General features: G+C 39.6%; 56 protein-coding genes, 1 tRNA gene and 1 riboswitch. Of the genes, 49 read left to right on the top strand and 8 right to left on the bottom strand.

The window, feature by feature from the left end; genetic code table 11:
* Nucleotide 1: 1 nt before the first annotated feature.
* From E7A03_RS05600 to E7A03_RS05575, 6 genes are all read left to right on the top strand, one after another.
* Nucleotides 2-1,150: a glycoside hydrolase family 3 protein gene (locus E7A03_RS05600; protein WP_316073825.1), complete on the top strand. Its 1,149-nt coding sequence runs from the start codon at nt 2-4 to the stop codon at nt 1,148-1,150.
* Between the two features lie 237 nt (nt 1,151-1,387).
* A complete protein-coding gene (gene fucO / locus E7A03_RS05595; RefSeq protein WP_316073824.1) occupies nt 1,388-2,539 on the top strand; it encodes a lactaldehyde reductase in 1,152 nt (383 codons plus the stop codon).
* A 369-nt stretch (nt 2,540-2,908) separates the two neighbouring features.
* Nucleotides 2,909-4,453, top strand: coding sequence for a ClC family H(+)/Cl(-) exchange transporter (locus E7A03_RS05590; protein ID WP_316073823.1), 1,545 nt, complete (start codon nt 2,909-2,911; stop codon nt 4,451-4,453).
* 12 nt (nt 4,454-4,465) lie between these two features.
* A complete protein-coding gene (locus E7A03_RS05585; RefSeq protein WP_316073822.1) occupies nt 4,466-4,915 on the top strand; it encodes a GNAT family N-acetyltransferase in 450 nt (149 codons plus the stop codon).
* 25 nt (nt 4,916-4,940) lie between these two features.
* Nucleotides 4,941-5,735, top strand: a complete 795-nt coding sequence (locus E7A03_RS05580) for a sulfite exporter TauE/SafE family protein (protein WP_004698223.1) — start codon at nt 4,941-4,943, stop codon at nt 5,733-5,735.
* 468 nt (nt 5,736-6,203) lie between these two features.
* Nucleotides 6,204-9,026 carry an FAD-binding and (Fe-S)-binding domain-containing protein gene (locus E7A03_RS05575; RefSeq protein WP_278606571.1) on the top strand — a complete coding sequence of 941 codons (2,823 nt, stop codon included), beginning with the start codon at nt 6,204-6,206 and terminating at the stop codon, nt 9,024-9,026.
* Between the two features lie 295 nt (nt 9,027-9,321).
* Here the strand turns inward: E7A03_RS05575 and E7A03_RS05570 are convergent, their stop codons facing one another.
* Nucleotides 9,322-9,396, bottom strand: coding sequence for a type I toxin-antitoxin system Fst family toxin (locus E7A03_RS05570; RefSeq protein WP_229039624.1), 75 nt, complete (start codon nt 9,394-9,396; stop codon nt 9,322-9,324).
* Between the two features lie 118 nt (nt 9,397-9,514).
* Between E7A03_RS05570 and E7A03_RS05565 the strand changes: the two genes are divergently transcribed.
* Nucleotides 9,515-10,156 (top strand): tetratricopeptide repeat protein, encoded by a 642-nt coding sequence (locus E7A03_RS05565; RefSeq protein ID WP_278606570.1) that lies wholly within the window; start codon nt 9,515-9,517, stop codon nt 10,154-10,156.
* 425 nt (nt 10,157-10,581) lie between these two features.
* On the opposite strand, the gene E7A03_RS05560 is transcribed toward E7A03_RS05565, so the two are convergent.
* Complete coding sequence (locus E7A03_RS05560) at nt 10,582-10,959, bottom strand: type II toxin-antitoxin system HicB family antitoxin (protein ID WP_008714666.1); 378 nt, start codon at nt 10,957-10,959, stop codon at nt 10,582-10,584.
* Between the two features lie 279 nt (nt 10,960-11,238).
* Between E7A03_RS05560 and E7A03_RS05555 the strand changes: the two genes are divergently transcribed.
* On the top strand, nt 11,239-12,138 hold the full coding sequence (locus tag E7A03_RS05555) for a DUF3829 domain-containing protein (RefSeq protein WP_278606569.1): 900 nt from the start codon (nt 11,239-11,241) through the stop codon (nt 12,136-12,138).
* Nucleotides 12,139-12,228: 90 nt separating this feature from the next.
* Here E7A03_RS05555 and rarD read toward each other — a convergent pair whose 3' ends face one another.
* Nucleotides 12,229-13,125 carry an EamA family transporter RarD gene (gene rarD, locus E7A03_RS05550; RefSeq protein WP_278606568.1) on the bottom strand — a complete coding sequence of 299 codons (897 nt, stop codon included), beginning with the start codon at nt 13,123-13,125 and terminating at the stop codon, nt 12,229-12,231.
* 168 nt (nt 13,126-13,293) lie between these two features.
* Nucleotides 13,294-13,469: riboswitch (cobalamin riboswitch) on the top strand.
* 290 nt (nt 13,470-13,759) lie between these two features.
* On the opposite strand from rarD, the gene E7A03_RS05545 reads away from it, so the two are divergent.
* The 7 genes from E7A03_RS05545 (at nt 13,760) to E7A03_RS05515 (ending at nt 22,109) form a co-directional block, all read left to right on the top strand.
* Nucleotides 13,760-15,922 (top strand): methylmalonyl-CoA mutase family protein, encoded by a 2,163-nt coding sequence (locus E7A03_RS05545; RefSeq protein ID WP_278606567.1) that lies wholly within the window; start codon nt 13,760-13,762, stop codon nt 15,920-15,922.
* A gap of 4 nt (nt 15,923-15,926) precedes the next feature.
* Nucleotides 15,927-18,116, top strand: coding sequence for a methylmalonyl-CoA mutase (gene scpA, locus E7A03_RS05540; protein ID WP_004694550.1), 2,190 nt, complete (start codon nt 15,927-15,929; stop codon nt 18,114-18,116).
* Nucleotides 18,109-19,362 (top strand): methylmalonyl Co-A mutase-associated GTPase MeaB, encoded by a 1,254-nt coding sequence (gene meaB / locus E7A03_RS05535; protein ID WP_004694551.1) that lies wholly within the window; start codon nt 18,109-18,111, stop codon nt 19,360-19,362. Before scpA ends, meaB begins: the two co-directional genes overlap by 8 nt.
* A gap of 346 nt (nt 19,363-19,708) precedes the next feature.
* Complete coding sequence (locus E7A03_RS05530; protein ID WP_004698152.1) at nt 19,709-19,966, top strand: hypothetical protein; 258 nt, start codon at nt 19,709-19,711, stop codon at nt 19,964-19,966.
* Between the two features lie 301 nt (nt 19,967-20,267).
* Complete coding sequence (locus E7A03_RS05525; protein ID WP_174892404.1) at nt 20,268-20,873, top strand: MotA/TolQ/ExbB proton channel family protein; 606 nt, start codon at nt 20,268-20,270, stop codon at nt 20,871-20,873.
* Complete coding sequence (locus E7A03_RS05520) at nt 20,870-21,274, top strand: ExbD/TolR family protein (protein WP_008602049.1); 405 nt, start codon at nt 20,870-20,872, stop codon at nt 21,272-21,274. The genes E7A03_RS05525 and E7A03_RS05520 overlap by 4 nt, the downstream gene beginning before the upstream one ends.
* A 4-nt stretch (nt 21,275-21,278) precedes the next feature.
* On the top strand, nt 21,279-22,109 hold the full coding sequence (locus E7A03_RS05515) for a hypothetical protein (protein WP_316073820.1): 831 nt from the start codon (nt 21,279-21,281) through the stop codon (nt 22,107-22,109).
* 154 nt (nt 22,110-22,263) lie between these two features.
* Here E7A03_RS05515 and E7A03_RS05510 read toward each other — a convergent pair whose 3' ends face one another.
* Nucleotides 22,264-22,674, bottom strand: a complete 411-nt coding sequence (locus E7A03_RS05510) for a hypothetical protein (protein ID WP_004698294.1) — start codon at nt 22,672-22,674, stop codon at nt 22,264-22,266.
* Nucleotides 22,675-22,854: 180 nt separating this feature from the next.
* Between E7A03_RS05510 and E7A03_RS05505 the strand changes: the two genes are divergently transcribed.
* From E7A03_RS05505 to E7A03_RS05415, 19 genes are all read left to right on the top strand, one after another.
* Nucleotides 22,855-23,802 (top strand): zinc metalloprotease HtpX, encoded by a 948-nt coding sequence (locus E7A03_RS05505; RefSeq protein ID WP_004698199.1) that lies wholly within the window; start codon nt 22,855-22,857, stop codon nt 23,800-23,802.
* Between the two features lie 146 nt (nt 23,803-23,948).
* Nucleotides 23,949-25,244: an adenylosuccinate lyase gene (gene purB / locus E7A03_RS05500; RefSeq protein WP_008714679.1), complete on the top strand. Its 1,296-nt coding sequence runs from the start codon at nt 23,949-23,951 to the stop codon at nt 25,242-25,244.
* Nucleotides 25,245-25,474: 230 nt separating this feature from the next.
* On the top strand, nt 25,475-26,638 hold the full coding sequence (locus E7A03_RS05495; RefSeq protein ID WP_314931874.1) for an MFS transporter: 1,164 nt from the start codon (nt 25,475-25,477) through the stop codon (nt 26,636-26,638).
* A gap of 267 nt (nt 26,639-26,905) precedes the next feature.
* The gene (locus E7A03_RS05490; protein WP_316058531.1) at nt 26,906-27,256 is read left to right on the top strand and encodes a type II toxin-antitoxin system RelE/ParE family toxin; all 351 of its coding nucleotides are present in this window, start codon (nt 26,906-26,908) and stop codon (nt 27,254-27,256) included.
* A gap of 1 nt (nt 27,257) precedes the next feature.
* Nucleotides 27,258-27,530, top strand: coding sequence for a helix-turn-helix domain-containing protein (locus E7A03_RS05485; RefSeq protein ID WP_012864952.1), 273 nt, complete (start codon nt 27,258-27,260; stop codon nt 27,528-27,530).
* Between the two features lie 74 nt (nt 27,531-27,604).
* Entirely contained in the window at nt 27,605-28,888 is a 1,284-nt protein-coding gene (locus E7A03_RS05480) for an adenylosuccinate synthase (protein WP_278457822.1), read from the top strand.
* Between the two features lie 539 nt (nt 28,889-29,427).
* Nucleotides 29,428-29,772 (top strand): ArsR/SmtB family transcription factor, encoded by a 345-nt coding sequence (locus E7A03_RS05475; protein ID WP_004694570.1) that lies wholly within the window; start codon nt 29,428-29,430, stop codon nt 29,770-29,772.
* A 2-nt stretch (nt 29,773-29,774) separates the two neighbouring features.
* Entirely contained in the window at nt 29,775-31,247 is a 1,473-nt protein-coding gene (dinB, locus tag E7A03_RS05470) for a DNA polymerase IV (protein WP_316073819.1), read from the top strand.
* An 88-nt stretch (nt 31,248-31,335) separates the two neighbouring features.
* A complete protein-coding gene (locus E7A03_RS05465) occupies nt 31,336-31,620 on the top strand; it encodes a hypothetical protein (RefSeq protein ID WP_302498903.1) in 285 nt (94 codons plus the stop codon).
* 321 nt (nt 31,621-31,941) lie between these two features.
* Nucleotides 31,942-33,405 carry a catalase gene (locus E7A03_RS05460; protein ID WP_316073817.1) on the top strand — a complete coding sequence of 488 codons (1,464 nt, stop codon included), beginning with the start codon at nt 31,942-31,944 and terminating at the stop codon, nt 33,403-33,405.
* Between the two features lie 452 nt (nt 33,406-33,857).
* Nucleotides 33,858-34,772 (top strand): 5'-nucleotidase, lipoprotein e(P4) family, encoded by a 915-nt coding sequence (locus E7A03_RS05455; protein ID WP_316073815.1) that lies wholly within the window; start codon nt 33,858-33,860, stop codon nt 34,770-34,772.
* Between the two features lie 48 nt (nt 34,773-34,820).
* A tRNA-Arg gene (locus tag E7A03_RS05450) sits at nt 34,821-34,897 on the top strand.
* Between the two features lie 289 nt (nt 34,898-35,186).
* The gene (locus E7A03_RS05445; RefSeq protein ID WP_128114320.1) at nt 35,187-36,017 is read left to right on the top strand and encodes a DUF6630 family protein; all 831 of its coding nucleotides are present in this window, start codon (nt 35,187-35,189) and stop codon (nt 36,015-36,017) included.
* A 113-nt stretch (nt 36,018-36,130) separates the two neighbouring features.
* Nucleotides 36,131-36,946 carry a DUF2262 domain-containing protein gene (locus E7A03_RS05440; protein ID WP_287509793.1) on the top strand — a complete coding sequence of 272 codons (816 nt, stop codon included), beginning with the start codon at nt 36,131-36,133 and terminating at the stop codon, nt 36,944-36,946.
* 20 nt (nt 36,947-36,966) lie between these two features.
* Nucleotides 36,967-37,398 (top strand): hypothetical protein, encoded by a 432-nt coding sequence (locus tag E7A03_RS05435; RefSeq protein WP_004698248.1) that lies wholly within the window; start codon nt 36,967-36,969, stop codon nt 37,396-37,398.
* Between the two features lie 71 nt (nt 37,399-37,469).
* Nucleotides 37,470-37,976, top strand: a complete 507-nt coding sequence (locus tag E7A03_RS05430) for a hypothetical protein (protein WP_314931868.1) — start codon at nt 37,470-37,472, stop codon at nt 37,974-37,976.
* A 37-nt stretch (nt 37,977-38,013) separates the two neighbouring features.
* A complete protein-coding gene (locus E7A03_RS05425) occupies nt 38,014-38,556 on the top strand; it encodes a hypothetical protein (protein ID WP_316073814.1) in 543 nt (180 codons plus the stop codon).
* 30 nt (nt 38,557-38,586) lie between these two features.
* Complete coding sequence (locus E7A03_RS05420) at nt 38,587-39,189, top strand: hypothetical protein (protein ID WP_287509784.1); 603 nt, start codon at nt 38,587-38,589, stop codon at nt 39,187-39,189.
* 25 nt (nt 39,190-39,214) lie between these two features.
* Complete coding sequence (locus tag E7A03_RS05415; protein WP_004698173.1) at nt 39,215-39,502, top strand: DUF2695 domain-containing protein; 288 nt, start codon at nt 39,215-39,217, stop codon at nt 39,500-39,502.
* Between the two features lie 137 nt (nt 39,503-39,639).
* Here the strand turns inward: E7A03_RS05415 and E7A03_RS05410 are convergent, their stop codons facing one another.
* Nucleotides 39,640-40,206, bottom strand: a complete 567-nt coding sequence (locus tag E7A03_RS05410) for an NAD(P)H-dependent oxidoreductase (protein WP_287509783.1) — start codon at nt 40,204-40,206, stop codon at nt 39,640-39,642.
* A gap of 235 nt (nt 40,207-40,441) precedes the next feature.
* Here E7A03_RS05410 and E7A03_RS05405 point away from each other — a divergent pair, with 235 nt between their 5' ends.
* Complete coding sequence (locus tag E7A03_RS05405) at nt 40,442-40,939, top strand: ECF transporter S component (RefSeq protein WP_119563246.1); 498 nt, start codon at nt 40,442-40,444, stop codon at nt 40,937-40,939.
* 175 nt (nt 40,940-41,114) lie between these two features.
* On the opposite strand, the gene E7A03_RS09930 is transcribed toward E7A03_RS05405, so the two are convergent.
* Nucleotides 41,115-41,186: a putative holin-like toxin gene (locus E7A03_RS09930; protein ID WP_219565824.1), complete on the bottom strand. Its 72-nt coding sequence runs from the start codon at nt 41,184-41,186 to the stop codon at nt 41,115-41,117.
* 614 nt (nt 41,187-41,800) lie between these two features.
* Here E7A03_RS09930 and E7A03_RS05400 point away from each other — a divergent pair.
* The 6 genes from E7A03_RS05400 to E7A03_RS05375 all read left to right on the top strand — a co-directional run bounded on the left by E7A03_RS05400 (nt 41,801) and on the right by E7A03_RS05375 (nt 46,889).
* Nucleotides 41,801-42,145, top strand: a complete 345-nt coding sequence (locus E7A03_RS05400) for a zinc ribbon domain-containing protein YjdM (RefSeq protein ID WP_004698208.1) — start codon at nt 41,801-41,803, stop codon at nt 42,143-42,145.
* 100 nt (nt 42,146-42,245) lie between these two features.
* On the top strand, nt 42,246-42,641 hold the full coding sequence (locus tag E7A03_RS05395; RefSeq protein WP_008602090.1) for a hypothetical protein: 396 nt from the start codon (nt 42,246-42,248) through the stop codon (nt 42,639-42,641).
* Between the two features lie 10 nt (nt 42,642-42,651).
* Nucleotides 42,652-43,164, top strand: a complete 513-nt coding sequence (locus tag E7A03_RS05390; RefSeq protein ID WP_287509780.1) for a phosphatidylglycerophosphatase A family protein — start codon at nt 42,652-42,654, stop codon at nt 43,162-43,164.
* Between the two features lie 214 nt (nt 43,165-43,378).
* Complete coding sequence (locus E7A03_RS05385; protein ID WP_024061509.1) at nt 43,379-43,918, top strand: cysteine hydrolase family protein; 540 nt, start codon at nt 43,379-43,381, stop codon at nt 43,916-43,918.
* A gap of 369 nt (nt 43,919-44,287) precedes the next feature.
* Entirely contained in the window at nt 44,288-44,917 is a 630-nt protein-coding gene (locus E7A03_RS05380; protein WP_287509778.1) for a superoxide dismutase, read from the top strand.
* Nucleotides 44,918-45,242: 325 nt separating this feature from the next.
* On the top strand, nt 45,243-46,889 hold the full coding sequence (locus E7A03_RS05375; protein ID WP_316073813.1) for a DUF438 domain-containing protein: 1,647 nt from the start codon (nt 45,243-45,245) through the stop codon (nt 46,887-46,889).
* Between the two features lie 217 nt (nt 46,890-47,106).
* Here E7A03_RS05375 and E7A03_RS05370 read toward each other — a convergent pair whose 3' ends face one another.
* Nucleotides 47,107-48,294: a MalY/PatB family protein gene (locus E7A03_RS05370; RefSeq protein ID WP_287509775.1), complete on the bottom strand. Its 1,188-nt coding sequence runs from the start codon at nt 48,292-48,294 to the stop codon at nt 47,107-47,109.
* Nucleotides 48,295-48,733: 439 nt separating this feature from the next.
* Here E7A03_RS05370 and E7A03_RS05365 point away from each other — a divergent pair, with 439 nt between their 5' ends.
* Both E7A03_RS05365 and E7A03_RS05360 read left to right on the top strand, forming a co-directional pair.
* Nucleotides 48,734-50,086: an NAD(P)-dependent oxidoreductase gene (locus tag E7A03_RS05365; protein WP_004694624.1), complete on the top strand. Its 1,353-nt coding sequence runs from the start codon at nt 48,734-48,736 to the stop codon at nt 50,084-50,086.
* 501 nt (nt 50,087-50,587) lie between these two features.
* A complete protein-coding gene (locus E7A03_RS05360) occupies nt 50,588-50,863 on the top strand; it encodes a helix-turn-helix domain-containing protein (RefSeq protein WP_004694625.1) in 276 nt (91 codons plus the stop codon).
* Here the strand turns inward: E7A03_RS05360 and E7A03_RS05355 are convergent.
* Nucleotides 50,841-51,518 (bottom strand): lactate utilization protein, encoded by a 678-nt coding sequence (locus E7A03_RS05355; RefSeq protein WP_008602109.1) that lies wholly within the window; start codon nt 51,516-51,518, stop codon nt 50,841-50,843. The two genes, E7A03_RS05360 and E7A03_RS05355, sit on opposite strands and share 23 nt — an antisense overlap.
* Nucleotides 51,519-51,863: 345 nt before the next feature.
* Between E7A03_RS05355 and E7A03_RS05350 the strand changes: the two genes are divergently transcribed.
* The 6 genes from E7A03_RS05350 to E7A03_RS05325 form a co-directional block, all read left to right on the top strand.
* A complete protein-coding gene (locus tag E7A03_RS05350) occupies nt 51,864-53,078 on the top strand; it encodes an ATP-binding protein (protein WP_287509771.1) in 1,215 nt (404 codons plus the stop codon).
* 57 nt (nt 53,079-53,135) lie between these two features.
* A complete protein-coding gene (gene pta / locus E7A03_RS05345; protein WP_024061513.1) occupies nt 53,136-54,134 on the top strand; it encodes a phosphate acetyltransferase in 999 nt (332 codons plus the stop codon).
* Nucleotides 54,135-54,399: 265 nt separating this feature from the next.
* The gene (locus tag E7A03_RS05340) at nt 54,400-55,059 is read left to right on the top strand and encodes a DUF542 domain-containing protein (RefSeq protein ID WP_039965199.1); all 660 of its coding nucleotides are present in this window, start codon (nt 54,400-54,402) and stop codon (nt 55,057-55,059) included.
* 276 nt (nt 55,060-55,335) lie between these two features.
* Nucleotides 55,336-56,130: a hypothetical protein gene (locus E7A03_RS05335; protein WP_008602116.1), complete on the top strand. Its 795-nt coding sequence runs from the start codon at nt 55,336-55,338 to the stop codon at nt 56,128-56,130.
* 31 nt (nt 56,131-56,161) lie between these two features.
* On the top strand, nt 56,162-56,704 hold the full coding sequence (locus E7A03_RS05330) for a glutathione peroxidase (RefSeq protein ID WP_008602117.1): 543 nt from the start codon (nt 56,162-56,164) through the stop codon (nt 56,702-56,704).
* A gap of 121 nt (nt 56,705-56,825) precedes the next feature.
* Nucleotides 56,826-57,671 (top strand): IS3 family transposase (locus E7A03_RS05325; RefSeq protein ID WP_316073812.1); only part of this gene is annotated, 846 nt, incomplete at its 3' end.

Here is a 57,671-nt window from a genome sequence, read left to right as displayed (position 1 = left end):
TATGTTTCGACGTTTCGTGGCAGCTACGATGATTGGCGCCTTAGCGCTTACAACGGGTTGTGGTTTACATAATCCATTTACTTCAAAGGCAGAGCCTGTGACCTATGAGTCCGTAGTACAAAGCGAGCTTTCACCAGAGCAAAAGGTGGACAAGTTAGTGGCTAACATGTCCGATGCGGACAAGGTGGGGCAATTGTTGATGATTGGCATTCACGGCAAGACGTTGAACGATGACGCAAAGTTTATGCTCAACGAGTACCGCGTGGGCGGTATCATCTTGTTTGATCGGAACATGGAGTCCAAGGATCAAGTTAAAACGCTCATTGCAGACATTAATAAGGTTGGTAAAAGTGCGGGTTTAACGCCATTGTTCCTCGGCATTGACCAAGAGGGCGGTGCGGTAGCGCGCATGGAGGATCAGCTCATCAAGGTTCCTCCTGCAGAAGAATTGGGCAAGACATCTGTTGAGCAAGCGGTATCCTTAGCAAAACAGTCTGGTGCGGAACTAAAAGATTTGGGCTTTAACATTAACTTTGCCCCTGTGGCGGACTTGGGATTAACCTATGGTCGTTCTTATAGTACGAACCCTGACGAGGTCGTTCGCTATGCAGGCGCCGTTGGTAAGGCTTACGATGAAGCGGGCTTGTGGTATTCCTATAAACACTTCCCCGGCATTGGCAAGACTGACGTAGATTTGCACGCGGACACAAGCATTGTTCCTGTATCTAAAGAAACGCTGCTTTCAGAGGACACAAAGGTATTTATAGATCTCATCAAACAGTCTAAACCGAATACCTATACAATTATGGTATCTCACGCGATGTATCCACAAATCGATCCAGACCATCCGGCTAGTTTATCGAAGGCGATTATTACTGATTGGTTGCGCAAGGACATGGGTTACAATGGCGTTGTCGTAACGGACGATATGGATATGGGAGCCCTCGCTAAACACTATACCTTTGGTGACATGGCGGTGCAATCCATCCTCGCAGGCAGCGATATCTTGCTTGTGTGCCACGAATACGAACACATGCAAGAGGCTTACAATGGCCTTATGAAAGCCGTGAAAGACGGTCGCATCTCAAAAGAACGACTCGATGAATCGGTGAAACGGATTTTGCTTATGAAAATTAGTAAAATTTCTTAGAATATTTAATTGTATTGGCAGGAATTAACTAAACATATCACGAATATAGAAAGTGGAAATACTATTCATTGAAATCGTATCTGAGTTGACACTCAATGGAGACAAACTTTAGAATCATTACAATAGAAAAATATATAGTGTATACATAACGAGCTATCAAGGATTTTAATAAACCGATAGAGAATTAATAAATAAAGTTATTCTCTTTCGGTTTGTTTTTCGTTAGGAGTGAGGTATATGGCTCGGAGAATAATGTTGAACGGTACGTCTTATTTTGGGCAAGGCGCGATTCAGGAGATTGTAAACGAAATTAAGAATCGCCATTTTAAAAAGGTTCTCGTTACGTCTACACCTGATTTATTCGAGTTTAAGGTAGCTACAAAGGTAACAGACCTACTTGATGCGGCAGGCATTGCTTACGATGTGTATGATAATATTAAGCCAAATCCTACCATCGAAAACGTAACGTCTGGCGTGGCTGCTTGTAAGGCGGCAGGCGCTGAAGCTATCGTTGCTGTAGGCGGTGGCAGCGCTATCGATACAAGTAAGGCTATTGCTACGATTATGACGAACCCTGAGTTTGGCGATGTACGCAGTCTTGAAGGTTTAGCACCTACCAAGAACCCTTGCTTACCAATCATCGCTGTGTCTACCACATCTGGTACGGCTGCAGAGGTTACTATTAACTATGTTATTACAGACGTTGAAAAGAACCGCAAATTCGTTTGTGTTGATCCGCATGATATCCCAATCGTAGCTATCGTAGACCCTGATATGTCTGCGTCTATGCCGACAGGTCTTTGCGCTGCCACAGGTATGGATGCTCTCGTACACGCAGTAGAAGGTTATATCACAAAAGGGGCGTGGGAACTAACGGATATGCTTCATTTGAAAGCTATCGAAATTATCGGCCGCTCCTTGCGTAGCGCCGTTGCTGGTGACTTTGCAGGCCGTGAGGCTATGTCCCTTGGCCAATATATTGCGGGCATGGGCTTCTCTAATGTAGGCCTTGGTATTGTACACTCCATGGCTCATCCATTGAGTGCCGTGTACGATATTCCTCATGGCAAGGCTTGTGCTATGCTGTTAACAGCGGTACTGAAATTCAATGCCCCTGCTACAGGTGAAAAATATCGTGAAATCGCTCGTGTTATGGGCGTTCCAGATGTAGATAGTATGGATCAAGAAACCTATCGTCAAGCAGCAATCGATGTCATCCAAAAGCTAGCTGATGATGTAGGCATTCCTAAATCTCTTAGCGAAGCGGGCGTGAAACGAGAAGACATTCCATTCCTCGCTGAATCTGCTTTCAACGATGCATGTACACCTGGCAACCCACGAGATGCATCTAAGGAAGAAATCATCGCTATCTATGAATCCATATTCTAATTAGTGTCTTTACATATTTCAAATGCCTCCGAATATGTAAAGTAAATATATTTACACACTTACTTAACAAAACTAGCCATCTCTTTTTAGAGGTGGCTAGCTTTGTGTTTAAAGCGCTATCTATTGTTTTATGACTCGGACCTTTGACCTCGTGTTCAGTGAGAAAGCTATTTTTATACATAATCCTTTCTTGAAAATGGTGGTTTACATAAGTATACTAAGGATATGAATAGATAGTTTGACTGAGAGCCGAGCGATTTTGGTAGATGGCACTCAATGACTAGGTGCTTAGTTCAACTCGTTAAATCGCTGAGATGGTTACATGGGATGTTTAGATAGGTGTTAGATAGTAATGTTAAGGAGAATCTTATGAAATTATGGAAATTTAATAAGCGTAGTTCTACCTTGGCAGATATGTCTATGAATCGTGTGCTTTTAACGGAGCTCATTGCAAAGGGGGCCCTTGTTGGGGTGATTGCAGGCTTCTTTGGGGCATCATATCGCTATTTGATACTTGAATCAGAGCATATCAGGTGGCATTTGATGGATGGTATTACTATGGAATGGGCCATAGGTTGGCTTGTGACCATGGTCATTTTTGCGTTTATCGTAGATCGATTGCTCGCGTGGGCCCCATTGTCCGGTGGTTCAGGGATTCCTCAAATCGAAGGGGAAATGCTTGGACTCTTTGATATGAAGCCCTATCGGACACTAGTATCTAAAATGATTGGTGGTGTACTGACCGGTTTTGCAGGATTTTCCGTAGGTCGTGAAGGGCCAGCCGTACAGATTGGCGGCTCTGCTGGGAAGATCGTATCTTACTGGATGAATTCGGGGCTACGAGAACAGCGTATTTTGACATCCGCAGGTGCTGGAGCAGGCTTAACAGCCGCCTTTAGTGCGCCTGTATCGGGGGCAATGTTCGTCTTTGAAGAGGTGCATAAAAGCTTTTATCCGTATCTTGTTGTGCCCACCTTTGTGGCGACCTTGATTTCTAACTATATTACGGTTAGTATCTTTGGACTTACACCAGCGCTAGGCTTTACGGTGACCTCAGGGGTTCCTCTTGAATATTTTCCAATACTGCTCATGGTTGGGGGTATCATGGGGCTATGTGGGGTGTTATTCTGCCGTATGATTTTCGCGTTCAAGAGGTTTTTTGATTGGCTTAAATGTTCTCGATTCTTGAAATTAGTCCTTACCTTTGTGGCGGTGGCGGCCATTGGCTTTGATTCGCAGCTTCTCTTGGGCGGGGGCAATGACCTCGTGGGGCAGCTGGCTTTTCAATCTCACGGTGTATTGCTCCTGGCAGGCATTGTGCTAGGCAAGATTTTACTCACCACCTTCTGCTATGGCAGTGGTGCTCAAGGTGGTATATTTTTGCCTATGCTCGTTATAGGTGCTTCTGCAGGTGCTTTTTGTGAAAGCTTACTTTCAACATTAGGACTCATTTCTCCTGATTTTGTACCGCAATTTGTTATCTGTGCTATGGGTGGTATGTTGGCGGCTGCTATGCGGACCCCAATTTTAGCGATTCTACTCGTTCTTGAAATGACCAATAGTTTTTCCAACATTTACGCCATCGGTATTGTTACGCTCGTAGCCTATCTTGTGGCGGAACTTTTAAAAGAACCACCAATTTACGATTCTTTATTACAAGCCATGAGTGGTCAAAATAATTTAGAATCTGTACAAACATTCTTCCAAACTAAGGTGCCTGTAGTGGCAAACTATACAGATGTACAACTACAAGACTTGGCATTACCAGATGGTACACTCATCGTAAGCATTCGTCGCAACGGCACATACATTGTACCCCTTGGTGATGTGAAGCTCGAACCAGGGGATGAACTGCAAGTCTCTTGTGAACGTGGAAGATTGAAAGCAGCAAAGGCGTATTTTCAATCGAATTAGGAGTGTTAATAGATGGAGATTGTAAAAGCTACTGAGTCAGATGTATTAGAATTGTATCGATTGCAATTGCTTACCTTTGAAAGCGAAGCGGAAATGATTGGAAGTCGGATGGTTCCTGCATTGATGGAGTCGGAAGAGGATTATAGCGATGCTTTCAACCAGTGGCATACCTATAAAATGGTAGATGATACGGGAAGAGTAATCGGAGGCATTCGCTATCAATATGACGATGGCGTGGTAGAGGTCGGTCGCTTGATGGTGAATCCAGACTATCGGCAACAAGGGTTGGCTCGGAAATTATTAGCTTTCGTAGATGAACAATGCAGTCAAGATCGGCGCGTATTATATACATGTACGAAAAGCTGGATTAATATAAAGTTATATACAAAAATGGGGTATAAAGCCGTTAGAGAAATACAGGATGACACGGGATTATCCTTTGTATATATGGAGAAGCAATAATTCAAACGGCATGGGAGGTCTTAATGTGCTTGATAATATAGTGGTATTCTATATATTCTTTACCATAGTTGGCTTTTTAGCGGCTATGCTTGGCACCATCATTGGTGCCGGTGGGGGTCTCGTATTCGTGCCTCTCTTTATGTATTGGTTCCCTGAGTGGTCTCCATCCATGATTGTAGGGACGTCACTCTTTTCTGTTATGTGTAACGCCATTTCTGGATCTATAGCGTATTTGAAACAAAAAAAGGTATATATTAACGCTGCTATTGTATTTAGTTTAGCTACCTTTCCAGGCGCGATTTTAGGGGCTCAAATGTCGGGATGGTTCTCTGGTAAAGGATTTATGTTTGCCTTTGGATGCTTTATGCTGTGTGCATCTGTATTGATTGGTTTTAAAAATTTTAGAAAAGGGGAACGAAAGGAAGAGTCTCTGACTCTTGAGCAGTTGAGCTATAGTAAGCCCATCGGTATTAGTATTAGTTTCTTTGTAGGTTTCATCTCCAGTATCTTTGGTATCGGTGGAGGACTTATCCATGTGCCAGCTTTGATTTATCTCATGGGATTTCCTACACATATGGCAACGGCTACAAGTCAATCTATTCTTGCCGTATCAACAACGGTGGGGGTTATTACACATTTAATTGAAAGTCACATCGTATTTAGCATTGCTATCCCTACTAGTATTGGCGCTATCTTTGGCGCTCAAGCGGGGGCCCGTATTGCAAAACGTCTCAAAGCAAAAGCTATCCTCGCCCTCATGAGCATAGCTGTCTTTGCATTGGCGGTACGCCTCATTCTTAAATCTGGTATCTTGGGATGATATAACTTAATACAAGCCCTCTAAAGGTGATTCGTAAGCATATCACCATTAGAGGGCTTTCTGTATTTTCAGCATTTTATAAAAGGGTATAACTAAAAGTCATAGAGAACCATAAATGAGAATGAAAAATTTAAAATATATAAATCATACTATTTTTATGCATAATGTTAGTAATGTATTTACTATAGAATTATGGGTAGTACGAATCGTTATTTAGAGAGGTTTTAGTATATAATTACTGACTATATCTATACATGCTTAATAAATAAGGATTCTTGATTGCATATGTGGAAAAATGAGTACATGATAATGCTAATGAGATGTACTTTCAACTGAAGGAATAAAAGGGTAATGCATATCGATTTTTATTAGAAGAGATATAAATTATGCATAATTATAGTGAGGAGAATGAGAACGGCGTATACTAAAAGTAATAGATTCCTTAAGAAAGGATAGGAGGAAATACAAGTGAGTACACTTATTAGAGATTATGAACGTTTTGCCAAAGAGGCAAATGAGATTTGTAAAGGTCGCGTATATACCGATCATTTACGTCGTTATGCATATGGCGTTGATGCGTCTTGTTATAGCTATTTACCAAAGGTAGTCGTTAAAGCGGAGGATGAACGAGAAGTAAGACGTCTCATTCGTTTGTGTCAACAATGTGGTACACCATTTACATTCCGCGCGGCCGGCTCCTCCTTGTCTGGTCAATGCTCCAGTGAAGATGTACTCATCGTATGTAATGATGGCTTCAAGAAAATGGAAGTTATCGATGATGGGAAAGCCTTGAAATGTGAATGTGGTGTTATCGGTTCCGATGCGAATGATTTATTGAAACCGTACAACCGTAAAATTGGTCCAGATCCTGCAACACTTGCCACCGCATTAGTGGGCGGTATCTTGAACAATAACTCCTCTGGTATGTGCTGTGGTACGGCGCAAAACTCTTATAAAACAATTCGGTCTATTCGCGTTGTATTACTAGATGGCTCCATCCTTGATACGTCTGACCAAAAGAGCATTGATCAATTCCTTAAAGAAAAACCTCAAATGGTAGAGGATATCTTGCAATTGCGCAAGGATATTTTGGCCGATGAAGAACTGACACACTTGATTCATCACAAGTACAAAATCAAAAACACCACAGGTTACGGCTTGAACTCCCTTGTTGATTTTGAAGATATTATCGATATCATCAACCACTTGTTCATTGGTTCTGAAGGTACATTAGGTTTCGTGTCTGAAATCGTATATAACACTGTTGAGGACGTACCGTATAAAGGCTGCGGTCTCATGTTCTTTAAAACATTGAACGATGCATCTCTTGCTGTTGTAGCCTTGGCTAATATGGGTCGTGACAAGGTTGTTGCTGCGGAAATGATGGACTATCAATCCCTTAAGGCCGTTCAAGCGCTAGACAATGTGCCTGACTTCGTTCGCGAAGTTCCTGAAGGTACAAGTGCTATTTTGTTCCAAACTGAAAGTTACTCTAAAGAAACTGTCGATGAAAACTTAGCTTTCATTAAAGACAAATTGAAAGATATTCCAACGGCTATCCCAAGCCTTTACTCCCAAGATCCTAAAGAATACGATTCTTGGTGGGCTATCCGTAAAGGCATTTTGCCAATCGTTGGTGGTCAACGTAGAAAAGGTACCACTGTTATTACAGAAGACGTATGCTTCCAAATCGAAGATTTCACTAAGGGCATCGAAATGCTTACCGAATTATTCCACAAATACGATTTCGTAGACGGTGGCGTAATCTTCGGCCATGCGTTATCTGGTAATGTTCATTTTAACATTACGCCTGATTTCAGCGATCCTAAAGATACTAAGAACTTTGGCGATTTAGTAAAAGAAATGTCCGAACGCGTTTCTGGCTTCGGTGGTTCTTTGAAAGCTGAACATGGTACAGGCCGCATGGTGGCACCATTTATAGAAATGGAATGGGGCCGTAAAGCATACGAAATCAACCGTCGCATCAAAGCTATCTTTGACCCTGAACGCATCTTGAATCCTGATGTTATCATTACTGATGACCCAGATGTGTACAAGAAAAACCTTAAAGCTCAATGTGTTATCGATGATGCTTTTACAATCTGTATGGAATGCGGTTTCTGTGAAAAACATTGTCCAAGCCGCAATTTAACATTGACTCCACGTCAACGTATTGCATTGTTGCGCGAAACGAAACGCCTTGAAAATGAAGGCAATTTCACATTGGCTGCGGAGCTTAAAAAAGGCTATGAATACTTTGGTGTAGATACTTGTGCTGCGTGCTCCATGTGTAAAGGCCTTTGCCCGCTCAGCATCGATACTGCTCAAATTGCATTATCCATGCGTCGCATCGATCCTCCAGCACCAGAATTGGCTAAGAAGATTTACGATAATTTCCCTACTACACTTCAAATGGCTCGTGCCGGCGTAAGTCTCGAAGGTATTGCAGGCTCTATTGTTACACAAAAAGCGATTTCCAAGATTACAGAAGGCTTACATGGTGTAACTGGTATTACTCCGTACATTCCTAAGACTACGCCTAAGGCCAACCGTTACAGATTGAGAAGCCGCATTAAACCGACTAATTTTGAAAAGGTTGTATACTTTAGTACCTGTGCGAACCGCGCCTTCAAACCTAATCAAGGTTATGACGATGAACGTAGCTTGCAACAAGTAGTGGAAAGCCTATGCAATAAGGCCCATATCGATATTATCTACCCTGAACATATCGAAAACCTCTGCTGTGGCTTGAGCTTTGAAAACTACGATGACGTTCATGAGCGTGCTGTGAAAGACTTACACGATGCGTTGATGAAAGCATCTCAAAATGGTAAATACCCAATCGTGATTGACCATAGTGCATGCTTTAATCATGCTTTCAAACATATGCCAGACTTAGAAATCAACGATATTTCTGAATTCTTGTGCAAATACGTTGTGCCTCATCTCGACATTGAAAAATGCGATGAACGCGTAATTGTACACAAACAATGTAAGATCAAATCCTTGAATAAATCTCAATATATTGAAGATTTGGCTCGTCTATGCACAGACCATGTATTCAACATTAAATCCTTTGCATGTGATGGCTTTGCTGGTCAAAAAGGGTTCTTCACACCAGAACTCAACAAATGTGCTACCAAAGACCTTGCAGCTGAAATCGCTGAATACGGTGCAACACTAGGCGTAAGCTCCAGCTCTACCTGTGAAATCGGCCTTGGCGAAAACGGCGGCATCCCATTCATTGGTGTTGCATTCCTACTAGATCGTTGCTCTAAGGCTAAGAAATAAGTCTTGTATATCTATTGCTATTTACGTTAATGTTGCTAGTAGTTTACACTAAGGGTACTAGTAGGTTGGGTTAAAGTAACTGGTAGTTTATGTTAATGTTGCTTTAATGTTGCTTTAATATTGCTCGTAAATTATGTTAAAACTACTAATAGTTTTTAGGAGTTTTATGAGATTTATTGCTAATTCTTTATTTTTCTAAGAAATGTGGTATACTAAACGTAGGTAGTAGAGTGTATGAAATTACCTGCAATATAACCAAAAAAAAGGACGAGTGGCAGCTCGTCCTTTTTCTTGCTTATTTTTTGTTTTTATTGTTAAGCCAGTAGCTGTAGGTAGTTACAACTAAGGCAACAATAATAGGGGCAAGCAAGGTGCCCCAGAGTGCATAAAACAGCTCCTGCAATATACCACCTCCTTTCGGGAGGTATTTTATATTATATCATCATGCTATGGAGTCTTGTATATAATTAATGATTGGAGAATTTCTAATGAAGAAGGTTGTGCTTTTCTTTCTTTTAATAACAGCCCTTACGGGATGTGGATTGAATCAAAATACGAATAGTAATAAAACAGAATCAAATGCAACTAGTTCTGCTGCTGGTTTCTCTACATCTGCTGCGGGAAACAGCCAAGCGACTACCAAGCAAGATGACCATCTAATTACAGCAAAGCAAGCCTTATCCGCTGGTGAGTATGCGAAAGCCATAGAGGAAGCCACAGCGTCCATTAAAAATAATGCTAATAATGCAGAAGCCTATTCTGTACGTGGCTTTGCAACAGCATTAAACGGTGATGCGGCTAAAGGTTTGACAGATACTAAAAAGGCTTATGATTTAGACCCTAACAATGTGGCTAATTACTATAACATGGCCATGGTCTATAAGTTACAAGGACAGTTAGATGACTCTAAACAATGGTTCGAAAAGGTATTAGAAAAGGACCCTAGTAACACCTGGTCTGTGTATGGTATTGCTACCATTTATGCAGACCAAGGGGATGATACTAAGGCCCTTGATTGGTTAGAAAAGGCTATAAAAATTGATCCCTCTGTAAAAGCTGTTGCAGCCGAACAAGACCATTTTGAACGCTTTCACAATAATAGGCGATTTAAAACATTGGTAGGATTATAGACATGGATGTGAAACAGATGATTCGCCTTATTATAAAGGTGATAGGATTTATATATTGGCTTATTTTTCTATACCTTGGCGGTCTAATGGTCGTAGACTGGTCAGGGTTTATGTCCCAACATAATATAGAAACACCCCTATTCCTTACATATTTGGTGTTTATAGGTTGTTTTGTAACGCCGTATATTATGCTGAACTGGAAGAAGCTAAATCCTAATGTGAAAGCTCCATTTTTTGTGAGGTATCTCTCCGTATATATGGCAAAATTAGAGGATTGTCATAGTATATGGTTTGATGTACTATATGTACTCAAGCTACTGCTTTATTTTGTAATAATCTTGTGGATGATCTGTATACTATTACTAACCTTAGCATCTATTGCATGGACAATAGTTCTAATTTTGCTGAGCAATTGATGATGTAAATTACATTGTTTTCTCTACTAATGCTTCTTGTAAAAGTTGAGAAAAATTAATTCCTTTAGCCAATGCTCTGTCGTTAAGCCAGGCAGGAATCGTTAGGGTTTTCTTTACGGACTTACTATTTTTAGCTAAATCAATATCTGTTTGAACTAATGTAGGATATGTTGTATCGGTACATGGTAAGCTGCGAATAGATGTGGGGGTAGGTAGAGTTTGTCCATCTTCTAAAGCGCCTAATATATAGAGTTCCATAGCCTCTTGTGCATTGGTTATTAATTCTGTTAGTGTTGAGCCGGTGCTACTAGTGTATTCGAGATCTGGAAATTCGGCCCAGAAACCATCGGCATCATCATGGATTATGGCAGGGTATATAAATTTCATAGGTCCTCCTAATAGTAAATCCTTATCCTTCATATTCTCTCATTTATGATAACACGTGTATACGTACAAAACAATTATTAGGAGTTATACATTCTTATTTATAGTCTAACAGTATATAAAGGAAAATAGGGGTGACCATTGGTCACCCCTGATTCTATTAGTCACTTGACAAAATTGATAAATGACCTTTATATATTAATCCTATTCATAAAAATCATATTAGTATATAATTATTATATATAAATTAGGTTGTGTATTGATGGAAGGAGAGGATTCATCATGAAACCATTCGGTAAAAGGGTAGCAACGGCTGTGTTGTGTGCGGCGACATTGACATCCCCATTTTTTCTGAGCGGTTGTAGTATGTCAGAACTATGGCAGGGTACTGAACAGAGCCGCAAGGAAATTGCGCAGCGGTCTGAGCAGGATCAGGTGCAGTTATTTAATCAATATGTGAAAGCTGTAAGCCGATACAATCGCATGGCTGTCATGTTTGATTATGCGAATACGCCAACTCTTAATGAGTTAAAAGCGGGACAGCATTTAACTGTATTTAATGCACCGAACTTTAAGCAGCTACAAAAAGAACTAGAAGAGGCTAAGCAAGCCGGTATTCCGTATGATGAAATGAAGGAGCCTTTAGATAAGCTACTTTCAAAATTGAACGAAATTACACCGGTAGCGGAAGAGCTTGATGCATATTATAAATCTAAAGGGTATACCACAGACAACTATGCTAAGGAGCAACAATTAGGCCCTAAATATGTTCAATTGTATGAACAATTTGTTCCTATTTATGCTGATTTTGATAATGTTATGCATAAAATCAATACGGACCGATTGCAACAACGGTTGCAACAATTGCGTGATGCAGGCAAGAAAAATGCAGCTGCAGCACAAGAGGTTCATTTGCGACTTACTGCGGTCCTAGAAAAGATCGATAGTGAAAAACAACTAGACGTAAATGCTATCAATCAAGAGTTGCAAGCTATTGGTGATATATCAAATGGTATTACTAGTCCTAAGTATGATTCTGTTAAGACCTCTGTAAACTCTACGATTGGTGCAATCCGTACCTATATGGGTTCAAAACAAGATAACGATTATAATCGTATGATTGAGGCCTATAACCATTACATTTCTAATCTGAATACGACCAATATGAATGAGTTAGATTAAAATAAGTTGGATTAATACGTCTATATAAAATAAAGCTGTATCGAATGAGGATGTCATTTGATACAGCTTTTTAGTTGATTAGTAGATGTTTTACTTTTTAAGGCTAATGCGCGTTGTAATTTGGCTTGATAAGGAGAATAATACTAAGGCTATCCAGATACAACCGAAGGCGATCATCTGCGGTGTGCCAAAGCTTTCACCAAAGTAAAAGATGGCTAGCAACAAGGCAATGGTAGGGGATACATATTGCAAGAAGCCTAGTAGGTTGAGCGGCAATAGCTGCGCACCATAGGAGAATAGCACTAATGGGACAGATGTAGTTAGACCGCAGGCTATGAGCAGCATGGATGTATACCAGTCTGTGCCGAAATAGGACCACACGGTATTATCGACCATGGTCGTATATAGTAAGGCTAGCGGTGTTAATAACCAAGCCTCAAAGGCGATGCTCGTAAAGGGAGAGATGAGCAGTTTCTTTTTTACGGCTCCATAGAGACCGAAGGAAACGGCGAGGATCATCGACACTAATGGCAAGGATCCTACTTGATAGGTGAGTAAGGCGATGCCGATGGTAGCGATAAGGACACTCAGCTTTTTCGGTATCGATAGAACCTCTTTAAATAGGATGACACCTAATACTACATTGAAGAGTGGGTTGATGTAATAGCCAAGGCTCGTGTTCATAACTTGATTATTGGCGATGGCCCAAATGTAGGTGAACCAGTTTACGCTGATGATGACTGCCGCAACTAAAAGTAGGAATAGTTGTGAACGTTGTTCTTTTAGTAATTGAAAGTCCTTTTTGAATTGTTTAAAATGTAGGCCAAATACAACGATCGCCATGCAAATACCTGACCAGATAATGCGTTGTGCCAGTATATTATACGGTGAAACATGGTTTAATAATGCCCAATATAGAGGGAGTAAGCCCCAAATTATATAACAACTAAGGGCTGTGATTAACCCTTTTTTACTTGTATGGTCCATAATGCCTCCTCATGATAGTACTTATTATATCATTAATCCTTAAATTCTTAACTCATGCATTTTAGTTATTGCATATGATTTTCAGTTATAACTTTAGTTTTGGTACTTATGATTAAATGTTATGTTCATTGACTTTGTGCATATTGTTACACTATATTGGACTTAGAACAACGAATATAGAGAATAGGTGTCGCAAGACTTAATAGAGAAATCGGTATAAGCCGATGCGGTCCCGCCACTGTAAGGATGAGCCTGCTTTCATACATGTCACTGGAGTAATCTGGGAAGGCGAAAGCGAGGTGATGATCCCGAGCCAGGAGAACTGCCTATTTGATAATCACCGTTATGTACCTACGAGCGATAGGAAGGGGATTGGGGTATGCTGGCTACAGTATTTTTTAGTGTACCTTTCAATAAGAAACCTTACGTGTCACTTTAGGTGGCACGTTTTTTATTGCCCTTAGAGTGGATGTTGAGTATAGGAATCAGGTTTTATAGATATTAAACAGATGGACACATTTTGAGGTTGATGTGGTCCAATAAGATAAAGCTCGAGTGATTCATATATCTAACAATTCGCAGGTACGGTGCGCTGTTTCTCGGTATGGTTTCGAGTTGAAAAGGAGGCACATATATGTCTGACAAAAAGACTTCAAAGGATGCTGAACGCGATTTATTAGCACCTGTATCCTTTGATGAGTTTAAGAAACCTACGTATGAACAATGGCAGGCCGAGGTTGAAAAAGCGTTAAAAGGTGGCGACTTCCATAAGAAGATGTTCACTAAAACCTATGAGGGAATTACGTTACAACCAATTTATACGCCTGCATTGCATGGAGAAAAAATTCCAAAGGGTGTATACCCTGGGGCAGGTGAGTTCCTACGTGGCACAAAGGCAAGTGGTTATATTAAAGACTCTTGGGGAGTATCCCAATATGTAGACGAATCCTTTCCTAAGGATGCTAATCATGCAAGTTTATACGAAATTGTAAAAGGTGGCACCATTCACAATATTCGCCTTGATGAAGCAACACGCCATGATCAAGATGTGCAAGTAGGCGCAGCTGTTGGTATCGGCGGTACATCTCTGTCTACTATGGATGATTGTAGCCAATTGATTGAGCGTTTTAATTTAAAGGAAAATCCTTTATACATTGAAACAGGTGCTTCTGCAGCTATCTTGCTCGGTATGTTAGCCGCTACGGTGAAAGGCTCTAAAAAACAAACCTCTGACTTAAAAGGTCTCGTTGGTGCAGACCCTATTGGTGTTTGGGCTAAAGATGGTACATTGCATATGTCTTTAGATACAGCCTTTGATGAAATGGCACATACTGTTGTATGGGCTAAAGAGCAAGCTCCAGAGCTTAAAACTGTACTCGTATCTGGTGATGTATACGCTAATGGTGGCGCGAACGATGTGCAAGAGGTTGCGTATGCATTGGCGACAGCGGTTTGCTACGTACGTCAATTGGCACAACGTAACATCGATATTCACACTATTGCTAACAGCATGATGTTTACATTCTCCTTGGGTGCAAACTTCTTCATGGAAATTGCTAAATTACGTGCATTACGTGTGCTTTGGGCGCGCATCATGGAAGCGTTCGGTGCCGAAGAAGCTGACCGTGCTGTTCATGTACACGGCAGAACATCGGCTTTCACAAAAACTGTATACGACCCATATGTAAACTTGTTGCGCAATACAACACAAGCATTCTCTGGCGTTGTAGGCGGTTTGAATAGCCTTGAAGTGTCCCCATTCGACCAACCAATTCGCAAAGCTGACGATTTCTCTCGCCGTATTGCTCGTAATATTCAAGTGATGTTACAAACTGAGTTCGAGTTACGTCAACCAGTGGACCCTGTAGGTGGTTCTTGGTATGTGGAAACATTGGCAGCTGAATTATGCGAAAAAATTTGGGCCGAGTTCCAAACTATTGAGGCTAAAGGTGGTATCGTAGCAGCCTTGAAAGAAGGCTATCCACAAGCTCAAGTTAAAGCAGTTCTTGATGAACGCTTCAAAAACCTTGCATTCCGCAGAGATGTGGCTGTAGGTAACAACATGTATGCGAACATGACTGAAGAATTGCTTGATCCAAAACCAGAAAATCAAGAAACATTGCGTCAAAAACGGGTTGCTCAAATCGAAGAGTACTTGGCGAGTGCGGAGCCAGATGCTGTTGTGAAAGCACAGGCTACCCTAGAAGCAGGTACGACAGAGCCAGGCGCTTTGATTGGCCTTATTGAACTCGGTGCATTACAAAAATTAACAATACGTCAAATCCGCAAGGCTTTAGATGCTGGCGATATTGCTTCCGAAACGATTGAATCCATTGCAGCTCATCGCTGGACTGAACAGTTTGAAGCACTTCGCATGCGCACTGAGAATTATAAACAACGTACGAAAGATAATGTGAAGGTATTCTTGGCTAATATGGGCCCAATCCCTCAACATAAACCTCGTGCAGACTTCTCCACAGGCTTCTTCGAAGTAGGGGCTTTTGAAGTTATCAAAAATGATGGCCATGAAACAACGGCTGATGCGGCGAAAGCTGCTCGTGAAAGTGGTGCTGATGTAGTTGTTATCTGTTCTACAGATGATACCTATCCAGAATTGGTACCACCACTTGCTAAGGAATTGAAAGAAACTATGCCGCATGTAACGGTTATTTTAGCAGGGGCACCTCCTAAGGACTTAGAACCTGTATACCGTGAAGCTGGCGTGGACGACTTCATTTCTGTTCGTGCAAATTGTTACGAAATCTTGAATACGTTACAAGATAAGAAAGGGATGTGAGCTCATGTTTAAAAATCCAGACTTCTCCTCTCTTGGCTTGGGATCTCAGACAGCAACATCTCGCGATGCATGGCTTGCTGAACTTCAAAAAGAAACAGGAAAAAGCTTTGAAGATTTATATAATACAACAATGGAGCAAATCCAACTAAAGCCTCTCTATACAGAGATGGATTATGAAGGGATGACACACCTTGACTATATGGCAGGTGTACCTCCATTCTTGCGTGGACCTTATTCCACAATGTATGTTACTCGTCCTTGGACAGTACGTCAGTACGCTGGTTTTTCCACAGCGGAAGAATCCAATGCGTTCTATCGTCGTAACTTGGCAGCGGGCCAAAAAGGCTTGTCTATCGCCTTTGACCTTGCTACTCACCGTGGTTATGATTCCGATCATCCTCGTGTAGTAGGTGACGTTGGTAAAGCGGGTGTTGCGGTAGACTCCATCCTCGACATGGAAATTCTATTCTCTGGTATCCCTCTTGATCAAATGTCCGTATCCATGACAATGAACGGCGCCGTATTGCCAGTAATGGCGTTCTACATCTTGGCTGGTGAAGAACAAGGCGTAGATAAAAAGGTTATGGCTGGTACAATCCAAAATGATATCTTGAAAGAGTTCATGGTACGTAATACCTATATTTACCCTCCAGCTACATCTATGCGTATTATCGGTGATATCTTTGCGTATACATCCCAGTACATGCCTAAGTTCAACAGTATTTCCATTTCTGGCTACCATATGCAAGAAGCGGGCGCTACTGCAGATATCGAATTAGGTTACACATTGGCCGATGGTCTTGAATATATCCGTACCGGTGTTAATGCAGGCCTTCATGTTGACCAGTTCGCACCACGGTTGTCCTTCTTCTGGGCAATTGGTAAAAACTACTTCATGGAAGTGGCAAAAATGCGTGCGGCTCGTATGTTGTGGGCTAAGATTATCAATAGCTTCGGCTCTGAAAATCCTAAATCCATGGCACTTCGTACACATAGCCAAACATCTGGTTGGTCTCTTACAGAACAAGATCCGTTCAACAACGTGGCTCGTACATGTATGGAAGCGATGGGTGCCGCGTTAGGTCATACGCAATCTCTACATACAAATGCGCTTGACGAAGCCATTGCGTTGCCTACGGACTTCTCTGCACGTATTGCGCGTAACACTCAGCTTTACATCCAAGATGAAACTAAGGTATGTAAGGTTATCGACCCATGGGGCGGTTCCTACTATGTAGAAGCGTTGACTGATGAATTGATTCGTCGCGCTTGGGGTCATATCCAAGAAATCGAATCTCTTGGTGGTATGGCGAAAGCTATCGACACAGGGCTTCCTAAGATGCGTATTGAAGAAGCTGCTGCACGTCGCCAAGCTCGTATCGACTCTGGTCGTGAAGCGATTATTGGTATCAATAAATATCGTCTAGATAAAGAAGATCCATTGGATATCCTTGACGTAGATAACACAGCTGTACGGGAAGCGCAAATTCGTCGTCTTGAACAATTGCGTGCTAACCGGGATGAAGAAAAGGTTCAATCCTGTCTTGAAGCAATCACAAAGGCTACAGAATCGGGCGAAGGCAACTTGCTTGCCCTTGCACTCGAAGCGGCTCGTGCTCGTGCATCCTTGGGTGAAATTTCCTTTGCTGTTGAAAAGGTATGCGGTCGTCATAAAGCGGTTATTCGCTCTATTTCCGGTGTATACTCCAGCGAATTTGAAGATGACGATGTAATCAAAGAAGTACGCCAAATGGCGGATAACTTTGAAGAACTCGAAGGTCGTCGTCCTCGTATCATGATTGCGAAGATGGGCCAAGACGGTCATGACCGTGGTGCCAAAGTTATCGCTACATCCTTCGCGGACATGGGCTTTGACGTGGATATCGGACCTTTGTTCCAAACTCCAGAAGAAACAGCACAAGATGCGGTGGATAATGACGTTCATATTGTCGGATTTAGTTCTCTTGCGGCGGGGCATAAGACATTATTGCCTCAACTTGTAGAGGAACTCAACAAGCGGGGCCGTGGAGATATTTTAGTTGCCATCGGCGGCGTAATCCCTGCTCAGGACTATGAATTCCTACGCGAACATGGCGCAGTGGCTATCTTTGGCCCTGGTACAGTTTTGCCAGTAGCGGCGAAAAAATTACTAGAAACATTGACTAGTCACGTTCAAGACGAGTCTCATGACTGATAACAAACGGCCTACTCCGGATGAATTGCGCAATACACAGGACGCAACTTTCACCACTGGTGAAGGCAAAGCCCCTGAATTAGGTGTAAAAAACGCAAGCACCGAGGGTAGTACCTATCGTCCCGACTGGGTGCCAGAAGAAGCGAAGAAAGATGACACTTACGCGTGTCACGTAATGAAAGGCGTCAAGGAAATGCATGACGGCCTCTTATCTAGTTCAGCTCATCTGGCTCCAGCGGTACGTCCCGTACAGCGGCGAAAGAAATTAACTGTCGCTGATTATGTACGCGGTATCGAGCAGGGGGACCGCGTTATACTTTCACGGGCTATCACATTAGTAGAAAGTAATAATAAGGACCATTTCAAACTAGCTCAACAGGTGTTGCAAGCCGTATTGCCTCGTACGGGCAAGGCGTTGCGCATCGGTATTACTGGTGTGCCTGGGGCCGGTAAAAGTACGTTTATTGAAGCCTTCGGTAACATGCTCATTGAAGCGGGTTATAAGGTTGCCGTACTGGCTGTAGACCCTACGAGCCAAGTCACAAAAGGCAGTATCTTGGGTGATAAAACGCGGATGGAAACGTTGACGAAACATCCAGAGGCTTATATCCGTCCATCGCCAGCTGGTGGTACACTAGGCGGTGTAGCTCGTAAAAGTAGAGAAACGATGCTACTTTGCGAGGCTGCTGGGTACGATATTATTCTCGTTGAAACCGTTGGGGTTGGGCAAAGCGAAGTTACCGTGCGTTCCATGGTAGACTTCTTCATGCTCATCGTTTTAACGGGGGCAGGCGATGAATTGCAAGGCATCAAAAAAGGCGTTATGGAACTTGCTGATGCTATTGTGGTCAACAAGGCCGATGGGGATAACCTCAAACGAGCTCTCATTGCTCGTAGCGATTATGACCGGATGTTGCATTACATCCGTCCGGCTACGGAAAAATGGAAGACTCAAGCCTATACATGTTCAGCTGTCACAAAGGATGGCCTCGATGAATTGTGGGATGTTATCCAAGAATTTACTGAACAAGGCAAAGAAAATGGAGTTTTCTTAAAACGCCGTCAAGAACAATCCCTTCGTTGGGTACGCGATATGATTGACGAACACTTGCACAACCTATTCTTTAATAATGTAGTCATTCAAGGTCGCATGGGCGAAGTCGAAGCTGCTGTCTTAGACGGTGAAATGAGCGAATCTCAAGCCGTTGAAGAACTTATTGGCGTTTTCGATAAGTCTTTACAATAAGTAGATCGGTAAATACATATTGTATTGTTAAATATATATGGTATTGCTAAATATATATTAGATAAGCCGGCATAACTTATCTTAATACGCACTCCGTTAGCAATCGTATGTATTTCGATATAATTAAAGATGTATTTGTAAAAGGCATAGTATGAATTTCACTGTTGGATTTGGACCAATAGTAGTTGCATACTATGCCTTTTTCTATGTCATAATAACTAGTTCCCATTAATTGTCTAATAAAAGATGATAAATATATAAGTTCATCTTTTTAAAATGCAAAAGTCAGTGTATAATTAAATTATATTATTTATTAATCGTTTAATGTTACGAGAGGGGCATTCAAATGAACAAAAAACTATTATTACCTGTAGGTGTAGTCGTTCTAATTATTGGTATTGCGATTCTATTATTAAATCCAGATCCAGGGGCGGCTAATTTGGAAATTGCGAGAAATGCTACAAATGCTCAAGCGGCAGCAAAGGCGATTTCTGAGAATAACCAATCTTACACATTGTGGTATTCTATTGGCATGTTCTGTAGCGGTTTAGGCATTGCACTGTCAGTAGGTGGCTTCATTGTAGGCTTTATAAAAAAAGACTAATCTATTTAGGAACGCATAAAAGGCTGCACTAGAATGTATATCATTTCTAGTGCAGCCTTTTTGTATTTTAATTTTAGGGTTATAGGACAAAACGTGTTGGTTTTGCCCTATAACCCTAATTTTATCCTATGGACTTTAGCTAGCTTATGTCTATCTAGCGAAATAGTCTATATTTATCTTGCAAGTCGTCCTATATCTATTTATGTTGTGGTTTTACGCTCTATATCTGTTTTTGGTGGAATAAAACGTGGTATAATTAACCCGGATAGAGCCTAAAGGTATGTGGCTTTTGGAGGTTAGTATGAGTAGTATAGCGCATTTATTTGTAGCTGGTGGATTTGTTATGTATCCGCTGGTGATTTTTTTACTGTTTACCTTGATGATTGGCATTGAACGTATCTTTCTATATCGCAAGTTTACAAAGGATTTGCACCGTTTTAATAAGGTCTTAGAGAAAAACCAATCTTGGATTATGTTACCAAGTGTTTTGGAACGGGATACAGAGGAACTTGGTTCTTTATTTGCCCGTGCTATCCGCAGTGCAAAGAATTATAATGGCTTGGAAAACCGCCTTCAAGATGTAGTGTCGTACGCTGATGAACGTTTAAAACGCGGCCTTAGTTGGCTCAGCATGATTGTAACAATGGCTCCGTTATTGGGGTTGCTGGGGACGGTCCTCGGTATGATTCGTGCGTTTGCCGTGGTAGGTGGCGATATTGGGGCTCCGACCATTATTACAGGTGGTGTTTCTGAAGCCTTGGTGGCAACGGCTACAGGTTTGACCGTGGCCATTATTGCCCTTGGCTTTCACAGTTACTGTGCGGCGAAGGTCAACGATTTTGTGGCGACATTAGAGCATGAGTGCGGCAACATCCTTGATGCGTACAATGAGGAACATGATATATGAGACGACGCACATTAGGGGTTAAAAAAGAGCCTACCATCATGATTATTCCCATGATTGATATCGTATTCTTTTTATTGGTATTTTTCATGGTAGGCACGCTGTATATGAATACAGAGCAACAAATTCCGCTAAATTTACCATCTGCATCGTCGTCTACGGCGAAATCTATCGAACCTATCACCATTACCTTAACCACAACGCACACGCTATATATCGATAATCAGGAAATCTCTTCGGATCGCTTGGCGCAAGAGGTCAAATCTATCGTTACACAAGCACCTCAACAGGCCTTTGTGATTCGTGCTTCAAAAGATGTATATTATAACGATGTTATCGAGCTTTTGGACATGCTCAAGGTGAACGGTGCTAAATATATTAGCGTCGCTACGGAACGGAAGTGATTCCATGTTTGAATCACATTATCTGAAACCTTTTATTGTATCTTTAGGCATTACCATCATGCTTATCTCTGGCATGGGGTTTTCCTTGCGTGGCATCGTTGGAACCGGTGTGGCTTATGATGCTGCAGAGGTTAGCTTTCATCTGCCTGAGGATAGTGAAAGTGATGCGGAAACTACGGCTATTGAGCCTATACCTAAGGATAAGCCACCGGTTGAACCTCCGACTCCAGAAGGGCCTGCGCCTAAGGCAGATCCTCTTGTAACGGAAAATACAGGTGATGAAAGTGCTCACAATTTAAATGCCAATAAGACTACATCTAATGCTCGTCGTGAATGGGCCGTTCCAAAGGCCATAGAATCGGAAACGACTAATAATGAACAAGCTGTAGTTACGGGTGGAAATGATTCCAAAGACGGGAAATTCTCTAAACCTGACAATGCTCCTATGGGTAAGGATATAACATCTGATCCGAATGCCAATGGAAACGGCTTTGCCGAAGCTAGTGATTTATCCTTCCTATCTGATCTTGCGTGGGGACTCCTAACACCAGGTCAACAAGCGCTTTTACAAAAGTCGGATATCAACCCCCAAGAATATTTACGAACTGTACAAGAACAGGGGAAGGGGTCAATCGTAACAGGTAAGGTTGTAGTGCGCGTTAACTTTGACGTTAATGGACATGTCATCGTGGGAGAACATACACCGCTCATCGCAGAAGATGTGCCGCAACCTGTAAAAGAGGAAGCAATGCGCATCGTTAAAAGCAGTGGTTCTATTATCAATCGAAGAGGGGAACCTGTATATCTAGCAGTCCCTGTTGTTTTAGGACAATAAAGAGGCATATCTTACATACATTAGTATGGGATATGCCTCTTTGTTATGGTTGTAAAAAATGATTGTATTGATTGATACTATGTATTACTATGAAATACTTGTTCTATCTGAGTCATGTTGAGTTATATTTCAAGGATTAATTATATGTATTGTATTAATTTTGATTGGTAAGTATTGTTTTCGTGGAGTTGAAGACGGCTAGATATACGATGGCGCCGCCGATGAATAATGTGACTTGCATAGGAGTGCTGAATTGATCAGCTCGCCACAATGCAAAAGCGTAGAAGAACATGGTAATCAACATGATGAGAAATGCGATGATAACGCGTACATTTGTGTTTACTGCTAAGGATGTAGTAATACGCGATTTATTCGTCATTACGTAAATTAAAGATACTACGATGTCTGCCGTAAAGATGGAGAAGATAAAGTTATAATCAAACTCGCCAAAAAGGACTACCGCCAAGCCGATAAAGCTGAGCCCAAAGAATAGACGTAATAGAATACCTATAGTATTAGATTCGTTGCGCTGTGCGCGGCGTTCCTTACGATTTAAAGTTGCCATGAAAGCCTCCCCCATAGTAGAAATGTTTGTTACTATTAGTATAAAGCTCGTGTATAGATTGAGCAATTATTCGCAGTACATTTAGTCTGTATGTTTATTATATATCACAATGTATAGCTATGATATATTATAAATTAATTTATTACTATATAACTATATGAGAAATCAAAGTGAGAGATTATGATTCAAGTTATTCTTACCTATATTGTTAATGTTATTATTGTATTTGTATTTTTTCCTATTTTAGAATCTGTAGTTCAATATGTGTATCCGTTTTCATGGGACTGGCTTATAAAACCGCTACATTTAGTGGATAAGCTCGATGTATATATTATTATATCCTTTGCGTTGCCTATTATTGTGGCCATCGGATTATTTTTGCCACCTTTTAGTTGGATTGTCCATGTATTGCAAGGTGAAAGAAAACCAAATGCAGAAGAATCTGAATATATTGAACCGCTGTTTGAGGAATTATGTGCATTTAGCGGTGTAGCACGTAACTCACTGATATTGCGCATGCGTACAGATGAGGAAATTAATGCCTTTGCATCTGGATTAAATCACATTACGATTTATACAGGAGCCTTGTATTCGTTAGATAAACGGCATTTATTAGGTGTTCTTGCCCATGAATTAGGCCATTTACGGCATCGTGATACTATCTATTTAACCATTACCTATGCTATGGATCGACTAGGGCAATTAATTTTAAATCTTGTAATATATCTAAATTTTGCTTTAAATATACTGGCTATTATACCAATTGTTAATATCGTAGTACGTATTATTCAATTAATTCTTATCGTTATGATTGCAATCGTGAAATATGTACTTCTATTACCGAAGTGGATTACCTATTATTTTGATAGCCGTCGTCGAGAGTATGCTGCTGATGCCTATGCCGTTTCGATTGGTTTGGGGCGGGAGCTGCGTGATGGTCTAGTTTCATTAGGACTTGCTACTGAACAAATTGGTATTCTAGAGAATGGTGAATTATATGATTGTGAAAGTACAGGATTTTTCAGTCGCTTGTTTATTACTCATCCAAAAATGATTAAGCGAATACAACGTATCAATGAAGGGATAGAGGTATATAATCTCAAGCAAAGTCTTAAAGAAAATCGTTAAAGTGATAATTAATTTAATAAATACGAACAATAAGTAAAATTAATATAATTATCATTCGGAAAATTTAGTTCCGTTCGTTGAATGGAGCTTTCACATATGGTACAATAATCCTATAAATCTAGCTTTTATCATGCAAAGGAGATATCATGATACCACGTTATACACGAGAAGAAATGGGCCATATTTGGAGCGAACGCAACGAATTCGACACAATGTTATTGGTGGAGACCCTCGCATCTGAGGCACAAGCTGAGTTGGGCGTTATTCCTAAAGAAGCGGCGAAAACAATTCGGGAAAAGGGCAATTTCGACGTTGAGCGCATTCATGAGATCGAAAAGGAAACGAATCATGATATCATTTCCTTCGTAACAGCAGTGGGCGAATACGTAGGTCCTGAAGCGGCTAAATACATCCATCTTGGTCTTACCTCTACAGATGTGAAAGATACGGCGCTTGGGTATATGATGAAACAAGCCTGTGATATCTTAATTGATGATTTAAAGCGTTTGCACGAAGTATTGCGTCGTCGTGCAGCTGAGTTCAAATACACACCTATGATTGGCCGTACCCACGGTATCCACGGCGAACCAACTACATTCGGCTTGAAATTGGCGTTGTGGATGGCAGAGGTAGAACGTGATATTGAACGCATGGAACATGCGCGTAAAAGCGTTGCCGTTGGTAAATTGTCTGGCGCTGTTGGTACATACTCCAATATCGATCCATTCGTAGAACAATATGTGTGTGAAAAATTAGGTCTTGAACCTGTTAAAATTGCTACACAAGTGGTGCAACGTGACCGTCACGCTGAATTGTTGTCCACTATTGCTGTTGTAGGCGGCACATTGGATAAAATCGCTTTAGAAATCCGTCACTTACAACGTACAGAGGTGCGCGAAGCAGAAGAATATTTTAGCCCTAAACAAAAGGGTTCCTCTGCGATGCCTCATAAACGCAACCCTATCACATGTGAAAGAATTTGCGGTATGGCTCGCTTACTTCGTGGCTATGCACAATCTGCTTACGAAGATCAAGCATTGTGGCATGAACGCGATATTTCTCATAGCTCTGTAGAACGAGTTATCTTGCCGGATGCGACAATCTCGTTAAATTATATGTTGCACCTAACAATCCGAACCATTGATAAATTGTTGGTATACCCTGAAACTATGCTTAAAAATCTTAACCTTACAGGGGGCCTCGTATTTAGCCAAACAATTTTGACACACCTTGTAGACAAAGGTGCGGTACGTGACGAAGCATATCGTTGGGTTCAAAAACATGCTATGGAACGCTGGCTTGAAGGCAAAGATTTCGCAACAGGTTTAAAAGCTGATGAAAACATTAAGAAGTACATGACTGATGAGGAAATCGATGCATGCTTTGATCCGTATAAATTGCTAAGACATGTAGATACAATCATGGCTCGCTTTGGCCTATAATTGTAGGGTACTTCCCACATAACATATGAAAGACTAGGGTAGGTATAGACCAACAAGCCTATGGTACATGCAGTAGGTGTTGGCTATATCTACCTTTTTTGTTTTGAAAGCAATATGCCATTTTAGATAGAAGTATATTATTTTAACAGATAATTATAAATTAGTTTTCTAGCAGGCTTTTATATACTCGTCTTACATTAGGAAACCATCTATTTGTTTTAGGAGGTTATATGAAACGTATTATACGGAAGTACGGACCGCCTATTTTTCACTGTATTAATGACTTTGGTCAAGGTTCGCTGGCGGCCCTCATACCGTTTTTTATCGCTAACTTTGGCCTTAATTATTATCAATCGGCTTCCATCATTTTCTGTAATACCGTGGTGGCTTCCGTGGCACAGCCCGTATTGGGCTATGTGGCAGATCGGTGGCGCGTACCCTGGTTTATTCCCGTTGGGTTTACGGTGACTCTTGTGTCGATTAGCGCTATGGCATTGGCTACGAGTTACGAAATGATTCTTGCTTTGTCGCTCTTGGCCGGGGTAGGTGCTGCGTTATTCCATCCTGAGGCAGCTCTACTGGTAAATCGTACGCAATCTCATGAGCTTGGTAATGCTATGGGGCGCTTTGCAGTCGGTGGTAGCGCTGGCTTTGCACTTGGACCTCTCCTCGCTGGGGGTGTATATGTCTTTGGGGGACAATTCCTTTGGGTATTTACGATTATCGCGCTACTCGGCGTATTGCTATATCTCTATGCCTTTATGGGCGAGGGTGAAGCTGATACCGCTGATACTGCTGATACTGGTAACCGTGAAAGTCATTCTAAGGTTCTTAGTACTGCTACAAATGATTGGGCGAGCTTTGGTAAGTTATTTTTTGTGATTGCCTCTCGATCTATACTTTTCTCTGTATTGGCTATCTTTATTCCTATTTTGTATATTACCGTTATTAATGGTGACGCTAGTGCATCTAGTTTGGCCCTTACTGCGTACTTTGCGATGGGGGCCGTTCTTACCTATATGGGAGGGACTTTATCTGATAGACTTGGATTTCTTAAAACTGTGCGCTTAGGTAATCTGATTTTCTTGCCTTCTGTTTTAGTATTTATATTTGTGTCTAATATTTGGGGCTTCTTTGGCGCCATGATACCGATGGCCTTTGGTGTGTTCTCACAATACGGGCCAATTACGGTGTTAGGTCAAAAATACCTTGCTAAAAATGCGGGCTTTGCATCTGGTATTACGCTAGGCCTTGGCATTACCTTAGGTGGCCTTGTGGCACCTTATGTAGGACATCTAGCAGATATTTATGACGTACAAACGGCATTGATGACACTGATCCCTGTAGGGGTTATAGGCTTGCTTATGAGCTTCTGGTTAAAAGAACCAAAATAATATCAATGCAATAGGGTCATATTAAAGACATAATAACATGTAAGTAGCAAAATCGTATAAAAGAACTAAAATAGAATATTTTGATTCGATAAAATGTCAATACATGGGAGGTGACCATTGGTCACCTCCCATTTGTTTACTTTAATAAACCAGTTATCTATATTGGATATAGTAAGACTTTGATTTTCTATATCTCAATATCTTTACTTGATATATGTTTTAACATATAATTAAGTAAAGATTTCTTCTAGTATTAGGAGGAATGACATGGATACGTTTTCTGTTGTTTTTTATGAAACCCTAAGTGGAGATAAGCCAGCAAAAGTATTCTTAAATGAACTTTCAGATAAACAACGGGCTAAAACAATTCGAGATTTAAAGATACTTGAATTATATGGCAATCGTTTAAGGGAACTGCAGTCTAAATATTTAGAGGATGGTATTTATGAGTTGCGAACGAAGCAAGGTTCAAATATCTCAAGAATATTGTATTTCTTCTTTGTGGGAAGGCGAATTGTATTAACTAATGGTTTTGTAAAGAAATCTATGAAAACACCTAAAAGTGCAATTGAACTAGCTATTAAATATAAAAATAATTATATTGAGAGGTATAGATAATATGGAAACGTTAGATCAATATTTAGAAAAGCAATTAGAAAATCCGAAGTTTAAAAAAGAGTGGGATGCTTTAGATGATGAATACCAAATTATTCAGAATATAGTTGAGGCGCGATTAGCAGCACATATGACACAAATGCAATTATCTGAGTTAACAGGTATTACACAGTCTGATATTAGCAAGATTGAAAATGGCAATGGAAATCCATCTTTGAAAACATTGCAGAAAATAGCCCATGCGTTTGGGAAGAAACTAAAGATTGAATTTGTATAAATACTTTCACAGAGTCCGAACATTGTTGTATAATAAAAATGAATTGTTTCGACTGTTACATGGAGGATATAGATATGGCAACTAGTATGGTTATCGGCACTCAATGGGGTGACGAGGGGAAAGGTAAAATTGTTGACTGGATCGCAGAACGTGCGGATGTTGTGGTGCGCAGTCAAGGTGGTAATAACGCGGGTCATACTGTTGTAGTTGATGATAAAGCGTTTGCACTTCGCCTTTTACCAAGTGGTATCTTATACGATAACAAACAAAATATTGTGGGTACTGGTGTTGTTATCGACCCTAAAGTTTTGTTACAAGAAATTGAAGGCCTTGAAAAGCAAGGCAGATCTGCTAAAACCCTTCAAGTTTCTGACCGTGCACATGTCATTATGCCATACCATATCGCTCTAGATACTGCGGAAGAAGCATCTAAAGGGGATGCTAAAATCGGTACTACTAAAAATGGTATTGGTCCTTGCTACGCTGATAAAATCAATCGTATCGGCATCCGTATCTGTGATTTGTATGATATGGAAACATTTAAACAAAAATTAGCGTACAATGTAGAGTTCAAAAATAAAATGCTTACTAAGGTATACGATGCTGAACCTGTTAGCTACGATGAAATCTTAGCGGATTACATCAAATACGCTGAAGCCTTGAAACCTTATGTAACAGATACTAATGCGGCTGTTCTTAAAGCTGTAAAAGAGGATAAAAAGGTATTGTTCGAAGGTGCTCAAGCTACTATGCTCGACCTTGACCATGGTACCTATCCATTCGTAACATCCTCTCATCCAATTGCAGGTGGTGCTTCCACAGGCGCTGGTGTGGGTCCTAACTACTTAAAAAACATCTTTGGTGTTGTAAAAGCATATGCTACACGTGTTGGTGCAGGTCCGTTCCCTACAGAGCTTCTTAACGAAACTGGCGATAATCTCCGTGAACTTGGTCATGAGTTCGGTACTGTAACGGGTCGTCCTCGTCGTTGTGGTTGGTTAGACCTCATGGTTGTAAAATACGCAGCAGGTCTTAATAGCCTTGATTACTTAGCTATTACACGTTTGGATATTCTTGATACTTTTAAAGAATTGAAGATCTGTGTAGGTTACAAATTGAATGGTAAAGACGTAGAAGGGTTCCCAGCTAACTTAAAAGATCTTGAAGCTTGCGAAGCAGTTTACGAAACATTGCCAGGTTGGGAAACTGATATCTCTGGTATCCGTGAATATGATAAATTGCCTGAAAATGCTCGTAAATATGTAGAACGTATTGCAGAAGTAACAGGTGTGCCTTTAGGCATTGTATCTGTTGGTCCTAACCGTAGCCAAACTATCGATTTAGTAAATGTATTCTAAGCTATACTAATTTGATATAATAGAAAATTTGCATTTGGTAGCATTGATAGAGTGTTATATATTTTAACATTTCTCGCTATGCAATCGATTTATAGAATTATACAGATTAGACCCCTCACAGAGGGGTCTTTTGTATTGAATGGATGCAGAATACAAACGTGGATCCTCTATATCTAATCCTTTAGGTTGCTACAGTAGTGCGGTATATCGAAGTATGCTTTATAGTTATTAGAGTGTGAGTATATCGAGAAATATATAACAAATAATAGAGTGTAATTGTTATATATACAGAAAAATGTATATTCAAATAAACCTATCAAATAAAAAATTGTTTAAAATATTCATTTTATACAAATAGCTACGTGCTTAAATTAGTTTATAATTAGGCGAAATTTACTTATCTATAATTTTTTTGTATTCATAATAAATTATTAAGATACAAATATAAAGAAAAAAATAGATTTACATTAAGAAATAGTATATAATAGTACCAAGAAGTAGATTGATATTTTTTGATAAGGATCTGAGGAGTTAAAGATATGGTTGAAGTTTCTTACGAACGTTTAGCGACGATTTTTAAGGCATTAAGCGATGAAACAAGATTACACATCATCGATATGTTGTCTTGCAATGAATTATGTGCAGCCGATATTTTAGCGAGCTTCAATTTGTCTCAATCTACGTTGAGTTACCACATGAAAATCTTAATTGATGCAGGTGTAGTTAACTCTCAACGTAATGGTTTATGGACGCGTTACTCCATTAATGAAGCTACATTTGCGGATATTTTAGATATTCTCCCTCAATTATACAAAACTAAAGATGAGTGCATTTGCGCGCAAATTAAATACTGCCGCATTTCTGAGCACGAAAAAGAAGCGTAACAATGAGACGTTGGATTATGCATGTTGATATGGATGCATTCTTCGCGTCCATAGAACAACTGGATCATCCAGAGTATAAAGGCCACCCCGTAATCGTGGGTGGTCTTTCTTCACGTGGTGTTGTAGCTACCTGTTCCTATGAGGCTCGAAAATTTGGTGTTCACTCTGCGATGCCAATCTCGAGGGCTAAGAAACTCTGTCCTGATGGCATCTATGTATATCCTCGGATGGATCGATATAAAGAAGTGTCGAACCAAATTTTTTCCATCATGAAAGAATTCACCCCTTATATTGAGCCTTTATCTATTGATGAAGCCTTTCTTGAAGTGAGCGGCATGTCTACCATGTATAGTGGTCCTAAAGCACTAGGACAAGCCATTAAAGATCGTGTATTCGAGAAAACAGGACTTATTATCTCTGCAGGCTTAGCACCCAATAAATTTCTTGCTAAATTAGCCTCTGATTTAGATAAGCCAGATGGTCTTGTGGTCATCCCATACGGTCGTGAAAAAGAGGTGCTAGCTCCTTTGCCTATTAAACGTATTTGGGGTGTTGGCCCTCGGACAGAGAAAATTTTGAAAGCTGGTGGCTTTCATCTGATACGTCATATTCAGTCTTTGCCTGATGAAAGTACTTTAATTCCTCTTGTGGGAAATCAGGCAAAGCGCATATGGGAACTTGCGAATGGTATCGACGATAGACCTGTTGAAACAGACCGAAAGATACAATCGATTGGAGCTGAGGAAACCTATGAAGAAGATCTCACAGAGGGCCGTGCTATCGAATTAGAATTTAGGTACTTTGCAAACCGTTTATCGAAACGGCTTCGGAGACGTAGCCTTTATGGACATACTGTATCTATTAAGGTTCGGTATGATGATTTCACTACCGTATCACGGCAGAAGCGGCTAGATACGCCATCAGACCAGGAACATGTATTTTTCGAAACAGCATTGATTCTGTGGAATAAATTGATGCAGGATAAGACGAGTAAGCGGCCTAAAGAGTCTAAGAAAGATACGGAACCGTTAGGGGCCACTACAAAGGTAAAGTCTACGAATTTTAAATGTAGTAGTTTTAAAGGGATTACCTGTATGGATCCGCCTGGTCCTATCCGTTTATTAGGCCTTACTGTGAGTGGTCTCGATGAGGAGGTTCCTATGCAGGATAGTCTCTTTGAATCTTTACAGGATGAAACGGAAGATAAGTTAGCTAGTGTATTAGACTCCTTAGAGTCCAAATTCGGGGAGACCGCTGTCATGAGCGGGGCACTGTGGCAACGCTTTCACGGAGACAATGGAATACGCAGAAAACGGTCAGAGTTGAAAGCGGCAGTGGATGCACAGCCTGATCAAGAGGATGGGGAGTCTATTAATGTTGATGTAGTCTCAACTAAAGAGGCTAATCGGTCTATAATTGCAGATACACACCCATCTATTGAAGGACCTAAAAAGACCGTCAAAAAGGACTTATAAAGTTTATATTGAATACTTTCGCTAATATAATTGTTCGTGTTACAATATGGGTGTAGTGTTAATAAATTACCGCAAGAGAGGTATAGATATGAGTTTATTTCGTGTGGCCATTCATTATGGCGTAAACAGCAATGGTTTCTTGTCCTATGATACAGAAACAAAAACAGTGTCCGTAGATTTACCTGAACAAGAGTGGGTTGATAAGGTGATCGCTTACTTGAATAATGAACATGCTATTGAGCATGCTACAGGTCTTGATACGTATGAACGGTTGACCGTAAAACCATTGGAATCTTTGGATAACTTTAAATTAGCTTTGACACGCATGTGGGAAGCGATCGATGTACAAGTCGACTGGAGTCGTCCAGCATAAATTGAATGAAAACACCTTGTGATCTACACGTTGGTAGAAGCAAGGTGTTTTTTGTTTTGCTCATGTTGGGAAGTAGACGTATGTAGGTATAACTAGTATATATAATACTGTGAATTCTCATTTATGTTTTACAAATGATATCGTGTATACAAGATTTATAAAGGTTGAGGGTTGTTTTGTTAAAAAATTTGTGCTATTCTAATTACATAATTATGGATAATAATTATCCATTAATAATTTTTATCGTAATTAAGATGTATGATTAAAAATTTATGTAAAGTAAATTACTTTCATTTTGATCTCTAAGTAGGAGTTTGTAACATGAATAATGAAAAGAAACTAACAACCGCCTTTGGCGCTCCCGTACCAGATAATCGCAACTCTGCTACAGCAGGTAAACGTGGTCCTGTATTGATGCAAGATGTTTGGCTCATGGAGAAATTAGCTCATTTTGAGCGCGAAGTGATTCCTGAACGCCGCATGCATGCTAAAGGATCCGGTGCATTTGGTACTTTCACAGTAACTAATGATATTACAAAATATACGAAAGCAAAAATTTTCTCTGAAGTAGGCAAGCAAACGCCGTTATTCGTGCGTTTCTCCACTGTTGCCGGCGAGCGTGGTGCGGCCGATGCGGAACGTGACATTCGTGGCTTTGCCGTAAAATTTTATACGGAAGAAGGAAACTGGGACCTCGTAGGTAACAATACACCGGTATTCTTTATCCGCGATCCATTGCAATTCCCTGATTTGAACCGCGCTGTAAAACGGAATCCGAAAACAAATCTTCGCGATGCGACAGCAAACTGGGACTTCTGGACTAGCTTGCCAGAGGCTATTCACCAAGTAACCATCGTAATGAGTGATCGTGGTATTCCTAAATCTTACCGTACAATGCATGGTTTTGGTAGCCATACATACAGCTTGATTAACGAAAACGATGAACGTGTATGGGTTAAATTCCACTGGGTTTGCCAACAGCCGATTGAAAATCTTTCCGATGCTGAGGCGGCTAATGTGGTAGCTAGTGACCGTGAAAGTCACCAACGTGACCTCTTTGAGGCTATTGAAAAAGGCGATTTCCCGAAATGGAAATTATGCATCCAAGTGATGACGGAAGAACAAGCTAACAATATGCCATACAATCCATTCGATTTAACTAAAGTATGGTATCATAACGAATTCCCATTGATTGAAGTTGGTGTGATGGAACTTAATCGCAACCCAGAAAATTATTTCCAAGATGTAGAACAAGCTGCATTTGCACCAACAACTATCGTTCCTGGTATCTCATTCTCTCCTGACAGAATGCTTCAAGGTCGTTTGTTCTCCTATGCGGATGCGCAACGCTATCGTCTAGGGGCAAATTATTATCAAATCCCTGTTAATGCCGCTAAATGTCCTGTAAATATCTATCATCGCGATGGTCAAGGACGTATAGATGGAAACCATGGGTCTACAATTGGCTACGCACCAAATAGCTTTGGTGAATGGGCTGAACAACCGGAATTCAAAAATCCTCCTCTCGACGTATCTGGACCAGCCTACCAATATGACTTCTATGAAGACGACTCTGACTTCTTTACACAACCAGGTAAACTGTTCCGCCTCATGAGCCCTGAACAGCAACAAGTCTTATTTGATAACACCGCAGCAGCTATGAATGGCGTACCTGATTTTATCAAAGAACGTCATGCAAAACATTGCTATCAATGTGATCCCGCTTATGGTGAAGGCGTTGCTAAAGCCTTGGGCATGAACATCGATTTTAGCGATGTAAAATAAGATTAATGATACTATTTAAACAACATTAAAATAGTTTATCTAAACAATACTAACGATTGAAAAGAACTTTCTTAACTAATAACACTTTCACATTTATACAAAATACTAATCTATAAAAATCTAAATTCACACAAAATTTTTATACACTGATACCAATTATCTTATAAACAAAAACAAATAAAATCCTTTAAAGGGCCTTTGCTAAGCACATCTAAATTAAGAGTCATCAATGATGTGTAGCAAGGGTCCTTTTGTTGTGTTAAAAATATACAAATTTTAAAAGGATTTTAGTATAACTATGTAGAAATATATGATGTGTTGAATTTGCACGAAATGTTACATGTGAATAGGAGGCAGTTATGAAATCTAGTAGTTTGGCATGGTATGTGGCGGTAGCTTGCATGGGAGGAAGCCTTTGTGTTGGATCTGTAGTATAGGCGAATTCTCTAGCGATGGTGAAAGCAAATAACTCTGTTCCCGCAGCTATTGTAATGCAAGCCCAAGCAGCTCAGCCTGTTACTGTTACAGCAGATAAGAATGATAAAGTTAGTGCTACAGCAAATCATACAGTAACTAATAATGCAGTAGCTAATAATGTAGTAACTAATGATGTAGCAGCACAGGAAGCCCTCAAACAAAAACAACAGTACCAAGCCGACACAGAAACGATGGGCTTGCTATGGATGCGCACCTCTGCGGAGTACAGAGCATTGGCGTATCAAGGGTACAATGTGGCAATAAATGCCGTTAAGATGGCCGTTACTGATCCATCTCATCAAAGAAAACCTTTAGCTATCGTTCTTGATGCGGACGAAACCGTAGTGGACAATACCAAGTTGATGGGTGAAAGCATTGTAAATGGTAATGGTCGTTTTGATGCTCCTTGGTGGCGTCAAGCCGTGCATCAAGGCAAATCGCAAGCCATGCCTGGCGCTGTTGAATTCCTAAATGAAGTACATAAACAAGGGGTAGAAATTTTCTACGTTTCCAACCGCTACGCACCTGTTAACTACGATGCAACAGTACAAAACTTTAAGGCGTTAGGATTCCCATCTGTCGATAAAGACCATGTGCTACTATTTGAAAAAGACTCGGATAAACAACCTCGCTTTGATATGATTGCTAAAAAATATTATGTCGTTGTATATATGGGCGATAACGCCGGTGATTTTCCTATTGGCACAAAAGGTAAGACCTTAGCTGAACGAAATGCCATCATCGACAATCATAAAGAGGACTTTGGTACTACCTTTGTAGTATTTCCAAACCCTGCTTACGGATCCTGGGTAAGTGCACTAGCGAAAGGCTACCAAAACCTAAGCCCAGAAGAACAAAAACAAGTGAATAACCAATACCTACAACAATAAGGACGCCTTGCGTATACTTTATTAAAAACGATATAATAAAGTATACATGCGTCTATAGCTCAGTAGGATAGAGCAGCAGTTTCCTAAACTGCGTGTCACTGGTTCGATTCCGGTTAGGCGCACCAAAAAAATAATTAATGAGCATATGTTTTTTAGTATTATGCCTTTTTAGGAGCCAAGATTTAATTCTTGGCTCTTTTTAGGTTTTGAAATTTAAAACACCGTTTCTATAGAGCAGAATAGGTTTGAAAACCTGCTTTTATCGGAAATTATTCATATGCTAATTAAACATAAGTTTTATGATAAGTATTCCTTAATAATGATATAATTAAGATATATATATTCAGTTACATATTTAGTTACATATTCAGTTAAACATTATATGTAAACGGCAGTATATAGTGGAGAGCATGTATGAGTATTTACAATTGGATTCAAGAGAAACTCTTCGATAATTACGAAGAGTGGCATATGAAGAGCCCTGATTATAATCGAAATGGTTTTAATATAGTAGGAATAGATAATACCCTAAAGGCTATGCATGATGGATTTTTCATGTATATAGAATTGTATCCACCTTATGCCATCGATGGTTGCACTGCCATGAAAGCGCGTGTAGGAAAAACACCAGATGCAGTAGATATATTCTTAGACATAGATGGTAAGACGTATCGTATGGCTGATGTAAGTTATCCTGATGCAGTGAAGATGATGCGGGCCTTTGTGAAAAAACGCAGAGTACTTGATTGTAGTTTATGTGTAGAAGTAGCGTATCTAGATATCGATCAGATGAAACTGACATTTACAGAGTTAGCAACGTTGTTGCTAGGCGATGCTAAACAAGCTAAATCGTTTATGACCAAGGCTAAGTTGCGTTCCATGGAAGAATTAGAAGATAGCTGGTGGAACCTTTATGAGAAACTAGTCTCTAAAGGATATGCTGTAGAGCTAAGCTGTAAATGTGAATTAGAGGATTTTATTTATAATGTACAGAAATTAATACGTAACAAGTCTTTAGATACCGGCGAAGATCTAACTATTGACCTATCAGCATTAGATGAAGATCAAGTTATTATGGACTGGTGTGCTGATCTTAATTCTAAATGGGAAAACTATACGTTAGCAGGCATGGACATCGGAACCGATAGCTTTGTACTTATGGTGCTTTCAAATGAGGAATTCAAAACAGCCAAAGAACTAGGAAAAGAACTATTACATAGAATCGATGTAGCAGAACGTCTGTGATAGGTAACAGAACATGTTAATGTTACAGAAGCAATTATGCTATGGCATCATCTATAAAAGGATGTATTTCTGAACTGTAGAACCGTAAAATGTGATGAATAGGAGAGAGTCATATGAGTATTGTACGTCTACCAGAATATGAAGCAGAGTTTGAGCCGGAAGAGTTTGAAATCTATGCATTGCCGCGGAGTGATGCGAATGGGGCTAGTCCTTATTTAGAGAAGTACCATAGACCACTGGTGTCTACTGATGCTATTCTAGATACTCGAACTGGCGTGCTTGACCGTAGCGAAGGCATTTTGACGTGGATTATTGAGGGTCTTGACGATAGATGGGGTTATTCTTTTGAGCCCCATGGGGTCTATAAATTGTTAGTTAAGAAAGCAAAACCATTAGAGGACCTCGGCTATATGCGCCCGTCTTGGAATAATCGCTATTATGTGCTTGAGGTATTAGAGGAGCATGCTAAACATAGTGAGTTAGAGGCGTTGTCGACGTATTTGAAAACCCCTAAATACCTTCATACCGACAGGGGTGACTTCCTTTTAAATCGAGAGTATCAATATTACACAGCCAGAATTGATGATTATGCATTCACCCTTGATGTAGATGAGGGTTCTGATGAAAGCTGTACCGTAGCATTGGCGGCTTTCAATACAATCGAGAATTTCAAAGCATTTGAACAACGAATTAGTGCATATATTAGTGAGACCTTGTTAGAACTCGCTAATTATTGGCTCGACAATGACGCTCAAGATCCGATTACATCAGACGTATTTGCTAAGCGTATTACGATGGGCGAATTGGCGTTTCGTAACGATGGCTCCATAGAGGTCTATTATGACGATGACGATATCTTCTGGGGGCACTGTATCATAGCTCATATTGATGCGGATGGGAACCCTGTTGATGCAGATATTGCAGGATAATCAATTAATGGAGAGTCCTAATGAGAAAATCGGAATTAATGACATTATGGAATGTTGAAAGCTGGTTTGAAGAACCTTATGGTGTTTACTTTGTATCTTGCCGATTGGGCACTAATCGTTTAGAGACTGTAGGACAAGCCTTTAAAAAACTTAATATTAGTTGTACCGGTTATACTGAAGATGATGTACTTTCACTATCAATATGGGAGCAATTATATGTCCAATTAGATGAATTAGACCAACTGGCGAAGGGGCTCATACAAAAGGGAATACCGCAAGAAGAGTCTGTTGTACTAACGCTAACAGATATAATGCTGGATAAATCAGGTTGTTACGATGCATTTGCACTAGGCTATGATGTGGGAGAATCCCCAGCAGGACATCTATATGTTTTGGTTCCTTTTGATGAAAACTTTACGGCTCAACAAGATGTGATATACGAAACCTTATAGAGTTGTTTTAAAGTGGTGATACTGGTGTTGTATTCTACCTAAAAATATAAGTGATATGCAGGAGAGAGACTATGGAAGATATGTATAAATTAGTCAAAGATTTCTTTAGTCATGACGTGGATTTAGATGATTTATTTGATTCCGAAGCTATTATCTGGATTGACTGGCGCGAGGATGACGAAGATGTGGTGAACTATTTTAATGACATGATGGATGAGCCTATCGACATTCAAACCGTTAGCAATGGAAAGCAGTATGGTGACGATATTGTACTACAAAAGGGCAATAAAAAATTGCTAATTCCCTACGGTGATGAGAAAGACCGGGATGTGACTATCAAATATTTCAACGACTTCGTTAAACCTGATTATGAGGTGCGCTGGTTTGCTGAAAGCCTTGGCGATGATACGCTCGGATTTACCGTGCTTTCAGGGACAGAATGGCTAAAGCTAGAAGATGAGTTTGGTGCAGATATAGTTTGTTATTATTTTGTACCTATTGATTTAGAAAGCAACATGTTTAATCTCAGTATGAGCGAGGTTTCTGCGTTGTTAGAATTACGAGAAAATAAGAGATGAAATAGAGAGAATAGGCGAATCTATAAGAGGTAACCATATGGATTATTTAAAAATATTACATAAAGATTCTAACTTGGCAGCAGATTTTGACGCACTATTTGATTTCTTTTTGCTCGATGAACCTACGGAACGTGATGAGATTGAGGGAAAATGTACCTTTTCTATGGATGGAAAGGCTTTTGCTCGTGATGGTGCAGGCGGTGAGTATCATCAACTAGAGGATGGATCAATTGGATATATGAGTAGCGAAGGTGAATGCGGTCGCATAGCTGAAAGTATAGACGATTTAATTTGTTTATTGGTGTATAGCATTTGCTGGCATGACTATTGTGATTCTAGTCAATATAAGGATATATCTACCCTCGAAGGCTATGCCAATGAGCGACATAATCAAATTACATCCTATACAGATATGGATAAATGGGAATATGTTGTTAAGGCGCTAGGCATGCCTTCCGAAGCAAATGTGGCTGTTGAATTACAAAAGTTCTATGACGCGGCACACCGAAAACCTCTGTACCAAGGCTTTTACCATGAAGAAGATGGCAGTGTTACGCCTTATGAAAATCTGTTCTTTTAATACTCAAATCAAATATAAGGATTACATATAATGAATACAGTGACTCAAAGATATATAGAAACTGCGCAAATCAGTGATATACCGTGGCATCGGTTAACTACATCTTACGGACGTGCTACAGATTTTCCTAAAGAGCTTGATGTGTTGTGGAAGATGGAAAGCATTGATACTGTTGATGAGGCTAGTAAGGAAATAGCCTTAAATATTGAACATCAATCGACTTTATGGCATTCTACACCGTTTGCATTAATTTTTTTATTGCGTACTTTCAAAAAAGCCGTTGAAGAACAACGTCACAATGAAGTGGCTCGTTATTTAGCTGAAGCATTAGTAGAGTTATTTATTGTCATTGCTGAAAGTATTAGAGATGGTCTTGTGTTGGAACACGCGGATCCATTACCAAACTTTGTGGATATGCTCAATGAAGAATACCTTTGGTCTGAAGAATACGATGAGGACGAAGATATGATTCGGTATGAAGAAGATGAGGTGTTCTCTGATGACCTATTCTTTAGCTTCTATTACTATTCACTTCAAGTGCTTTTACTAGGTAGGCCATTGTTAGACAAAAATAATGAGCAAGAGGCTGAATTGCTAGAATTATTGATAGAGATAGAGCACTCAAATATCTAAGGAATTATAGAAGGAAATGATTACGATGGATAAAGCACGTAAAAAGGAATTGTTAAAAGCATATGCAGATAAGCAGAGACAATCGTTTAAAGATAGTTTACCTATGGATGAAGAGTTGTTTTGGAATCTCTTTGATTATGTAGACGAGAAATTAGAGGAAAATGACGGTTGCGATCATAGTTTGACTTTCACTAGAGAATTCTTGGAAAAACAAAAGGTAGATGTAGAAATCGTATTAGACTGGATCGTCAACGAAGGTGGCGGTTGTGACTGCGAGGTTCTCTACAATGTAGAAGAGAGATTTGAAGAGTAATATCTATGTAATTGGAGAGATTTTCGTATACAGCTTGTTTTTGACTTAGAGCAAACTGTAAGCAGTCTAATGTAAATTTATTTGTGATTTTGGTAACCAAGTAATCTTTGGTAAAAAATCATAGTATACTAGAAATGTTAAATACTGCCGGCGATATTAGCGATTTTGTCTAAGAAGCGCCGGCGTTTTTCGTCCGAGCTGTTTTCTGTGCCCGCCAACTGGGTATGTGTAACCGGTTTAATGCCACAGGATTTCAGAACTTGATTTTTTAACACCTTGCCATAGTCCTGAATAAACGGCGTCAAAAAGGCGGGAGTATTGTGGGTGGTGATGATCCAGGCGGATTTTCCCTGTAAATGACCTATAAGCCCTCGTTTTCCGTATGAATAGGCAAAGCCCGCTGTAAATACGCGATCGATAAAGCCTTTGAGCATTGCTGGCATACCACTCCACCAAATTGGGTAGATAAAGACGATATGGTCTGCCCAAGTAATTAAGTTGCGATACTTCTCCATGTCCGGCACAGTGCTTAAATCTCGACGTTTGTGCGTGTCATCAAATCGCAATATAGGATCGAACTGTTCCTCATATAAATCCAAGGTGTTCACATTGTGGTCTTTTGAAAGATTCTGTTGCACTACTTTCAGAATAGCGTTATTAAAACTTTGATGATTAGGATAGGTGTAAATGATTAAAATATTCATGGCTAGTTCCTTTCTATTTAATCATCGTCAGGTTGAAAGAATCTGTATAGTAAAATGGTATCTATATTAAGTTAAAGTCTAGTGAAGAGCACCTATTCTAAACGTAAATAACGATAAATGTTGGGAAGAGTGTATTATTAATTCCTTCTGTTTGCGGGTGTTGTTATAAAGGTATATAGTATAGATATGCGGTGTATTTTATCGCATATCTATTTTTCTTTATAAGGAGGACGCTATGCAACACGTTCAAACCCGCAGTACTACGTCTGCGTTAGTACTCACAGCCGTATTGATTGCCCTCGCAACATTGTTTACCATGTACACGAAAATTCCAGTACCTGGCATTCGCGGTTATTTCAATGTAGGAGATGTCGTTATTATGACGTCAGCTCTATTATTAGGTCGAAAATATGGCGCCTATATTGGTGCTATCGGCCCGGCGCTAGCTGATTTATTTCTCGGCTATGTAGTCTTTGTACCCATCACCTTCGTGGTGAAAGGACTTGAAGGCTATCTTGTCGGTACTGTCTATAAGAATAAGACAACTACCTCTGCCTTAGCGGCAACTATCCTAGGTGGTATTATCATCGTAGCAGGCTACTTTATCGCTGAATACTTTGTATTCGACCCAGGCGTAGCCATTGCTAGTATATTGACGAACGCCATTCAAGCCGTTATGAGTGTCATTATTAGCATGATACTCTATGCGATATTGCGTAAACGACTTGGATAGTAAATTGACAGTCTTTAGAATTCAGACTATACTATAAGTACAAAAGAGCCAGTTAACGTGTTCTAGGCGTTAGGCTCATCAAACAAATTGGAATTTGATAAACCTAACGTGTCTAAGTATTGCCGTACTTAGTCTTAAACGTTAGGTTTATCTTATTTTATAATCAATATATTGATTATTTCTTAAGAATTAACACTACGAGGGTAGCGAATAAAATCATTAATGATAATGCTTCGTATACAGTCATAATGTCACCTCCCTCAAAAGACGGAGATGAACCTAACTCACGTTAATGGCTCTTTCGTTATTAGTATATAGCAGAAATTATTGATTGAAAAACACGGATTAATTTCGTACAACTTGTACACGAATAAAAGGGAGACTCTATCAAGAGTCTCCCTTTGTTAGTTATAAATAGACTAATATTTATTAATAGATTTTTTATTGCATAGAACATAAGTTCGGTTTATAATGAACGTAAGATAGTCGAACGAGGTTGGGACACCCTTTTTCTTTGAAGGGGGTGAAAGCCTATGAATGCTTATGAAGTCATTATGATTGTCCTCGGGATCTTAACTGTCGTTATTTCCTTTGGAGCATTGATAGTGCTGATTTGTCGTAATAACGACAAATAGCCCTTCGTTACCAACTGGTAGCTGAAAACGAAAGGCCATTTTTGCATGCTTTATAATGTTTTGGGATGAGCCTGGCGGAACCACTCGTCGACTATCTCTTTATTACATTATAATGAGATTGGCGTATATCGTCAATCTGGAGTCAATGGTCATCATATTAATATAGAGCCCGGTTTCCAAGGTATGATATAATACTTTCATTATGTAATAAACAAAGGAGATTTAAATGGCAAATTTACCTAACTGCCCTAAGTGTGGCGATGAGTACACATACGAAGACGGTCATATGTTTATCTGCCCTATGTGTGGCAACGAATGGACAGCGGCCGATGCACAAGCTGCAGCTGAAGCGGGGATTATTCGCGATGCTAACGGCAATGAGCTCGCTGATGGCGATACAGTGGTTGTTGTAAAAGACCTCAAAGTAAAAGGCGCGGGTGTATTGAAACAAGGTACGCGCGTAAAAAATATTCGCCTCATCACCGATGCGAGCGATGGTCACGATATCGATTGTAAAATTGATGGCTTCGGTGCGATGGCATTGAAATCCGAAATGGTTAAGAAAATCTAATCTAAGAAATCCCTACCGATAAAAATTCGGTAGGGATTTTTTCGTGGTATAATCAACTTATAATGCATATAGTATGAGAGTATTTAGATGAGAGGAAACTATGTTTAACCGTGTTATATTGTTGGCTTTATTAGTGTCTGCGATGAGCCCTATTAGTTCTATAGCTGCAGATATAAAGCCTGCGGACAAGCGTAATTATGAATTGCAACAACAGATTTCTTATAATGTGATCATTCCACCAGAGGCTTTTGAAACGAGTGCAGATGGAACATTAATCGTTCCTATAGAGATTAAGACGGATGATAAGGGTAATATTGTAGCTGTTGAAGCAGGTCCTAATAATTGGAAACTAGATCGTGAAGCGTACCCTATCTTTGAGGAGGCTGCTAAAGAAGCGGCTTGGAATACTAAACATGTTGATACTGATGAAGCGCTTGTTGTAACGATTCCCGTTAGTATTGTCATGCTACCTGATACTAATTCTAAGAAACGATAAAGGAGGGCTTATGGAAACTACGAAAGATTTAGAGAAATATACTTATGATCTTCTCGCTGAGCGTGGTGTCACATTAGATGACATTGCAGAGCTTGTTTTTTACGTACAAAAACCGTATATGCCGAATTTAAAACTAGAAGAGTGTCGCACAAGTGTGGCTTCTGTACTATCTAAACGGGAGGTGCATAATGCGATTATTACGGGCATAGAGCTTGATAAGTTAACGGAGCAAAATAAACTATCTCAGCCATTGCAATGCATTGTTGCTAATGATGAAAGCCTGTATGGGATTGATGAAATTTTAGCCTTTTCCATCGTTAATTTGTATGGATCAATTGGCTTTACAAACTATGGCTATTTAGACAAGGTAAAACCAGGTATCATCAAGAAACTAGATAGTGAAGAGGGCGGGCATTGTAATACATTCCTCGATGATTTAGTAGGTGCTGTAGCGGCAGCAGCAGCAGGAAAACTGGCACATAATGAACCAAATCGCGTGCAACATGCTATAGCAGAAGAATAGAAGTTCGTCATATATCTACTTATCGATAAAGTATGAGATGGGCTTCGATGACTCATTGATAACACTTTGACAAGAATTTGATGACACTTTCACAACAACTTGATAACAATGTATAGAGTTGCTAGATACTATTGATGTTATAAAGAATAAAGAGTATAAATAATATTGATTGGAAATAAGTACTTTGTTTTGTAGCCTATATACAGGAGGAGCTATGCAAAAGGTTCTAGTAGTAATCGATATGCAAAATGATTTTGTAGATGGTGCCCTTGGTTCATCGCAAGCACAGTTAATCGTAGATAATGTGCGTAAGAAAATTGAAAGTTTTGATGGCCCTATTATCTTTACGCGTGACACGCATGATAGAGATTACTTGGAACACCAAGAAGGAAAGCTTTTACCAGTGCCACATTGCGTTAAAAATACCGAGGGCTGGCATATTGTGGATGGCTTGATTGAGGCTGCAGAAGGTCGATCAATTATGAGTCCTGTGTCCTTTGTAGATAAACCAAACTTTGCCTCTTTTGAGCTGCTCACTCGGTTAGAGGGTATGGATAAAGTAAATCCTATTGAGTCTATTACGCTCATCGGATTATGTACAGATATTTGCGTTGTGTCCAATGCGATTATGCTGAAAGCAGGTTTGCCAGAGATTCCGATTCACATCGATTCGAGCTGTTGTGCTGGTGTAACAGAGGAGTCCCATCAAGCGGCACTAACAACTATGAAAATGTGTCAGTGCATTGTCGAATAATTTGTATATATTGGTATATGTTTTTATGTAGAACTATGTGTTATTGCTGAGTAAAAGTCACATAACAATCAACTAATGAAAGGCTGTGGGAGTTCCCATGGCCTTTTTATGTTAGCCTTTTATATTGACGTTTTTCTATATAATGTGTACAATTAGATAAAGAATGATAATTCATATCAATTTATTGGCTGAAAAGGATATCTTAACTTCTGGTTGAAGTTAGGATAATACGTTTCTTCTTGAAGTATATATGCTATGCTAGTAGATTGATTCTATACTACCGATGCAGGTGCATCGAATCGCTTTCACAAGAACGATGATACGAAATAATTAGCATTGTTCTATGCCCTAATTATAAGGAGGACTACTATGAAACCTTTCGAACTCGCACCTTTACCGTATGCTTATGATTACCTAGAGCCTGTTATCGACGCTGAAACAATGAAATTGCATCATGACAAGCATCACCAAGCGTATGTTAATAATCTGAACGCCGCTATCGCGAAATATCCGGATCTTGCGTATGGTTGTGTAGACTGCATTCTCGGCGATATTGCTAATGTGCCCGAAGATATCCGTCAAGCTGTTATCAATAATGGTGGCGGTCACAAGAACCACACCATGTTCTGGGAAATTATGACAAAACCAGATACTTCTAAATTGCAAGGCCCTTTGAAAGAGGCTATTGACGATGAACTTGGTGGTTACGATGCGTTTGTTGAAAGCTTCTCTACTGCGGCAGCTACACGCTTTGGCTCTGGTTGGGCTTGGCTTGTAGTTAACAAAGATGGCAAGTTAGAAGTGACATCCTCTGCAAACCAAGATAATCCTATATTGGAAGGTAAAACAGCAATTCTATGCTTAGACGTTTGGGAACATGCATACTACTTGCACTACCAAAACCGTCGCCCAGACTATATCAAGGAATTCTTCCGCGTTATTAACTGGGACAAAGTTTCTGAAAACTACGAAAAAGCATTGAAACCACATCATGATTAAGGGGTATACTTGCTAGAAACAGAAACAGAAACAGAAACAGAAACAGGCATAATAATATAATATAATGTAACGTAAATACCGGATAGTTGGTCTACATGATCGATTATCCGGTGTTTTATTACTGTTATTTCATCTTATAAATAACTTTCAAAAGTATAGCCACGGATACAGATTTTCTAATCGATATCGTTTATCATAGAACCATAGGTCATTATATATAGACCTTTCACAGTAAATCGATAGCCTTGTATACGAGATTTTTACGTATAGGGGCTCATTAATATCAGTAAGTATATTATAAAGATTTTGACACGAGGGGAACAAAATGGAAAAGAAATTAGATTTATCCAAATCTGTATATGATTTGGTAAAAGAATATCCTGAAGTAACAGATATTATGAAGGAATTAGGATTCAGCGAAATCACAAATAAGGTGATGTTGAATTCTGTTGGCAAAATCATGACTATCCCAAAAGGGGCTAAGATGAAAGGTGTATCCATGATTGATATCGTGGGTGCTTTTATGAAAGCTGGTTTTACCTTAGAAGGTGACATGCCAAACTTATCGGGTGATGATGCGGAATCTGCGGGTCATCATGGCGTGGCACCTACTGAAGCGGCTACAAAGTCTAATGTTACGGATGCATCTGCTAAGGTAGCTTCTAGTACAGTTGCAGCAAATGCAGTAGAAACAAATGCAGCAGCATCTACTACAGCGAAAGCTAATACGGAAGAAAATTCCGAAGCTAAGGCTGAAGATACTGTTCAAGATAGCGAACGTGTAGAGCAACTTAAAGGATTCCTGAAACGGTTAGGTACGGGCGAAGAGCTTGGTGCTGTTCGTGAAGATTTTGCTAGTCAATTCGCCCATGTTGAGGCTAGTGAAATTATGAAAGCTGAGCAAGGTCTCATGCGTGAAGGTACACCGTTAGCTGAGGTGCAACAATTATGTGACCTTCACTCCGCCTTGTTCCACGGTTCTACCATTCATGAACAAATGGAGTCAGAACATGCTAAGGTTGAGGCTGTGTTAGAGGCTCAAGAAAAGAGCAAAAGTGTGGTGTCCTTGATTGAAACTGTAGGACATCCACTCCATCAATTAACAGAAGAAAACAAGGCTCTTGATGCGTTAATTGAATCCATTCGACCTAAGGTGGCAGATAAAACGGCAACCGTTGATGATGTAAATGCAGTGCGTCAAGTATCTGTTCACTATGCTAAGAAGGGTGACCTTTTGTATCCGCATTTGAAAGTAGCCTATGATATTTCTGGTCCATCTATGGTTATGTGGACTGTTGATGGTGATATTCGGGACCAACTAGGTGATTTAGCTAAGTCTAGCCAAAGTGTAGATGATTGGTATAGACGTTTTGATGAGCTTCTTACACGTGCTCAAGAAATGATTTATAAAGAACAAAATATTTTGTTCCCAATCTGCGCAGAAAACTTCAGCACTGAAGAGTGGTACCAAATCTACAAAGATACAGCGCAATATGAAGAGATTTTTGGAGTAAAACGCACTGCTTGGCCAGAGGCTGAAACCGCATTAGCAACACAAACAACAAAAGCAAGTGGCGATGATAATACCATTGCTCTAATCGGTGGTACCTTGACTGTGGATCAATTGAATGCCATGCTTAATACAATGCCAATGGAAGTCACCTTCGTTGATCACGAAGACATTAACCGTTACTTCAACGATGGTGAAAAGGTCTTTAAACGCCCTACGACAGCTATCGGTCGCGATGTGTATTCCTGCCATCCGCCAAAGGTAGAACCAATCGTACGTGGTATCATTGATTCCTTCCGTAAAGGTGATCGCGATAATGTAGCAGTATGGCTTGAAAAACAAGGTCGTCCGTTCTATGTCAATTACATGGCTGTTCGTGATCAAAACAATAACTATATTGGTACATTGGAACTCGTACAAGACATGCAATTTGCAAAAGATCATTTCGCTAGAACTAAATAAGACCCTATATATGTGGTAACCTGAATAGGTAACATATATGAGACATATATAGAAAAGTAAGACATGTATAGAAAAGAGGCTGCTCTACACGATTTGATGGTAGAGCAGCCTTTTTGCATACCTTATAGTTTACCGCACATACATCCCTGTATGTACTAAGGTTGTGTAGGGGATAGTATGATTAAATACAATTATTATGCTTAATATGGCTGATATATTAAATATTTCTAATAATGCTGTGGGTAGCGCTTTTTATATTTTCTAGGCTTGTAGCTAAGTTAAGACGTACAAAGGTTGCGTAGCTTTCACCTCCGAACCATTCGCCAAAGCTTGGTGCGAGGCGGCATTTGTTTTCGAATAGGTCGTGCATATCTTCGGGCTTTACATAGGCACTAAAGTCAATCCACGCTAAATAGGTGCCATCCATAGGGCTGATGCGGATTTTTGGTAATGCCGTACAAAGCTCTCGGCATAGATATTCATAGTTTTCACGAACCATGGCCAGTACATCTGTTAACCATGCTTCGGCCTCTGGGTGAGTGTAGGCTGCTGTGATGGCAGTTTCGGCAATAACGTCTGAGTCCGTATGGTATACATGAGCTTTATAGGCGTTGAATTGGCTTCGTAGCTTTTCGTTAGGAATGATAACCTCTGCGTGGTGCAAGCTAGCCATATTGAATGACTTGGACAAGGAGGACATGGCAATCATGTTATCTGCATAGGCTCCGTTCTTTACGGTTAAGGCTGATGTAAAGGCTGTTGGTCCTGTGATGAGATCTTGATGGATTTCATCACTTATGATGAGCACATTATGCTGTTGGCAGATACTAAATAATCGGTCCATCTCCTCTTCCGTCCACACATGCCCCACAGGATTGTGTGGGTTGCAGTGAATGAACAGCTTCACATCATGTTCGGTGATAGCCTTTTCAAATGCATCGTAATCCACGGTGTAGCGATTATCTTTGTTACGCATCATGGGAACAGCGATGATTTGACGTTGTGCATCGCTGGCGCTCGTATCAAAGGCGCCGTATACAGGACTTAGAACGGCGATGGAATCGTTTGGTTTTGTGAAAGCCCCAATACACCACATAATACCAGTAATTACATTGGGGGCGCTTGTAAGCCATTCTTCTTGAAGCTTACAATGGTGACGGCGTTTATACCAGCTTATAACAGCCTCTATATAATTTGGATTTATCATAGTATAACCTAACGGATTGGCTTTCACATAGTTACAGATGGCATTTTGGATGCACTGAGGCGGCATAAAGTCCATATCTGCAACCCATAATGGTAATAGGTCGGTGCGACTGAATTTTAAGTGCTGACCGTCCCATTTTCGGGAATGAGAACCGTGGCGGTCTATATAGTATTTGCTAGTGAATTCTGCTGTGTTCATAAGAAACCTCATATAAGGATATACCTTGGCTTTTATGTCTTTAATTCTTATATGTATGTATATATCCAATTGCGAAATAGATATTTCTATTCCGTAAGGTGTATCTCTAATTCTTATTACTGTATCTATTATCAGTATACATGCATCCTATTATATGTAAATGGACTTGTATAAAATCTATGCAATCCTTGCATGAATAGGGGCTATATTCGTATACAAAAGGTGTTATATTTGCTTGACGGCTGGGACTTTCACAATTTAGAATATACTATAGAATAGTGTGAGTTTGACCAGTGACCACACGTCTATCGAATGGTTACAAAAGATAAATGTTAGCAGCATGTGACGGCGTCCCTATGTGAGAGGGCTCATCGGAATGCTTAGGTGCATGCAACGCTGTAAGTATAGTATACTGGATCCTTGTTAGGAGGCATGTGCCATGAGTAACGAATTAAAACCACTACATTTTGATGCGGATTATACGATGGAGGAAGCGCTCGCGGAGGCGAAACGTTGTCTAAATTGTCCAAAACCTTTATGCCGAATGGGCTGTCCTATTGAAAACGAAATACCTCGTTTCATCCAAGCTATCGCACGTGGTAATTTTGGTGAAGCTAATGATATCTTGGCGGAACGAACAAATTTACCGTCTATCTGCGGTCGCGTATGCCCACGAGAAAATCAATGCGAAGGCAACTGTATTATGAATAAGGCGAAAAAACCGCCTATTAACATCGGTAAATTAGAACGCTTTGCTGCTGACTTTGAAAGTATCAATGAACTTCGCAAACCTAAGAAGATTAAACAAGATCTTGGTAAGGTAGCGGTAGTAGGGTCTGGTCCTGCAGGTTTGTCCGTAGCAGGTGATGTGGCTAAACTCGGTTATGAAGTAACTGTCTTTGAAGGTCAATCTGAACCAGGGGGCGTACTCTTATTTGGTATTCCGGAATTCCGCTTGTCTAAAGCCGTTGTACGTCGTGAAATCGCTCGCCTTGAAGGGTTAGGCGTTAAGTTCGTATGCAATACATTTATCGGCCAAGATAAAACTTTGGACGATCTCTTTGCTGAAGGATATGATTCTATCTTCATCGGTACTGGTACGCATATTCCTCAAGACGTGCGCATGGAAAACGATGAAGTACCTGGTGTATTCCAAGCAATGTACTTGTTGACGAATGTACAATTGGTAGAAAATGGGGAACTTGATGAAAATCAAATTCCTGTTAAAAAAGGTGACCGTGTTATCATCATCGGCGGTGGTAACGTAGCGATGGATGCAGCTCGTACATGCGTACGTTTAGGCTGCGAAGCGGTAACAGTAGCATATCGTCGTAGCCAAGAACAAATGCCAGCCTTGTTGTCTGAATACGAAGAAGCCCGTGCTGAAGGCGTTCAATTCCAATGGTTCGCTTCTCCAGTAGGCGTAGAAGGTACAGATAAGGTTGAAGGCTTCAAATATGAAGTGATGGCGCTTAATGAAGATGGTGCAGGTATCCACGGTACTGGTAACTTCCAAGTCATGCCTGTTGATAAAATCATTATCGCCGCAGGTCATAAACCAAATGCTCGTCTTGTAGGTGAAGGTAATAACTTAAAAGTAGATGAAAAAGGTTATATTATTACATCTGAAGATCCATATGGTATGACTAGTCGCGAAGGCGTATTTGCAGGTGGTGACGTTGTTCATAAACCTGCTACCGTAGTATTGGCTATGCGTGAAGCTAAAAAAGCCGTTGATGGTATGGTTAAATACATGGAAATCAAAAAAGCACAAGAAAGCGCAAATCAATAATTTTATATAAATACATAGAAAGGACTATACAGTTCAGCTGTATAGTCCTTTTGTATTGTTAATAGACTTATTATTTCTAAATGTATTTTAACAATATTGCGTATTTACTATATATCGCATTTACTATATATCGCATTTACTTTATATCGTATAGTCTTCTTGTATTATAAATAAAACTAGGTAATTTTATAAATCAAGTGTATGCATAATGTATGAATACTGTAAAAGAATTGCAATATATAGATAATACCTGTATTTTTGATTTACTATCTGTATTTTTAATGATAATAACTTTTATATATACTAAAATTCCACGAAATGATGAAATCCTACGCAATGAAATCTGCATAGAACAAAAGCCTTAATTAAAATGATTTACACATTAGTTTTTGTTAAGGCTTTTGTGTTATCGCTTTTCAACCACTACTAGGAAATGATTGAGCCCAGATTTATAGTAAAGGCATAAATATGTGTTGAGGGAGAAAGTAGATAGAGGTTGGCATGAATCCTATCGTATGTTGTCAAGATCTACAAGTTCGACAAGAAGTTCACAAGCTTGGTGTATTGATTTTACTTTGGCGCAGACAATTGGGAATGACTCAATATCAATTGGCAGATAAATCTGGTTTAGCCCAATCTTATATTAGTGACCTTGAAAGTGGTGCCGTAGATCCTCGGTGGTCCACAATTTACAGAGTCGTGTATGGACTTGGAGAAATGAATATACAAGATTTTTTGAATGGGCCGCAAACAATTAGAAGCCTAAAGATTCATTGATGATGATGACTTCCATGGTTTGCATATTGCGCATCTTTTTATAGTAAATGGTTAATGCATTACATATGCGGTCGGGAGAACCACAGTCATAGCATTTCTCTTCTAATGTGGCACATGGATTGAGACAGCTCTTTTTATTCTTTTTGCTGTTGAGCGGAGCGGCCACATTGCGTGCACGATAGATGGCGGAAGCTAAATCCGGCGTGATTTTGTTGATGCCTAGCACAAAAAATACCTCTTGAGAGCCAAAGAGTGAGGCGGCAACACGATTACCCGTACCATCAATATTGACCATTTCCCCCGTTTGAGCAAGAGCATTTACAGAGGTGAGAAATACATCACGCCCCATGGTGCGCAATGCGGTGTCGCGGAAGCTTTCACCAGGAAGGGGACGTTGAATATCCGTTACATCTTCGTTGACTTCGGATAGGGCTTTATAAGCGTTGAGTTTTAGTAACGTGCGAGAGTCCCCGATGGCTACGCGTTTGTTTTGAATACGATCTTTTAAATAGGAAATAGCTTCAGTACCTGTTTCGAAATAATGGACTACAAAATTATTGCGTTCCAAGGCTTTAATTGTTTTCTCTATGTCTATAGGTGTATCATTGTATTTTGGATGTATAACAGCGTTGATCGTTGCCTCTGTATTCGCCATAAGACCTCCTAAATGGGTGTATAAGGAATATAAATTGGCATTTGGCTATCCGTATTTTGTTTCTATTATTGTAGCGTATTATGTGTAAAGAGTTCAATTATTGGTATGTAGTTCATAGATAAACATTAATTGAAGTGCTGTATGTTAAAATTTAAAGTAAAACTTTAGGAATCTAATCCAATTTTATGATTAAAATAATAAAAATTTGGAATGAAATCCAACTTTATGATAAAATTAATATAAAGTTGGAATGGAATCCAAATTTATTAGGTAAGTGATATGATATCTGATATTACTAATACATGGGTTCCATCTATGAGAAGGTACATAGATGAGGAGGCCCTTATGAAGTTAATTCAGCGCCAAGGATATCTAGATTTTTTACGGCGTAATCGAGAGCGGCCTATTATTAAGGTCGTTTCAGGCATACGCCGTTGTGGTAAATCTACATTGTTTAGGCTGTTTAAAGATGAGTTATTGGCAGATAATGTGAAGCCTGAACAGATTATTTCCATTAATTTTGAAGAATTGGAATACGATCATTTGCGAGATTACCATGCGTTGTATCAATATATTTTAGAACGTATACAGCCTAATGAAACGAATTACATTTTTCTTGATGAAATTCAGCATGTAGATCAATTTCATCGTGTCGTAGATAGCTTGTTTGTAAAAGAGAACACAGATTTATATATTACGGGCTCCAATGCATACTTTATGTCTTCTGATATCGCCACATTGTTGACTGGACGATATGTGGAAATTCAGATGTTTCCATTGTCCTTCAGTGAGTTTTACCATAGCAAGTATGAGGGTAATCAGTATTCTTTGATTCCTGCCTATGAGGCCTATCTTCGTGAAAGTTCCTTCCCTTATACTCAGCAATTAGGGGGCGAAGACTTTGATATTCAAGAATATTTACGTGGATTATATAATACTTTGTTATTGCATGATGTTGTGGCTCGATTGAAAATTAATGATGTCACAATTTTACAAGATATAGTGCGGTATATTATGGCGAATGTTGGTAGTTTACTTTCACCAAATAAAATAGCCAACTCTCTCGTTAGTGCAGGTCGAAAAATCGATAATAAAACTGTAGAACGGTATTTACAAGGATTACAGGATAGCTTGTTGTTATATAAGGTAAATCGCTATGACGTACGAGGTAAAGAATTACTACGTATCAATGCAAAGTATTATAGTGTTGATGTAACATTACGAAATTTGCTAGTTGGGAATACGAGCCGTGATACAGGTCATATTCTAGAAAATATCGTTTTTCTAGAGCTCATTAGACGAGGATACACCGTATATGTAGGGCAACTTGCTAAGGGTGAAATAGATTTTGTAGCACAAAAAGGGGGAATTACCGAATATTATCAAGTTAGTGAGACCGTACTTGACTCTAATACTTTGAGCCGAGAACTAGCACCGCTTGAGGCGGTACAAGACCAATACTCTAAGTTTTTGCTCACCTTAGATGAACTAAATAAAAATGCCAACTACGACGGAATTCAACAACGAAATGTTTTAGAATGGTTGTTAGAGAGTCGTTAACTTGCTATAATAATAGTATTGATATGGCGTAAAGCCAATGTTAAGGAGGCAAAAATCGTGGATTTAATTCAAAAATTAAAAGACCAAGTAAAACCATTAGGTAAAAAAATCGTGTTGCCAGAATACAAAGATGAACGCGTATTGAAAGCAACTGAAATTATTTTGAAAGAAGGTTTCGTAACACCTGTACTCGTTGGCAACCCTGCTGAAATCGCTGAAGCTGCTAAAGCTGTTGGTGTATCCATCGAAGGTGCTGAAATCATCGATCCTGCTAACTACGATCGTTACCAAGAAATGGTTGATACATTCGTAGAATTGCGCGCTAAAAAAGGCATGACTCCTGAAAAAGCTGACGCAACTATGAAAGGCGATTGCTTGTTCTTCGGCGCTATGCTTGTTCGCCTTGGCGCAGTAGATGGCATGGTTGCTGGTTCCGCTTGCCCAACTGCAAACGTATTGCGCGCTGCATTGCAAGTTGTAGGTACTAAACCAGGTCTTAAAACTGTATCTTCTTCCATGTTCATGTTCACAAGCAAAAAAGAATATGGCGACGACGGTATGCTTGTATTCTCTGACTGCGGCGTATTGCCTAATCCAACTAGCGAACAATTGGCTGATATTGCAGAATCCACTGTAGAAAAAGCTCGCAAAGTTGTTGGCATGGCTGACCCTCGCGTATCCATGTTGTCCTTCTCCACAAAAGGCTCCGCTTCCACTCCAGAAGTAGATAAAGTGGTTGAAGCTGTTAACATCTTGAAAGAACGCAAGGTTGATTTCAAATTCGATGGCGAATTGCAATTAGACGCTTCCATCGTTCCTTCCGTAGCAGAAAAGAAAGCTCCTGGCTCCAATGTAGCTGGTAAAGCTAACATCTTGATCTTCCCTGATCTTCAAGCTGCTAACATTGGTTACAAATTGGTACAACGCTTCTCCGGCGCTGACGCTCTTGGCCCATTGATTCAAGGCTTGGCTAAACCAGTCCATGACCTTTCCCGTGGCTGCTCTGCTCAAGACGTTGTAGACGTTGCTGCTATCGCTGCTGTTGAAAGCATTTAATATCTGCCTAAACAATTATATATATACACATATGTTGTATATGTTTTGATATGCTGAAAGCTGGCTCTATAGGGCCAGCTTTTTGTATGTTCAACATATATCCATATATTTTTATATTCATCACGCTATGTTATTTCTTACAGCGTTACCATTATTGTCATGTTACTTTCAAATTCGTAGCCACTGCGACAGACAGAATCCATGGTTGGCCGTATAGTATAACTATAAGAAAATAGATCGGCGTAAACCATTGGAGGTGTATCTTATGAGTTTTGGGACTATTAATAAATCCATGACCGTAGCTGATGCGGTTAAAGTAAATCCAGAGTTAATGGATGTATTAGCAAAAGATGGAATTGATTTTTGCTGTGGTGGTGGACATCCTTTAGCTGAGGCTATTGCAGAAAAAGGTAAAGATGTGGATGCATACATTGCTATGCTAAATGATGTACAAGTTGCTCAGAAATCTTCTCGTGCAGAGGTGCTTAGCTATTCTAAAGACCAATTGATTGATTACATTGTTCATACCTATCATAGAGAACAATTAAATATGATTGATGAAATTGACCAAGAGTTGGCAAAACTGTTAAATGTACATTATGACCATCATGGTGAGGAATTGACAAAGATTTATCAAATCTTTTTGCAACTTAAATCCGCTCTTGTACCTCATTTCCGGCATGAAGAGCATGTAGACTTCCCTGAGTTTAAAGCGGGTAAACCCGTAGACTTTGAAGAACTTCGTGCTGAACACGAAGCTGCAGGTGTACTTTTGGAATCCTTAAGTGCATTGACCAACCAGTACACAGCACCAGCAGATGGCTGTGCTACTTATGTGTATGTATTTAAGACCATGAAAGCCTTAGAAGAAGGCCTGCATGAACATATTTTCTTAGAAAATTCTGTTTTGTTTGACATGAAATAGATTATAATATCATCTGTATAATGACAAGGAGCTATTGCAAAATGGCTCCTTGTATGTAGTAAAGACACCAATTGAATGGTTGGTGTCTTTTGTTATCTTGAGAATCATGAGTTTGTAGCTATAGTATGGGGGAAATACATCATTTGCATAAATTCATATAGAAGGTGTATGATTAAGTTAACTATATTTGATTAATATCTTTAATCAATATATTGAGTAAATGCACTTGATATATACAGGTGTAGGTATGTTTGAAGTCGTGAAAAGGAGAGGGCTATGATTTCTGTATTCGACACAAATCCTGTTGTTTTTGAAAGTACGGATCGTATATTAACGGTTAGTTACAATGGTGTACTCTGTAAAGATTCGAATGGACAAGTTATAACTGACATTGATTTTGATGATGTAAATGAGCTTCATCTTACAAGATATTTAAATTCAAATAGTAACTATTCGATTATATTTAGAGACCATAATTGGAAAAATATAGAAGGTCAAGATTTAGATACTGACCGTACAGATTATAATACTGGTCATAATATTCGTGAAACTAAAGCAATCATTGCTGCCTTTGCTCGCCATAAATTGACAGCGGACTTCCCTGCAAATTTAGACACTCTTCAATTACCACTAGATTACTCCTACATGGGTAAACGAGAAATTACCATTAAAAACGGTGTTATCTCGAATGGTAAGGTAGATATTCCTATTAATGAAATTCGTCGCGTAGTGTGTGCATCTAATGGTACAATTAGTAAACTATTAGTATATAAAGAAGAAAAACCTAGTTCTTTCTTTAAAAAGATTTTCGACAAATGTGATATGAAAATTACGTTGAATGCCATTACGTTGCCTTTGTTGGAAGCTATCGTAACGCGCAATACAGGTCATGGTATCGATTTCACTCGTGGTAATGGCTTTGATCAAAAAGATTCCAATTATATTATCATTCGCTATCTTGATTCTGGATTCTTCCTTGAAAAAGATGGTACAGCAACAACAGAATGGCAAAAAACTGCGGCGGAAACAACGGCAAAATTTAATTATGATGTGAAAACATTATTAGTGTAATAAAGATTTTTAATTTAAATTAGGAGATTCCATGTCTGTATATCATTTTTTCCTGCCTACTAAGTCTGGTGAATTACAATCCTTACAAACTTATGAAGGTAAGGTTCTTATCATTGTTAACACGGCAAGCAAATGTGGATTTACTCACCAATATGAGGGTCTAGAGGCTCTTTATAAGCAATATAAAGAGCAAGGATTAGAAATTATTGCTGTTCCTTCCAATCAATTTGGAGAGGAAGAACCTGGTTCTAATAACGAAATCCAATCTTTCTGCAAATTGAATTACGGTGTCACTTTTACAGTTATGGGGAAAGCAGATGTACGCGATGAAAGTGCATTAGACCTTTTTAAATACATGATACGAGAACAACCGTTCCAAGGCTTCCCACCTAGTGATAAAACTGAAATGCTTACAAATTATCTCAATGGCATCGATCCTAATTATCTAAGAGATGATGAGGTAAAGTGGAACTTCACTAAGTTTGTTATAGATCGTAAAGGTAATGTGGTAGGGCGCTTCGAGCCTGTTGTAAAACCGATGGAAATGGAAGCTTTCATCAAAGAACTGCTATAATTTAATAGGCATGATTTGCAATTCTTATAATTATTAGCTCCTATAATTCTTGTTATAGAAAATAAACCTGATTGAACTGCACCCCAAAAATTGGACACAATTTTTGGAGGTGCAGTTTTTTATGTCAAAATACTCAAAAGAAGTTAAAGAAAAAGTCATTAGCCTTTTTGAAAAAGAATTAAGTCCCTTTAGAATTGCTAAGGAGCTTGCAATTCCTGAAAGTACTGTAAAAAATTGGCTACACAAGTTTAACCTTAGTCATAATTTGACCCATAAAATTGGTAAACAAGTATTTTCAGCAGATTTTAAATGTAAAGTTCTTGAAACTAGGTGGAAAGATAAGTTATCCTTTAAAGAAACAGCAGCATTATTTAGTTTAGATAATCCTAGCCTAATTGCAGCATGGCAAAAGCGGTATTTAGAGGAATCAGATAAGGAACGTATTAAAGAACTGGAAGCTGAAAATGCTCGATTAAAGTATGAAATATCTTTTTATGACGACTTTATGAAAGAAATGCGTGAAATAGCTAAACCCAATAGAGCTGTAAAAAAAGCACAAACAATTGCCATCGAAAGATTAAGAAACATATATCCTTTTCAGTTTATGCTCAAATACTTTGGTATTAGTCGAAGTACGTATTATGCACGCCTAGCTAGCATAAAGAAGAGAGACAAATATGTTGAAGAACGAGAGGCTATTCATACACTTGTATCGATGAATAAAGGTCGTTACGGATATCGCAGAATCAGAATAGCATTACATAAATTAGGCTTCAATGTGAATCACAAAGTTGTGATGCGTATTATGAAGGAAGAAAACTTAACATGCAAAGTTCGTCTGAAGAAGTACCGTTCATATAGGGGTACCGAAGGAAAAATTGCTCCTAATATTATTAAGCGAAACTTTACTGCAACAAAGCCAGATCAAAAATGGACCACAGATATTACCGAATTCCACTTGTTTGGG

This window comes from Veillonella parvula, assembly GCF_032472435.1.
Lineage (GTDB): Bacteria > Bacillota > Negativicutes > Veillonellales > Veillonellaceae > Veillonella > Veillonella parvula_N.
This window is presented reverse-complemented; position numbering and strand designations above follow the sequence as displayed.

What these genes read in the sequence shown, in the direction of transcription:
- E7A03_RS05600 (WP_316073825.1), top strand. Translation starts at nt 2, where the DNA reads ATGTTTCGACGTTTCGTGGCAGCTACGATGATTGGCGCCTTAGCGCTT.
- fucO (WP_316073824.1), top strand. Translation starts at nt 1,388, where the DNA reads ATGGCTCGGAGAATAATGTTGAACGGTACGTCTTATTTTGGGCAAGGC.
- E7A03_RS05590 (WP_316073823.1), top strand. Translation starts at nt 2,909, where the DNA reads ATGAAATTATGGAAATTTAATAAGCGTAGTTCTACCTTGGCAGATATG.
- E7A03_RS05585 (WP_316073822.1), top strand. Translation starts at nt 4,466, where the DNA reads ATGGAGATTGTAAAAGCTACTGAGTCAGATGTATTAGAATTGTATCGA.
- E7A03_RS05565 (WP_278606570.1), top strand. Translation starts at nt 9,515, where the DNA reads ATGAAGAAGGTTGTGCTTTTCTTTCTTTTAATAACAGCCCTTACGGGA.
- E7A03_RS05560 (WP_008714666.1), bottom strand. Translation starts at nt 10,959, where the DNA reads ATGAAATTTATATACCCTGCCATAATCCATGATGATGCCGATGGTTTC.
- E7A03_RS05555 (WP_278606569.1), top strand. Translation starts at nt 11,239, where the DNA reads ATGAAACCATTCGGTAAAAGGGTAGCAACGGCTGTGTTGTGTGCGGCG.
- rarD (WP_278606568.1), bottom strand. Translation starts at nt 13,125, where the DNA reads ATGGACCATACAAGTAAAAAAGGGTTAATCACAGCCCTTAGTTGTTAT.
- E7A03_RS05545 (WP_278606567.1), top strand. Translation starts at nt 13,760, where the DNA reads ATGTCTGACAAAAAGACTTCAAAGGATGCTGAACGCGATTTATTAGCA.
- scpA (WP_004694550.1), top strand. Translation starts at nt 15,927, where the DNA reads ATGTTTAAAAATCCAGACTTCTCCTCTCTTGGCTTGGGATCTCAGACA.
- meaB (WP_004694551.1), top strand. Translation starts at nt 18,109, where the DNA reads ATGACTGATAACAAACGGCCTACTCCGGATGAATTGCGCAATACACAG.
- E7A03_RS05530 (WP_004698152.1), top strand. Translation starts at nt 19,709, where the DNA reads ATGAACAAAAAACTATTATTACCTGTAGGTGTAGTCGTTCTAATTATT.
- E7A03_RS05525 (WP_174892404.1), top strand. Translation starts at nt 20,268, where the DNA reads ATGAGTAGTATAGCGCATTTATTTGTAGCTGGTGGATTTGTTATGTAT.
- E7A03_RS05520 (WP_008602049.1), top strand. Translation starts at nt 20,870, where the DNA reads ATGAGACGACGCACATTAGGGGTTAAAAAAGAGCCTACCATCATGATT.
- E7A03_RS05515 (WP_316073820.1), top strand. Translation starts at nt 21,279, where the DNA reads ATGTTTGAATCACATTATCTGAAACCTTTTATTGTATCTTTAGGCATT.
- E7A03_RS05510 (WP_004698294.1), bottom strand. Translation starts at nt 22,674, where the DNA reads ATGGCAACTTTAAATCGTAAGGAACGCCGCGCACAGCGCAACGAATCT.
- E7A03_RS05505 (WP_004698199.1), top strand. Translation starts at nt 22,855, where the DNA reads ATGATTCAAGTTATTCTTACCTATATTGTTAATGTTATTATTGTATTT.
- purB (WP_008714679.1), top strand. Translation starts at nt 23,949, where the DNA reads ATGATACCACGTTATACACGAGAAGAAATGGGCCATATTTGGAGCGAA.
- E7A03_RS05495 (WP_314931874.1), top strand. Translation starts at nt 25,475, where the DNA reads ATGAAACGTATTATACGGAAGTACGGACCGCCTATTTTTCACTGTATT.
- E7A03_RS05490 (WP_316058531.1), top strand. Translation starts at nt 26,906, where the DNA reads ATGGATACGTTTTCTGTTGTTTTTTATGAAACCCTAAGTGGAGATAAG.
- E7A03_RS05485 (WP_012864952.1), top strand. Translation starts at nt 27,258, where the DNA reads ATGGAAACGTTAGATCAATATTTAGAAAAGCAATTAGAAAATCCGAAG.
- E7A03_RS05480 (WP_278457822.1), top strand. Translation starts at nt 27,605, where the DNA reads ATGGCAACTAGTATGGTTATCGGCACTCAATGGGGTGACGAGGGGAAA.
- E7A03_RS05475 (WP_004694570.1), top strand. Translation starts at nt 29,428, where the DNA reads ATGGTTGAAGTTTCTTACGAACGTTTAGCGACGATTTTTAAGGCATTA.
- dinB (WP_316073819.1), top strand. Translation starts at nt 29,775, where the DNA reads ATGAGACGTTGGATTATGCATGTTGATATGGATGCATTCTTCGCGTCC.
- E7A03_RS05465 (WP_302498903.1), top strand. Translation starts at nt 31,336, where the DNA reads ATGAGTTTATTTCGTGTGGCCATTCATTATGGCGTAAACAGCAATGGT.
- E7A03_RS05460 (WP_316073817.1), top strand. Translation starts at nt 31,942, where the DNA reads ATGAATAATGAAAAGAAACTAACAACCGCCTTTGGCGCTCCCGTACCA.
- E7A03_RS05455 (WP_316073815.1), top strand. Translation starts at nt 33,858, where the DNA reads ATGGTGAAAGCAAATAACTCTGTTCCCGCAGCTATTGTAATGCAAGCC.
- E7A03_RS05445 (WP_128114320.1), top strand. Translation starts at nt 35,187, where the DNA reads ATGAGTATTTACAATTGGATTCAAGAGAAACTCTTCGATAATTACGAA.
- E7A03_RS05440 (WP_287509793.1), top strand. Translation starts at nt 36,131, where the DNA reads ATGAGTATTGTACGTCTACCAGAATATGAAGCAGAGTTTGAGCCGGAA.
- E7A03_RS05435 (WP_004698248.1), top strand. Translation starts at nt 36,967, where the DNA reads ATGAGAAAATCGGAATTAATGACATTATGGAATGTTGAAAGCTGGTTT.
- E7A03_RS05430 (WP_314931868.1), top strand. Translation starts at nt 37,470, where the DNA reads ATGGAAGATATGTATAAATTAGTCAAAGATTTCTTTAGTCATGACGTG.
- E7A03_RS05425 (WP_316073814.1), top strand. Translation starts at nt 38,014, where the DNA reads ATGGATTATTTAAAAATATTACATAAAGATTCTAACTTGGCAGCAGAT.
- E7A03_RS05420 (WP_287509784.1), top strand. Translation starts at nt 38,587, where the DNA reads ATGAATACAGTGACTCAAAGATATATAGAAACTGCGCAAATCAGTGAT.
- E7A03_RS05415 (WP_004698173.1), top strand. Translation starts at nt 39,215, where the DNA reads ATGGATAAAGCACGTAAAAAGGAATTGTTAAAAGCATATGCAGATAAG.
- E7A03_RS05410 (WP_287509783.1), bottom strand. Translation starts at nt 40,206, where the DNA reads ATGAATATTTTAATCATTTACACCTATCCTAATCATCAAAGTTTTAAT.
- E7A03_RS05405 (WP_119563246.1), top strand. Translation starts at nt 40,442, where the DNA reads ATGCAACACGTTCAAACCCGCAGTACTACGTCTGCGTTAGTACTCACA.
- E7A03_RS05400 (WP_004698208.1), top strand. Translation starts at nt 41,801, where the DNA reads ATGGCAAATTTACCTAACTGCCCTAAGTGTGGCGATGAGTACACATAC.
- E7A03_RS05395 (WP_008602090.1), top strand. Translation starts at nt 42,246, where the DNA reads ATGTTTAACCGTGTTATATTGTTGGCTTTATTAGTGTCTGCGATGAGC.
- E7A03_RS05390 (WP_287509780.1), top strand. Translation starts at nt 42,652, where the DNA reads ATGGAAACTACGAAAGATTTAGAGAAATATACTTATGATCTTCTCGCT.
- E7A03_RS05385 (WP_024061509.1), top strand. Translation starts at nt 43,379, where the DNA reads ATGCAAAAGGTTCTAGTAGTAATCGATATGCAAAATGATTTTGTAGAT.
- E7A03_RS05380 (WP_287509778.1), top strand. Translation starts at nt 44,288, where the DNA reads ATGAAACCTTTCGAACTCGCACCTTTACCGTATGCTTATGATTACCTA.
- E7A03_RS05375 (WP_316073813.1), top strand. Translation starts at nt 45,243, where the DNA reads ATGGAAAAGAAATTAGATTTATCCAAATCTGTATATGATTTGGTAAAA.
- E7A03_RS05370 (WP_287509775.1), bottom strand. Translation starts at nt 48,294, where the DNA reads ATGAACACAGCAGAATTCACTAGCAAATACTATATAGACCGCCACGGT.
- E7A03_RS05365 (WP_004694624.1), top strand. Translation starts at nt 48,734, where the DNA reads ATGAGTAACGAATTAAAACCACTACATTTTGATGCGGATTATACGATG.
- E7A03_RS05360 (WP_004694625.1), top strand. Translation starts at nt 50,588, where the DNA reads ATGAATCCTATCGTATGTTGTCAAGATCTACAAGTTCGACAAGAAGTT.
- E7A03_RS05355 (WP_008602109.1), bottom strand. Translation starts at nt 51,518, where the DNA reads ATGGCGAATACAGAGGCAACGATCAACGCTGTTATACATCCAAAATAC.
- E7A03_RS05350 (WP_287509771.1), top strand. Translation starts at nt 51,864, where the DNA reads ATGAAGTTAATTCAGCGCCAAGGATATCTAGATTTTTTACGGCGTAAT.
- E7A03_RS05340 (WP_039965199.1), top strand. Translation starts at nt 54,400, where the DNA reads ATGAGTTTTGGGACTATTAATAAATCCATGACCGTAGCTGATGCGGTT.
- E7A03_RS05335 (WP_008602116.1), top strand. Translation starts at nt 55,336, where the DNA reads ATGATTTCTGTATTCGACACAAATCCTGTTGTTTTTGAAAGTACGGAT.
- E7A03_RS05330 (WP_008602117.1), top strand. Translation starts at nt 56,162, where the DNA reads ATGTCTGTATATCATTTTTTCCTGCCTACTAAGTCTGGTGAATTACAA.